Annotated in this window: 44 protein-coding genes; 15 read left to right on the top strand and 29 right to left on the bottom strand. The window is 60.7% G+C overall.

Going from position 1 to position 55,423, the window contains the following annotated elements:
* Positions 1–57: 57 nt before the first annotated feature.
* Complete coding sequence (locus FGQ61_RS05910; RefSeq protein WP_229025921.1) at positions 58–1,701, bottom strand: amidohydrolase; 1,644 nt, start codon at positions 1,699–1,701, stop codon at positions 58–60.
* Between the two features lie 162 nt (positions 1,702–1,863).
* Between FGQ61_RS05910 and FGQ61_RS05905 the strand changes: the two genes are divergently transcribed.
* Complete coding sequence (locus FGQ61_RS05905) at positions 1,864–3,327, top strand: M20 family metallopeptidase (protein ID WP_138374891.1); 1,464 nt, start codon at positions 1,864–1,866, stop codon at positions 3,325–3,327.
* A 140-nt stretch (positions 3,328–3,467) separates the two neighbouring features.
* On the opposite strand, the gene FGQ61_RS05900 is transcribed toward FGQ61_RS05905, so the two are convergent.
* From FGQ61_RS05900 to FGQ61_RS05850, 11 genes are all read right to left on the bottom strand, one after another.
* On the bottom strand, positions 3,468–4,841 hold the full coding sequence (locus tag FGQ61_RS05900; protein ID WP_171021523.1) for a DUF4013 domain-containing protein: 1,374 nt from the start codon (positions 4,839–4,841) through the stop codon (positions 3,468–3,470).
* A 90-nt stretch (positions 4,842–4,931) separates the two neighbouring features.
* Positions 4,932–5,954, bottom strand: a complete 1,023-nt coding sequence (locus FGQ61_RS05895; protein WP_138374889.1) for a YitT family protein — start codon at positions 5,952–5,954, stop codon at positions 4,932–4,934.
* A gap of 208 nt (positions 5,955–6,162) precedes the next feature.
* The gene (locus FGQ61_RS05890; protein WP_138374888.1) at positions 6,163–6,684 is read right to left on the bottom strand and encodes an Asp23/Gls24 family envelope stress response protein; all 522 of its coding nucleotides are present in this window, start codon (positions 6,682–6,684) and stop codon (positions 6,163–6,165) included.
* A gap of 44 nt (positions 6,685–6,728) precedes the next feature.
* Complete coding sequence (locus FGQ61_RS09700) at positions 6,729–7,106, bottom strand: DUF2273 domain-containing protein (RefSeq protein WP_249360954.1); 378 nt, start codon at positions 7,104–7,106, stop codon at positions 6,729–6,731.
* A complete protein-coding gene (locus tag FGQ61_RS05880; protein ID WP_138374887.1) occupies positions 7,099–7,644 on the bottom strand; it encodes an Asp23/Gls24 family envelope stress response protein in 546 nt (181 codons plus the stop codon). The genes FGQ61_RS09700 and FGQ61_RS05880 overlap by 8 nt, the downstream gene beginning before the upstream one ends.
* A gap of 166 nt (positions 7,645–7,810) precedes the next feature.
* A complete protein-coding gene (locus tag FGQ61_RS05875; protein ID WP_006234926.1) occupies positions 7,811–8,617 on the bottom strand; it encodes a YebC/PmpR family DNA-binding transcriptional regulator in 807 nt (268 codons plus the stop codon).
* A gap of 165 nt (positions 8,618–8,782) precedes the next feature.
* The gene (locus FGQ61_RS05870; RefSeq protein ID WP_249360952.1) at positions 8,783–10,966 is read right to left on the bottom strand and encodes a DUF6020 family protein; all 2,184 of its coding nucleotides are present in this window, start codon (positions 10,964–10,966) and stop codon (positions 8,783–8,785) included.
* A gap of 83 nt (positions 10,967–11,049) precedes the next feature.
* A complete protein-coding gene (gene lgt, locus FGQ61_RS05865) occupies positions 11,050–11,871 on the bottom strand; it encodes a prolipoprotein diacylglyceryl transferase (protein ID WP_138374886.1) in 822 nt (273 codons plus the stop codon).
* A 109-nt stretch (positions 11,872–11,980) separates the two neighbouring features.
* Complete coding sequence (locus FGQ61_RS05860) at positions 11,981–12,259, bottom strand: NifU family protein (protein WP_099432127.1); 279 nt, start codon at positions 12,257–12,259, stop codon at positions 11,981–11,983.
* Positions 12,260–12,431: 172 nt separating this feature from the next.
* Entirely contained in the window at positions 12,432–12,956 is a 525-nt protein-coding gene (locus tag FGQ61_RS05855) for a deoxycytidylate deaminase (RefSeq protein WP_050766113.1), read from the bottom strand.
* Between the two features lie 84 nt (positions 12,957–13,040).
* Positions 13,041–13,892: a type III pantothenate kinase gene (locus FGQ61_RS05850; protein ID WP_138374885.1), complete on the bottom strand. Its 852-nt coding sequence runs from the start codon at positions 13,890–13,892 to the stop codon at positions 13,041–13,043.
* A gap of 192 nt (positions 13,893–14,084) precedes the next feature.
* Here FGQ61_RS05850 and FGQ61_RS05845 point away from each other — a divergent pair, with 192 nt between their 5' ends.
* Positions 14,085–15,788, top strand: a complete 1,704-nt coding sequence (locus tag FGQ61_RS05845; protein WP_138374884.1) for an OPT/YSL family transporter — start codon at positions 14,085–14,087, stop codon at positions 15,786–15,788.
* Between the two features lie 201 nt (positions 15,789–15,989).
* Here FGQ61_RS05845 and FGQ61_RS05840 read toward each other — a convergent pair whose 3' ends face one another.
* Both FGQ61_RS05840 and FGQ61_RS05835 read right to left on the bottom strand, forming a co-directional pair.
* A complete protein-coding gene (locus FGQ61_RS05840; protein WP_138374883.1) occupies positions 15,990–19,076 on the bottom strand; it encodes a CAP domain-containing protein in 3,087 nt (1,028 codons plus the stop codon).
* A 187-nt stretch (positions 19,077–19,263) separates the two neighbouring features.
* Positions 19,264–19,449, bottom strand: a complete 186-nt coding sequence (locus FGQ61_RS05835; RefSeq protein WP_138374882.1) for a hypothetical protein — start codon at positions 19,447–19,449, stop codon at positions 19,264–19,266.
* Positions 19,450–19,756: 307 nt separating this feature from the next.
* On the opposite strand from FGQ61_RS05835, the gene FGQ61_RS05830 reads away from it, so the two are divergent.
* A complete protein-coding gene (locus FGQ61_RS05830; RefSeq protein ID WP_138374881.1) occupies positions 19,757–20,896 on the top strand; it encodes a DUF389 domain-containing protein in 1,140 nt (379 codons plus the stop codon).
* A gap of 127 nt (positions 20,897–21,023) precedes the next feature.
* Here FGQ61_RS05830 and FGQ61_RS05825 read toward each other — a convergent pair whose 3' ends face one another.
* From FGQ61_RS05825 to FGQ61_RS05790, 8 genes are all read right to left on the bottom strand, one after another.
* Positions 21,024–21,473 (bottom strand): hypothetical protein, encoded by a 450-nt coding sequence (locus FGQ61_RS05825; protein WP_138374880.1) that lies wholly within the window; start codon positions 21,471–21,473, stop codon positions 21,024–21,026.
* A gap of 496 nt (positions 21,474–21,969) precedes the next feature.
* Complete coding sequence (locus FGQ61_RS05820) at positions 21,970–26,751, bottom strand: 2-hydroxyacyl-CoA dehydratase (RefSeq protein WP_138374879.1); 4,782 nt, start codon at positions 26,749–26,751, stop codon at positions 21,970–21,972.
* Positions 26,752–26,763: 12 nt separating this feature from the next.
* The gene (locus tag FGQ61_RS05815) at positions 26,764–27,474 is read right to left on the bottom strand and encodes a TetR/AcrR family transcriptional regulator (RefSeq protein WP_138374878.1); all 711 of its coding nucleotides are present in this window, start codon (positions 27,472–27,474) and stop codon (positions 26,764–26,766) included.
* Positions 27,475–27,594: 120 nt separating this feature from the next.
* Positions 27,595–28,452, bottom strand: coding sequence for an HAD-IIB family hydrolase (locus tag FGQ61_RS05810; protein WP_138374877.1), 858 nt, complete (start codon positions 28,450–28,452; stop codon positions 27,595–27,597).
* Between the two features lie 87 nt (positions 28,453–28,539).
* On the bottom strand, positions 28,540–28,878 hold the full coding sequence (locus tag FGQ61_RS05805; protein WP_117629936.1) for a P-II family nitrogen regulator: 339 nt from the start codon (positions 28,876–28,878) through the stop codon (positions 28,540–28,542).
* A 190-nt stretch (positions 28,879–29,068) separates the two neighbouring features.
* Positions 29,069–30,346 (bottom strand): ammonium transporter, encoded by a 1,278-nt coding sequence (locus FGQ61_RS05800; protein WP_138374876.1) that lies wholly within the window; start codon positions 30,344–30,346, stop codon positions 29,069–29,071.
* 198 nt (positions 30,347–30,544) lie between these two features.
* Positions 30,545–31,564, bottom strand: coding sequence for a putative ABC transporter permease (locus FGQ61_RS05795; protein WP_249360950.1), 1,020 nt, complete (start codon positions 31,562–31,564; stop codon positions 30,545–30,547).
* A gap of 3 nt (positions 31,565–31,567) precedes the next feature.
* Positions 31,568–32,104: an HD domain-containing protein gene (locus FGQ61_RS05790; RefSeq protein WP_138374875.1), complete on the bottom strand. Its 537-nt coding sequence runs from the start codon at positions 32,102–32,104 to the stop codon at positions 31,568–31,570.
* 228 nt (positions 32,105–32,332) lie between these two features.
* Here FGQ61_RS05790 and FGQ61_RS05785 point away from each other — a divergent pair, with 228 nt between their 5' ends.
* The 6 genes from FGQ61_RS05785 to FGQ61_RS05760 all read left to right on the top strand — a co-directional run bounded on the left by FGQ61_RS05785 (position 32,333) and on the right by FGQ61_RS05760 (position 38,813).
* The gene (locus tag FGQ61_RS05785; protein ID WP_138374874.1) at positions 32,333–34,114 is read left to right on the top strand and encodes a 1-deoxy-D-xylulose-5-phosphate synthase; all 1,782 of its coding nucleotides are present in this window, start codon (positions 32,333–32,335) and stop codon (positions 34,112–34,114) included.
* A gap of 377 nt (positions 34,115–34,491) precedes the next feature.
* Positions 34,492–35,487 carry a glutamate ABC transporter substrate-binding protein gene (locus tag FGQ61_RS05780; protein WP_138374873.1) on the top strand — a complete coding sequence of 332 codons (996 nt, stop codon included), beginning with the start codon at positions 34,492–34,494 and terminating at the stop codon, positions 35,485–35,487.
* Between the two features lie 138 nt (positions 35,488–35,625).
* Positions 35,626–36,285 (top strand): amino acid ABC transporter permease, encoded by a 660-nt coding sequence (locus FGQ61_RS05775; protein WP_138374872.1) that lies wholly within the window; start codon positions 35,626–35,628, stop codon positions 36,283–36,285.
* A complete protein-coding gene (locus FGQ61_RS05770; protein ID WP_138374871.1) occupies positions 36,282–37,115 on the top strand; it encodes an amino acid ABC transporter permease in 834 nt (277 codons plus the stop codon). Before FGQ61_RS05775 ends, FGQ61_RS05770 begins: the two co-directional genes overlap by 4 nt.
* A 36-nt stretch (positions 37,116–37,151) precedes the next feature.
* Positions 37,152–37,916 (top strand): amino acid ABC transporter ATP-binding protein, encoded by a 765-nt coding sequence (locus FGQ61_RS05765; RefSeq protein ID WP_117770081.1) that lies wholly within the window; start codon positions 37,152–37,154, stop codon positions 37,914–37,916.
* Between the two features lie 87 nt (positions 37,917–38,003).
* Entirely contained in the window at positions 38,004–38,813 is an 810-nt protein-coding gene (locus tag FGQ61_RS05760) for a gamma-glutamyl-gamma-aminobutyrate hydrolase family protein (RefSeq protein ID WP_138374870.1), read from the top strand.
* Between the two features lie 105 nt (positions 38,814–38,918).
* Here the strand turns inward: FGQ61_RS05760 and FGQ61_RS05755 are convergent, their stop codons facing one another.
* The 3 genes from FGQ61_RS05755 to FGQ61_RS05745 all read right to left on the bottom strand — a co-directional run bounded on the left by FGQ61_RS05755 (position 38,919) and on the right by FGQ61_RS05745 (position 42,188).
* Positions 38,919–39,275: an Hpt domain-containing protein gene (locus FGQ61_RS05755; protein WP_138374869.1), complete on the bottom strand. Its 357-nt coding sequence runs from the start codon at positions 39,273–39,275 to the stop codon at positions 38,919–38,921.
* A gap of 23 nt (positions 39,276–39,298) precedes the next feature.
* The gene (locus tag FGQ61_RS05750; RefSeq protein WP_138374868.1) at positions 39,299–41,179 is read right to left on the bottom strand and encodes a diguanylate cyclase; all 1,881 of its coding nucleotides are present in this window, start codon (positions 41,177–41,179) and stop codon (positions 39,299–39,301) included.
* A 211-nt stretch (positions 41,180–41,390) separates the two neighbouring features.
* Positions 41,391–42,188 (bottom strand): alpha/beta fold hydrolase, encoded by a 798-nt coding sequence (locus FGQ61_RS05745; RefSeq protein WP_138374867.1) that lies wholly within the window; start codon positions 42,186–42,188, stop codon positions 41,391–41,393.
* 225 nt (positions 42,189–42,413) lie between these two features.
* Between FGQ61_RS05745 and FGQ61_RS05740 the strand changes: the two genes are divergently transcribed.
* The 3 genes from FGQ61_RS05740 to FGQ61_RS05730 all read left to right on the top strand — a co-directional run bounded on the left by FGQ61_RS05740 (position 42,414) and on the right by FGQ61_RS05730 (position 45,198).
* Positions 42,414–43,190: a radical SAM protein gene (locus tag FGQ61_RS05740; RefSeq protein WP_138374866.1), complete on the top strand. Its 777-nt coding sequence runs from the start codon at positions 42,414–42,416 to the stop codon at positions 43,188–43,190.
* Between the two features lie 55 nt (positions 43,191–43,245).
* Entirely contained in the window at positions 43,246–44,133 is an 888-nt protein-coding gene (gene map / locus FGQ61_RS05735; RefSeq protein ID WP_138374865.1) for a type I methionyl aminopeptidase, read from the top strand.
* Between the two features lie 129 nt (positions 44,134–44,262).
* A complete protein-coding gene (locus tag FGQ61_RS05730; protein WP_138374864.1) occupies positions 44,263–45,198 on the top strand; it encodes a D-2-hydroxyacid dehydrogenase in 936 nt (311 codons plus the stop codon).
* 252 nt (positions 45,199–45,450) lie between these two features.
* Here the strand turns inward: FGQ61_RS05730 and FGQ61_RS05725 are convergent, their stop codons facing one another.
* A complete protein-coding gene (locus tag FGQ61_RS05725) occupies positions 45,451–46,836 on the bottom strand; it encodes a M18 family aminopeptidase (protein WP_171021521.1) in 1,386 nt (461 codons plus the stop codon).
* A 161-nt stretch (positions 46,837–46,997) separates the two neighbouring features.
* Here FGQ61_RS05725 and FGQ61_RS05720 point away from each other — a divergent pair, with 161 nt between their 5' ends.
* Together FGQ61_RS05720 and FGQ61_RS05715 are read left to right on the top strand one after the other, a co-directional pair.
* Positions 46,998–48,083, top strand: coding sequence for a carcinine hydrolase/isopenicillin-N N-acyltransferase family protein (locus FGQ61_RS05720; protein WP_138113243.1), 1,086 nt, complete (start codon positions 46,998–47,000; stop codon positions 48,081–48,083).
* Between the two features lie 140 nt (positions 48,084–48,223).
* The gene (locus tag FGQ61_RS05715) at positions 48,224–49,303 is read left to right on the top strand and encodes a 6-phosphofructokinase (RefSeq protein WP_138113245.1); all 1,080 of its coding nucleotides are present in this window, start codon (positions 48,224–48,226) and stop codon (positions 49,301–49,303) included.
* Between the two features lie 540 nt (positions 49,304–49,843).
* On the opposite strand, the gene FGQ61_RS05710 is transcribed toward FGQ61_RS05715, so the two are convergent.
* Entirely contained in the window at positions 49,844–52,609 is a 2,766-nt protein-coding gene (locus tag FGQ61_RS05710) for an FtsX-like permease family protein (protein ID WP_229025920.1), read from the bottom strand.
* A gap of 5 nt (positions 52,610–52,614) precedes the next feature.
* Positions 52,615–53,316 carry an ABC transporter ATP-binding protein gene (locus tag FGQ61_RS05705; protein WP_118206577.1) on the bottom strand — a complete coding sequence of 234 codons (702 nt, stop codon included), beginning with the start codon at positions 53,314–53,316 and terminating at the stop codon, positions 52,615–52,617.
* 271 nt (positions 53,317–53,587) lie between these two features.
* Between FGQ61_RS05705 and FGQ61_RS05700 the strand changes: the two genes are divergently transcribed.
* Positions 53,588–54,226 (top strand): GyrI-like domain-containing protein, encoded by a 639-nt coding sequence (locus FGQ61_RS05700; protein ID WP_055286852.1) that lies wholly within the window; start codon positions 53,588–53,590, stop codon positions 54,224–54,226.
* A 311-nt stretch (positions 54,227–54,537) separates the two neighbouring features.
* On the opposite strand, the gene FGQ61_RS05695 is transcribed toward FGQ61_RS05700, so the two are convergent.
* Entirely contained in the window at positions 54,538–55,116 is a 579-nt protein-coding gene (locus FGQ61_RS05695) for a methylated-DNA--[protein]-cysteine S-methyltransferase (RefSeq protein WP_249360949.1), read from the bottom strand.
* Between the last annotated feature and the right edge of the window lie 307 nt (positions 55,117–55,423).

Raw genomic sequence — 55,423 nt, 5'->3', positions numbered from 1 at the left:
GGCTTGCAGCGACGGACCTCAGGACACTCTTACACCACGTCTGCGCGCGCCACCGGGTTAACGCTCGTAGATTAAGTTACCTGCCAGGTAGGTTGCCTGAACTTTGGTGTCTTGGAGCTCTTGGGGGTCGATGGTGAGCGGGTTTTGGTCCAGGACTACCAGGTCGGCATACTTGCCGGGCTCCAAGCTGCCGAGGTTTTGCTCGTCGCCCGCTGCATAGGCGCTGCCCAGGGTGTAGTTGCGCAGGGCTGTTGCTGCATCGATGCGCTCGCTCGGTAACCAGCCGCCCTCGGGCCAGTGGCTTTTGGGATCCTGGCGCGTGATAGCCGTGTAGAGCACGTTCATGCTTGTAACAGCTGTGATGGGGCTATCAGTGCCGAAGGCTTGGCGGATGCCGCGCTGCTTATAGGTCGCAAACGGCCACATGATGCGGCTGCGTTCCAGGCCCAGATCGCGCTCGGGGCCGCCCGGGTCGAGTGTAATGTGACAGGGCTGGCTCGAGGCAACGACGTTAAGCTTGCGTAGACGATCGATGTCCTCGGGCAAGAGGTTCTCCAGGTGCTCGAGCGTGTTATGGCCGTGCTGGGGCAGGCCGTACAGGTCGGCGGCCTCCTCGAAGATATCCAGCGCGGCATGAATCGCACCGTCGCCGATGACGTGGATGCGCACGGTATGGCCGCGCTCCGCGGCCGCCAGAACCAGCTTGCGCATGCGCTCGGCAGGAACCGTCAGGCGACCTTGATCGCCCGGGAAGCGCGGGTTGGTATAGGGCTCGGTGAGATAGGCCGTGTGTTCGCTCGACACGCCGTCGAAGAACTGCTTAAAGCCTGGCGCCGAAAGCAGCGCGTTGTTCGCGTAACGTACCTGCAGCTCTTCCAAGCGCGATTGGTCATCCAGCAGCGTGGGAAACAAATGGGCTCGGATGCCCAGCTTGCCGGTCGTCTGCAGCTTGTCGTAGACATCGTCGCGGATAAAATCACAGCCCGGCATGGGCATGAGCGACATATCGCAGATCGAGGTGATGCCCTGCTCGGCCATGCGCCTCATTTGATCGGCGTAAGCGCTTGCGATGCGATCTTCGCCCAGCCACTCAAGACAGCGCGGCAACAGCTGCATGGCAGCCGCTTCGTGAGCAATGCCCGTGAGCTCGCCGTTTGCGTCCTTGTCGTAGCTGCCGCCCGCCGGCGGCTCGCTGTCGCGCGTGACGCCGAGCGCCTCGAGTGCGCGGCTGTTGAGCCACAGCGTGTGCCCGTCGCCCGAGTACATAACGCAGGGACGATCGGGGAATGCCGCATCGAGCGACGCCTTGGTAGGATGCTCGGGCGGGTCCCAACGGTAGTCGCGCCAGCCCTGCGTCACAACCCAAGCGTCGTCGGGCAGGTCCTGGGAAAACTCGAGCGCATGTTGCACCAGCGCCGCCTCGGACGTGCCCATATCCATGAGCATGTACGGCGAGGAACCGACCGAGGTATGGAAGAAGTGCAGATGAGCGTCATGGAAACCGGGGCAGACAAACTGCTCGCCGTAGTCGATAACCGACGTAGCGGCAGGAGCGGCGGCGATCACGTCATCGGGCGCACCGACTGCGACGATACGGTCGCCTGCGATGGCAATCGCCAGCTCGCGGGTGGTATCGATGCCGTCTTGCGCGGTAAAGACGTTCTTGGAGCGGATAATCCGATCGATATGTTGCATGGGCATCCCCATCTCTGGCAGGAAATTCAACACCCCCGAGTGTACTCCCCCGCCCTTGTAACAAAACCCCAAGCGGCAAACGGCAACTTTACCAGCCCTAGCGGCAGGTGGCATACTGGAGAGAGCCTGTACGATTTTGCGATCAACCCAGCAAGGAGCAAATCGACCATGACGAAGACCAAGGCACAGCAGATTATGGCGGCGACCGAGGCTCGCGCGGCTGACGACGTCACCGCGGCCATCCAAGATATCGCTACCGAGTTTGAACCATATATCATCAAGCAGCGCCGGCACTTCCATAAGCACCCGGAGCTGAGCCTCGCCGAGGAGCGCACGACCTCCGACATCGCCAACCAGCTCGACGCCATGAATATCCCCTACGAGCGTCCCCTTAAGACGGGCCTGGTGGCAACGCTTCGCGGCACCGCGCCCGACGCCTATCGCGAGGACGGCACGCCACGCCGCCGCATCCTGCTGCGCGCCGATATCGACGCCCTGCCCGTTACCGAGCAGACCGGCGAGGAGTTCGCCAGCGTCAACGAGGGCTGTATGCACGCCTGCGGCCACGACTGCCATATCGCCATGATGCTCGGCACGCTGCAAATCCTGCGCCATATGACCGACGACATCCACGGCGAGGTCCGCATCGTCTTCCAGCCCAGCGAGGAAAACGGCCAGGGCGCCAAGCTCATGATCGGCACGGGTGTGCTCGACGGCGTCGATGGCGCCTACGCCGCGCACATCTGGAGCGAGGTCGACGCCGGCACCGTGAGCTGCGAGCCCGGACCGCGCATGGCCAATACCGACTGGTTCCGTATCGACGTACGCGGCACCTCGTGCCACGGCGCCATGCCCCAGCGCGGTCACGACGCCGTTATGGTGGCCGCAGAGATCGTCAACGCCCTGCAGACCATCGTCTCGCGCGAGATCAGCCCCTACGAGCCGGCTGTCATCACCGTCGGCGAGCTGCACGGCGGCACCGCACGCAACGTTATCGCCGGCACGGCCTACCTCGCCGGCACGGTGCGCACCTACGGCGATTCGACCCACGAGGAAATGCCGGAGCTCATGCGCCGCATCGTGGAGCATACCGCGGCCGCCTTGGGCGCCGAGGCAGAGCTCACCGACTACACCATCGCCAACTACAAGGTCGAAAACGACGCGGCCTCGAGCGAGCGCTGCCGTCAGGCTGTAATTAAGTGTCTGGGCCCCGCCGGCCAAGGCCATTATCGCGGCACGCTTTCGGGCGAGGATTTTTCGGAGTACCTGCGTCGCGTACCGGGCGTGCTCGCCTTTGTAGGTACGCGCAACCCCAAGATTGGCGCCACGTACGCCCAACATTCCTGCTTCTACAAGATCGACGAGACCGTGCTGGCAAAGGGCTCCATGGTGGCCGCCCAGTATGCTATCGACTTTTTGGCCGAGCCCACGCAAGAGGAGCTCGACGGCCCTGCGATTACCGCGGTCGCCGAAACCAACCCCGATCTGGCCGCCAAGTTGCGCTCTGCCAAGGCGACGACCGCCGAGGCTCGCGACGCCATCCATGATGCCCGAACGGCTCGCCATGCCGCGATCAAGGGCATCCACGACGCACGCGCTGCTGCACGCCGTGAGGAGAAGCACGACGGGTAATCGATTCGCTGGCATCTCGCAGTCATAGCCACATCGCGATGTCAAAGCGGGGGCGGACGTTTCGACACGTCCGCCCCCGCTCATTCTTCAAGCGCTATTTCTACCATTTCTACCCCGTCCCCAAATAGCAGGCGGCGTGGCTACTCGTCCTGAGGTTCCTCGTCGGAGCTTGGCTCGAACGCCGACTCAGGTGCAGGTGCCGGCTCAGGCTCAGGCTCAGGCTCAGGCGCAGGCTCGGGCTCGGGCTCAGATGCCGTCTCAGGCTCGGGCGCCGGTTCAGACTCGGGCGCCGGCTCAGGCTCGGTCGCGGGAGCGGGTGCAGGTGCCGGCGAAGCATCCGGAGCACCGTAACCCGAAGGAGCGGACTTCTTCTCGAAGGGCAACACAAAAGTCAGGACGTCGTCCTTATCCTCATCGGCCCACTCGCTTGCATAGCGTGCGGCCCAATAGCCAACGGCACGGTGCTTGAGTATCTTGCCAAAGACCGTAAGAAATACGGTGACAAAAGCGACCAGCACCAAGAACAGCGCGAGCGTGACGCCACCGCCGGTAACAATTGCCTCAATACCCGTAGGACGATAGTAGTAGCTATACATACCGACAGAGGCAATGGCGCCAAAGACGACCGTCAAGATCCATGTGACAACGTTGGCGACCAGGCCCGTCAAAAACTCGGGAAGGAACGAAGCACAGAACAGCTTGGTCTTGTTGTGCTTAAACGCCGCCCAGACCTTATCGAGCGAAAACGCGCTCTCGACGCGACCGGTCACCGCAAAGTGCATCACGGCAATGTCGGCGAACATCTTAAAGAAGACCCCCAGGACCGCCGTGGCAATCATAGCCAGAACGAGCAAGCCAAGCGAGCCAAACAGCGCAGCCTCGAGCGCATAAGAGCCGTAATAAGAATACGAGCCCGCGGCGCCAATTACCACGCCCTCCACCAGCGAAAGCACTACACCGATAACGGGAATGGCAGCGATAACCTCGAGCACGACCGAAATAACGCTCGAAAAGACTCCAAGGCCAAACGATGTGGAACGCATCAACGGACGATCCATGCCGTCATCGACCTTGAGCGAAAGATCACGGCCCCACTCAATACCAAAGCCGGAACCGCACACGCTCGCAATGCAAGCTGCCAAAAAGCCGATGGCAGCCGCAATGCCGCCAATAACGGGAATAAACAACACGAGCACCGACACAACGCAAATCAGCGCCGGCAAAAACGCGATTTGGCATACACGCTGAAGCACGCCCGGAGTCTTGGTCATATCTTGGAACGCCTGAGCCACACAGCCCTTTGGCACATTCGCCACGGGCGGCTGCGGAACAAACTGCTGGGGCTGAGGCTGTCCCTGGGGAGCGGGGCCAGCGGCACCGGCATTAGGAGCACCACACACGCCGCAGAACTTGTCGTTATCGCCCATGGGGGCGCCACACTGCGAGCAGAACATCGAAATCATCCCTTCGTATCTAGAGCGAATCACCTGGATCGCAAACGATGTCTTTGGCATCATTATCACCCAATGTGAGGACAAATACTCTTAGATGACGTATTTGCAACGCGCGAGGCGCTTTTCGATTGTTTGATGAGTGTGTCCGCGCTAGTTCGTGCCGCGGAAACCCTTGCCGACGATCTCGGAGCTGTCGACAATCGTGATAAAGGCACCCGGATCGACTTCGCGCGCATAGCGGCGCAGCTGCACGGCCTCGCGACGGCTTAGCACGCTCATGATCACCGTCACGCACTTGCCCGAGAAGGCACCGTAGCCGCGACTGATGGTCGCTGTGCGGTTGAGATGCTTGACGATAAACTCCTCGACCTTAAGGGGTTCGGAGCAAATGACCGTGCAGACCTTACGAAGATGGATGCTCTCGATGGCTTTGTCGACCACGAGTGTCTTGGCAAACAGGCCAAGCACGCAATACAGACCGACACGCGGGCCATACAAAAAGGCCGCGATGGCCACGATGCCGATATCGACCAACAGCAGGGCACGGCCAATCTCGAGCGTCGTGCGGCGCTTGAGGATCATGGCAAGAATGTCCGTGCCACCCGTCGAGGCGCCGATATCAAAGACAATAGCGCTGCCGAGCGCCGGCAAGATGACGGCAAAGCACAGGTCGAGCCACATATCGCCCGTCAGAGAGACATCGGTCGGAATAAAGAACTCAAACAGCGAAACATAGGCGGACAACGCAAACGAGGCGAAGACGCTCCACAGGATTGCCTTGCGCTCCAAAAAGATAAAGCCCAAGACGACGAGAACCGCGTTGATAATCCACATAAAGACGCCGACGGGCAGGGTCGGGAACAGCGTAGACAGAATGACCGACACGCCCGAGGTGCCGCCAAAAGCAAAGTGATTAGGGGTTTTAAACGCAACGATGGCGAAGGCCGTAAGAATCAGGCCCAGATTGAGCTCGGCAAAAAAGCGCGGGAAGCCCGGCTCCTGGCTGCGCTTTTGGCCGGCACGCTCGCCGCGCTCGATATCGGTGCGATCAACCACGCGCTCCATCGGCACCACGGGAGGACGATGCACCTCCTCGGCAGCACGCGACGCCGCCTCTGCCGCAGCGGCCTCGATTGCCCATGCCTTGCTTTCTGTTTCGTGCTCGTCGGCCATTACGGCAACTCCTCGTTAACAATTTGGAAACAATGCGCCCATTAGGGTAACGCGGAACGCGACGATTGCAACCCCTAGTTAGACGAGCGGTATGCCTACATCGGGGGGCATACAAATAACGGCCGGCCACGCTTTTGCTTGCGCGGTCGGCCGTTTAACGTTTTCGCAGATAAAGCCTGCCAAAACAAACCTGTCCCTTTTTGGAAGGTTATTCGTGCTGGCTGGTACGGTGCTCGTACTCCTCGGGGGTGATGACGTCCTCGATGCGCAGGTTGACACCCGCCACCTCAAGGCCGGTCATCGCGGCAAGGCGCTCAGTGACACGTGCCTTGACATCGTCGAAGATCGCGGGCGCATAGGCTCCGTACTCGATAATGACGGAGATGTTGACGACCACGCGATTGTCATCGGTGACCTCGACCGTCACGCCCTTGGTCAGATTCTCGGCACCAAACTGCTCCTGCACAAAGTGCATGAGGTTACCCTTCATGCCCAAAACGTGCGGAACCTCGCGGGTGGCCATGGCAACGATCTTCTCGATCACACCGTTGGAATAGGTCAGCGAGTCCTCGGACTCGTCTGTTTCCTCATCATCCTCGTCCGCGTCATCGGCGGACTCGGCCTCGACGAGCGCCTCATCCTCGAGCGTCACATCCTCGGCTTCGGCGACGGCCGCCTCGTTCTCCTCGAGCTCGGTATCGGCCACATCGACCTTCGTATTAAAAGCCATGGTTCCTCCTTATGCCTGCCGCGGATGCGACAGTCGAATACATATTAGCGGCCGCTAAACAGACGGCCGAAGAAGTTGACGATCCCGTTTTCGCCGTCGCGAATTTGGCCGATCACGGCGCCGATCAGCACGAAGAATGCAATGACGAGCGTGTCCCACAGGCCGAGCGTGAGCACCAACACGGCAAGAATAAAGCCAGCGACGGCACCGAGCGTGGTGTTGGGATGACGCACGGCATAGCTCCAGATGGCAGCGCCCGTACCCTTGATGAGACCCATAGCCTCGTCAAAATCCGCGGCTGCCGCGTCTTGTAACTCGGTTGCCTCTGCTTTGGAATCAACAGGTTCGCTCGCCGGCGTAGCGTTCTGGTCGATCGTCAGGCGCGGCGTGCGGGCGGTCTTGTCTTGGTTGGTATCACTCACCGGAAACCTCCACGGTCTGGACGGTAGTCTTGGACGGCAAAAAACGGACGCGTGCGGTCGTGCCCGGCGTGCCGAGCATGGTGTCGCAGGCCTCCTCGATACGTTGCTGCATCGCGATAGCTTGAGAGGCCACGTCCCGGTCGTCGAGCGCGATGGCCTCGACCTTAAAACGAACGCGCGACTCGTCGGAGCCTTGAACGCGTGCCTCGATATGCTCAACTATCACGCGATCATCGCACTCCGCCGCGGCACGGGCGCACGAGGAAAGCGCTGCGAGCGTGACCTCGATATTGCGCTCCCCCGCCGGATGCACGCAGGACGGCTCGCGACGTGCAAACATCAGGCGGAAAAAACCGATGAGCACGCCAAGTGCCACGATGGCGGCGCACACCGCAACGACGACGCGCGGCATGGGGTCGCGCATCAGCAGCATAAAGCGATACGTATACGGCCCCCAAAACTGGCAGACAAGCGTACCCAGCGCCACGATGGCGGCGGCAAGATACACGATCGCTAGGGCTCGTTTGAGTACGCGCACGTGGCGCTCCCTTCAAATCTCGGCTCTCGAAATGCAAAACGGTTCGCATCATTATAAAAGAGCCGGGTCCGGTGCTCTACGCACGCGGATCCGGCTCATCTATTCCACGAGGCTTGCATGCTCGCTTCATTATGCCCAGATATGCACGGCTTAACCCGTGCGGGCGCTACTCCTCCTCGAGGGCAGCGATGACCTCGTCGGTCATGTCCATGGTGCTGTAAACATCCTGGACGTCGTCGAGCTCCTCAAGACGGTCGATGAGGCGCTGAACCTTCTTGGCGTCGGCGCCGGAGACCTCGGTCGGGGTGGTCGGGACCATGGTGGTCTCGGAGCCCTTGACCTGGACGCCCTGCTCCTCGAGCGCCTTGGAGACAGCCATGACCTCGTTGGCAGTAGTCCAGACGATCCACTCCTCGCCGGCATCCTCGTAGTCCTCGCCACCGGCCTCGGCGATGGCCATCATGAACTCATCCTCGTCACCGGCAGCACCGTTGGCGATCATGGTCTCCTTCTTGGCGTTCTCGTCCAGGATCTCCTTGGCGACGACGATCTGGCCCTTACGCTCAAACTGGAAGGCGACGGAGCCGGAGGTGCCCAGGTTGCCACCAGCGTGGGAGAAGGCGGAACGGACATCAGCGGCGGTACGGTTGCGGTTGTCGGTCAGGCAGTCGACGTAGACGGCGACACCGGCGGGACCGTAGCCCTCGTACACGATGTTCTCGTAGACGGCGGCATCGGCACCCGAACCAAAAGCCTTGTCGATAGCGGACTTGATCTTGTCCTTAGGCATGGACTGAGCCTTGGCCTTGGCAACGGCAGCGGCGAGGCTGGCGTTGTTCTCGGGCAGCGGGTCACCGCCGAGACGGGCAGCAACGGTGATGTTGCGGCTGAGCTTGGAGAAGAGGGCGGAACGCTTGGCGTCCTGCGCGCCCTTACGATGCTTGGTTGTGGCCCACTTAGAGTGTCCGGACATACGTGTCTCCTATCGGTTTCGACCTAAAGCCCAGCGCAGATGCTCGGGCAATATAAACAAACGTCGTTATGATATACCTACCGGCCTGCAAGATAAACCCCAAAATGAAGGCGTCGTGATGATGCAAGCCTTTGGTGCAAAGTAACCTGACCCCAATGCGCCAAGTTAGGACCAGAGGAAGTCGCTGCGGGTGATCGTGGCACCGATGGCAAAAGGCATGCAGGCGATGACCGGGTACAGGTAGCGCATGTAGGTCGAGCCGTTACATGGACCGATCAGGCACACGGCGAGCACGCCCAGCAGCGGTATCCAGATGGCCAGCGCGCGCCACGAATGGCGGCGCAACAGGTAAACCACCACGACGACCATGATCCACACATAGGTGGCCGAGCTCATGGTGAGCGAGATAAACGGGATGCGCTGCACCGCCACGCGGTACAGGTTAATCAGGTGGTCGCACCAGCGCACAACCTTGCTATCGACCGGATGGAAGTCAAAGTACTTGAGGTTATCGGGCTTCGCCATGATCTCGGCACTGCGCGCCGTGCTGTAGACCCACGCATCGCGAGCGCTCGGATAGAAGTACCCATAGTAGTTATTGACGAGCGCCGAGATATAGCACTCGGGGTCCTTTTTGAACATCTGGGCCCACACCTCAAAATAGGCCTTGATGTCCTCCTGCGAGGCGTACTCATTGAAGCAGTTTTTGACGGCATCCGACTTGTCGGGGTTGTAGCGACGGCCCAGGTTCTCGTACTTAAGCACGCGATCGATCACAGCGCGCTCCTCATCGGTCACCAAGCCGTCGCAGGGAGCTTCCACGATGGTGCCGTCCTCCTTAACCGTGGGGTTGACGCCCGAGTTGAGGCCATCGTGCTTTTGGACGAAGCGTGCCGTCTGTTGAAACGGAATCGAGAGGATCTCGCGCTTGGAGCCCGGCGTGATATCGTGCGCCGGCATAAATACCTTGGTGAAATACATGTTGGAGACAAGGCAGAGCGCAAGCACTGCGAGCACGCCGACCCAGCGGAAGCGCGACGTGGCGCATGAGACCGTGGTGCCCATCTGCTTAGCCGCACGACGAGCGACATGTACATCCCAGGCGCAAAACGCCGCCGCAATCACGCAGGCCGCCAACGGAAAGACCAGGCCGCCGTTGCGCAAAAACGTGGAACCCATGGCACCCAGCACGAGCAACAGCCAGTCATGGCGCGCAAAGAGCACGGGCTTCTGTTCGCCCGCACGCTCGGCATTGGCATCGCGACGGGGTAGGCCACATGCCACGAGCTTGACGGTCTGAACGAGCAGTACCAAAAACGCATCGGCAAAAAGTACATCTTTGGTCAGCAGCACCGCGTAGTTGGAGAACATCGGCATAAACGCAAAGAACAGCAAGATGACGCCGCGGACCGGCAGGCTCACGCCCAGCTTGCGCAGCGACGATATGGAATAGGACATGCAGGCGGCGGTGATGACGAATTGGGCACAAGTGTAGATGGCAAGGCCCGCATTGGCGCTGTTAAATAGCGAAAGCCCCAGCTGCACACACGAGCCGATGATGGCCGTGTGCACCACCGGATGATGTCCGTTGAGTAGCACGTTGGGGTTAAGCAGGCGTAGGTAATCGCTCGTGCCGTTGGGGTAGTTGAACCATTGGCGGACCTGCGCGCCCGTGTCTCCCATAAAGAGGCCGGGCAGCGAGGCGATAAGCGTGGGCGCCCAGACAATCATGAGCACAAGAAACGGCCCGACAAAGGGATGAACCGAGAGCACGACGTGGACAACACGCCACACGCGGCCAAAATGCGCCTCCGAAAACGGAATGCGGCGGGAGCCCAACCAATCCAAAAACTCAAAAGCCAGATAGAAGGCCACAATCGCCAGAAGCATCCAGCCCGCGCCACCAATCCAGGCGCAGATAACGCGTGCCTTGTCGCCCAGCACAATCTCAGCCGAATCGGTGAGGTCGTAGCTGCGGCCGAACACCATGCAGATGGCGAAGAACAGCGACGGCAGAATGATCGATGGACGCCAGGTGTCGCCACGGCCAAAGAACACGTAGCGAAACGGCAAGGTGAGCAGGCAGGCAAGTGCAAGCAGCATGACCGCGTCGGTATGGCCGGCAAACGAAAGGAGCACCTCGTAGCACACGTACAGCATGCCCGAGGCTTTGGGGTCAATCGCCAAGACTGCGTTGCTCGACACCGGGGAGGGATCGATGGAAAACGCCGTGGTCGCCAACAGCGCGAGCAAAAATGCGATGAGCGTCTGCTTGGCGGGGTAGCGCTTAAACCAGACGATGCGGGCAGCGTCGCGCGCAGCCGTTGTGGAGAGGTCGGAATCCTTCACAGTCCGAAAGCCTTTCTAGAAACCTATCAAACTCGGCAAAACCACCACAAAGGTGCCTGTCCCCTTTGTGGTGGTTTTGGTGGTTAGGCGTCGAGGTAGATGCGCTGGGGGCGATTGCGGTGTCGGGCGAAGATGATGAGCGCCAGACCGGCGATCACGAGCGGCAAACTCAGCAGCTGACCCATGGTGATGACGCCGCCCAGCAGATAACCCAGCTGGGCATCGGGCACGCGCACGAACTCAACGAGAAAGCGGACGATGCCGTACCCCATCACGAACACGCCCATAAACGTACCCTGGGGCAGCAGCGGCTTTTTGCGGCTGAGCACCTGCAGAATGCAAAAGAGCACGATGCCCTCAAGAAATGCCTCGTAGAGCTGGGAGGGGTGACGCGGCATATCGCCCGCAGTCCCGCCAAAAACCACGCCCCAGGGCAGATCGGTCGGCTTGCCCCACAGCTCTCCGTTGACAAAGTTGGCACAACGGCCCAGGCACAAGGCCAGCGGCGCGCCTATGACGGCAAGGTCTGCCAAAGTCCATGCGTCGAGCTTATACATGCGGCACACGAGCACGCCGCCGATGATGCCGCCCACCAGGCCGCCATGGAAGCTCATGCCGCCTTCATTGGTGGCAAAGATCTCGAGCGGATGCGCCCAGTAGTAGCCGTCGCCGTAAAAGATGACGTAGAACAGGCGCGCACCGATAATGAGGCCAAAGACCACGCCGACCACGACACTCGTCAGGTCATCAATCGTGATGTTAAAGCCCCAGCGACGCTGTGTGCGGTACATGACAACCGCCGTGAGCAGGGCGCCGACCACATAGGCCAGACCATACCAGTAAATCGTGATAGGCCCCGCCGAAATCGCGACGGGATCAAGCATATGGTAGAAGTCGTTGAGCATGTCGACCCTCCTACTCCCTACATACAAATGCGGCCGCGGGCCTTACGCTCGCAGCCGCATATTTGGGCGTAACGTCTATGCGGAGCGTACCGTCCGCAGCTTTCGCATCTTAGAACGGCGCGTACTCGTCGTACAGGTCGTCGGTCTCGCCGGAGGCATTGACCTGCTCGACACGGGTAACGCCGGGCACGTGCTCCTTCAGGATACGCTCGATGCCCATAGACAAGGTCAGCGAGCTCATGGGGCAGCCGGCGCAGGCGCCCTGCAGCTCCAGCTTGACGACGCCCTCGTCGTCGACGCCCACATACTCCATATCGCCGCCATCGGCCTGCAGGTTGGGACGAATCTCTTCAAGAACCTTCTTAAGCAGCTCTTCGTTAACAGCCACAGGGGCTCCTTTCTCACAATAACGCGGGCACGCCCGCGGACAGAAGCTATGTTACTACAGCCATGTACCCGCTCACGAGCCGTCCATGCGCGCAGACGCGACTTTCACGAGTAGTCAATTTGGGACGGGGCTCTTTGAGCTGCGTTCGTCGTCAGATAGCGACAACGCATGATTACTGTCGAGCCTGTCCCCCGGTACCAATCTGAACATCGACGATGACCTGGCGGTAGCTGATGCCACAGGAGTCGAGGATGCGGCGGCTGATGCGTCCGTCATCGGTGTCGGCGTACTTGTTGTCCAGGTAGACAACCTCGCCCACGCCCACCTGAGCCAAAATCTTGGCGCAGTCGTGGCACGGGAACAGCGTGACGTAGACCGTGGAACCCTCGAGGTCCTTGAGCGAGCCACGGTAGTTGAGCACGGCGTTGGCCTCGGCATGGACCACGTAGTTGTGCTTGTCCTGCAGCGGGTCGTCGCTCGTACCCCACGGAAAAAAGTCGTCGTTGAGCGCCGAGGGTGTACCGTTGTAGCCCACCGAAAGGATGCGGTGGTTGGTGTTGGCGATGCACGCACCCACCTGCGTGTTGGGGTCCTTGCTGCGGCGCTGCGCGGCGATGGCCACGCTCATAAAGAACTCGTCCCAGCTAATGACGTCCAGGCGCTTGCCTGACGAAGTTTGATGAAGATCGTCCGACATGGCAGACACCTCCGTAATCGCAATAGTTTGACCCATTGTAGCAGGTGAAAGGTGAGGGCGTTTGTCCCGCCGGCGCCCTCACTTTTACACGCGGCGGGGCTTTTGGTTGATGTGGTAGAGCTCGGCGAGTCCTCGCAACGTCAGCGCGTCGTCGACCGTCAGGCTATGGCCGACAAGGGCCGCGAGCGCCTCGGCGTCGTCGCCGGTAATGACGATGGGCACATCGCCCTCCCCCGCAGCCTTGGTCGCGCGCATCTCGGCGAGCACCATGTCGAGCATGCCGTCGATGCGTGCCACCTCGCCCAAGACCACGCCCGAGCGCATGGCCTCGCGCGTGTTGCGGCCGATCACATGCGTGGGCGCCGAAGGCTCGACCTGCGGCAGACGCGCCGCAGCGGCCGAGAGCGAGCGGGCGCCGAGCGCCAGACCCGGCGCGATGACGCCGCCCACAAAGGTACCGCACGCGTCGATGACCTCGATATTGGTCGTAGTGCCCAGGTCGATCACGATGCACGGAGAGCCGTAAACGGCCCGGGCCGCCACGGCGTCGGCGATGCGGTCGGGGCCGATCTCGGCCGGGTCGTCGTAGTGGACGGGCATGCCGGTCTTAAGTCCCGGCCCCACCGTGAGCACGCGCCCCGTGCAGATGCGGGAAAGCGCCGTCTTCCACGGGCGCTCGAGCGCCGGCACCACGCAGCTCAGCACTGCGGCCGCGGGAACGAGTGCACCCGGCATGCCCGCATCGGCCGCTAGCGCGGCCATGACTTGAGCGAGACGCATGCGCGCCTCGTCTGCTGTGATGCTCGACGGCGTGGTGATCTCGCACGTCGCAAGCGGGCATTCCTGCGCCGCGGCCGAATCCTCGGCAAACAGGCCAAAGCGAATGAACGTGTTGCCCACGTCGACCGTCAATATATATGCGCACCCATTAAGCATCGTCGGCGCTCCTTTCGTCTGCCCAGCAGTATATCGCCTACCTAAACCAGTCATCCCGAAATGACTAGCTTGCGGTTATACTGGTGCGCGGTCGCGCGCGAGCTCACGCGGCGGCCCTTGGTAACCCGACTTCCCGCGCCGTATCCGTAGCGGCGCTCCCGGGGGAAGCGGATATACGCAAAGGAGTTCTATATGAGCAATCCCTCGAACCGCGCTTCGATGCGCGGGCAACTCACGCTGCGCGGCGTCGTCATCGGCGTCCTTGGCTGCGTGATTATCACGGCAAGCTCGGCCTACACCGCCCTCAAGATGGGCGCTCTCCCCTGGCCGATCGTCTTCGCTGCCGTCATTTCGCTGTTCTTCCTTAAGCTCATGGGCAATGCCAGCCTCAACGAGGCCAACGTCACCCACACCATCATGTCCGCGGGCGCCATGGTCGCCGGCGGCCTGGCGTTTACCATCCCGGGCGCCTGGATGCTGGGATATGCCGACCAGATCAGCTGGCTCGACATGTTTATCGTGGCACTCGCCGGCACCATCCTGGGCCTGCTGGCCACCGCGCTCATCCACCGTCACTTTATCGTGGACGCCGCGCTTGAGTTCCCCACCGGCAACGCCGCAGCTCAGACCCTGCGCGCAACCGAGGCCGGCGGCAAAACCGGCAAGCAGCTCTTTGGCTCCATGGCCATCGCCGGCATCTACAGCGTGCTGCGCGACGCTCTGGGCGTGGTGCCCAGCATGCTGTGCACGCTCAATATCCCCGGCGTGACCTTTGCCATCTACAACTCGCCCATGTTGCTGTCCATCGGCTTTTTGGTGGGCTTCGCCCCCGTCGCGTTCTGGTTTGCCGGCGCGCTGCTGGGCAACTTTGGCATCATCGTGGGCGGCACCGCTGCCGGTCTGTTCGATGTTGTGACCGCACAGGGCATTGTTAAGTCCCTGGGTATGGGCCTCATGATGGGCTTTGGCGTCGCCGTCGTCCTCAAGGACATCCTGCCGCAGGTCGCCGGTATCGTCCGCGGCCTCGCCGCCGACAGCTCCACCGACACCGACGAGCAGTCGCTCATCTCGGGCTCCCTTAAACTCGACGCCGGTATCATCGGCCTGGGCGCTGCCGCCATCGCCGTGATCATCGCCATCGTGCTCGACCTTGGCCCCGTCCCGGCCGTCATCGTCACGCTGTTCACCTTTGTCACCACCATCATGAGCGCGCAGAGCTGCGGCCAGACGGGCATCGACCCCATGGAGATCTTCGGCCTCATCGTCATGCTCATCGTTGCCGCCTTCGCGCAGCTCGCTCAGGTCAAGCTGTTCTTTATCGCCGGCATCGTGGCCGTAGCGTGCGGCCTTGCGGGCGACGTCATGAACGACTTCAAGGCCGGCGCCGTGCTGGGCACCAACCCGCGTGCACAGTGGGTCGGCCAGGCCATCGGCGGCATCGTGGGCGCCCTGGTCGCTGCCGCCGTCATGGTCGCGCTCGTCACCGCCTATGGTCCGGACGCCTTCGGCCCCGACAAGAGCTTTGTGGCCGCGCAGGCAAGCGTGGTCGCCACCATGGTCTCGGGCATCCCGAGCGTGCCGTGGTTTGCGGGCGGTTTTATCGCCGGCATCGTCATGTACTGGCTCGGCATTCCGGCCATGATGATCGGTCTGGGCGTGTACCTGCCGTTCTACATGTCGCTCACGGCCTTCTTGGGCTCCTGCGTCAAGCTCGCCTACGACAAGTGGGCTGCACACCGCGACGCCGCCGCCGGTCTTTCGGACGAGGAGAAGGCCGCCAAGGATGCCGCCTTCCAGGAGCAGGGTCTGGTTGTCGCCAGCGGCCTGCTCGGTGGCGAGTCTATCGTCGGCGTTATCCTGGCGTTTGTCTCCGTGGGTCTGAGCCTGCTGGGCTAAGCTGAGCAGCTGCTCGACAGCAACCATATTGTCTACGATTTGCTCGGTCGGCAGCTTTCGCGGCTACCGACCGAGCTTTTTGATACCACCGCAAAGAAAGGCCGGCGCGCCGCGTATGACAGCGCGCCGGCCTTATCGGTTGAGTTATCGAGTCGGCCTCGCGACGAATTGCGGTATGTCGCGAGGCCAGCGCTCAATACGCTACATCTGCTTGCGACGACGATCGCTCAGCGTCACGCCCGCGGCAACGAGCGTAATGCCGCCGATGACGAACACCTCGCCCGCAAGCGCGGAGTTGTCGCCGGTCTGGGCAAGCGCGCCCGACGCAGCCTTCTTCTTAGCGGCAGGGGCCTTTGCAGCAGCCTGCGTAACCTGAGGCTTAGCCTGCGGCTCGGCCTTGGGATGATACTTGTCGTACTCGGCCTGTGCAGCAGCCAGGGCGTCCTTGGCATCGCCGAGTTCTGCCAATGCGGCGGCATAAGCGTCGTTGGCATCGGACAGCTTGGCATCGGCATCGCTCAGGGCAGTCTTGAGGCCCGCAGCGGCATCGACGGCGGACTTGTATCGAGCGTAGGCGGCATTCAGCTTGGTCAGCTTATCGTTGCCCGTCGTGCCCGTGGCAAGGGAGGCCTTGTGGTCGACGGCCTCAAGATCGGCCTTGAGCGCCTCGTCGCCGGCAAGCTCGGCCTTGGCCTTGATGATATCGAAGTTCGCATCGACAACGGCCTTGTTGGCGGCCTCGAGCTGCTTTTGGGCATCGGCGACACCGGCAACGGCGGCATCATAGGCGGCCGTGGCGTCATCGACCGCCTTCTGGGCGCCGGCGAAGCGCTCGAAGGCCTTGTTTGCGCGGGCCAGCTCGCCCTCGGCGGCCTTGACCTTCGCCTGTGCGTCGGACACGGCCTGCGTCTTGGCGGCAACTGCCTGCTTGGCATCCGAAAGAGCGGTCGCGGCGTGTGCGCCTGCGGCTTGAGCCTTATCTACGCCAGCCTGAGCGGCGTCGTCGGCCTTCTTGGCCCCGTCAAGCGCGCCCTGCTTGCTCGCAAGGTTCGCATTAGCGGCATCGCGCTTGGCAGTAAGGTCCTTGACCGAAGCCGTGGCATTGTCATACGCCTCGTTGGCCTTATCGGACTTTGTCTTGGCGGTATCGTAATCGCCCTGTGCCTTCGCCTTGCGGGCGGAAGCCTTGGAGGCGTTCGTCTGGCATTCGGTGAGCTTGGAGTTAGCGTCGTCAAGTGCGGCCTGCGCGACGGTCGCCTCGTCCTTGGCGGCGTTGAGATTTGCCCTAGGAGTTTCGATGTCAACATTCTTCAAATTGACATCGGCAGCGCCATATGCCGCCTTCGCGATAGCGGTGGCCTCTTGCGCAGCTTCATAGTCGCTCTTGGCAGCAGCAACGTTACCGTTCGCTTCATTCGCGGCACTCTTGGCAGCATCGAGGGATGACTCCGCAGAGCCAAGCGCATCGTTTTTCACATCGAGCGCCTTCCGTGCTGCCGCAAGTTGATCTTGCAGCTGCGCCAGCTGCGCCTTCTGCGCGGCGGTACCACCGGCATGATAAACGGAGTCTACGTACGTGTTTACCAGGTTCTTGAACTCGTCAACCGTAAAATCGCCTTCGGCCCAGTTTCCCTGATAAATTGAAACAGGACTGGGTGCACCGTCATCCTCGGGCGTTGAGCGGTTGCCATCCTTACCGTAGCCGACGGCGAACCCAAAGGAATTAGCACCTGAATCAATAAAGTTCTCATAGTGGCCGGTGTTGCTATAGTCACCCCTGTCATAGTCACGCTTTTCCGCAGTATACCAACCGATAAACGGCCAATCATCGCCGTACTTGTCGCCGTTATCGAAGGATATTTCCCAATCTTTAGGATTATCTGACCCCTTGTAGGCGCCAGCACGTCCGGCAAGGTTTTCGTTATAGGACATATAAAAGCCCTCGCCGCTGTTCCCCGCGTGGTCCCAAACATTCGACGAATAGCAAACATCGAGCGCCGACTGCGCCATAGAGACAATGCTGACCTTCATGTCACTCAAGCCATTTGCGCGACGAATTCCATTGACGGCATTCATGTAGGTCAAGGTATTCTGCAGATTCACGAGCGAAAAAGCATTGTCAGCGTCAGATGCATCCAAGTTGACATAGTCGTCATACCATGCCGCCTTGCTAGCAGACCCATCAAGTAACTTCGCCGCATCGCTCGCGTTGGCACGCTGAGCAGCAGTAAACGACGTACTACTTGCGATGTGATTCATAAAGCCAAGCAGGCCAGCCTTGACAGCATCCGTATCCACCGTCATGTTTGCTTTTAGCTCAGAAATCTGCTGCTCAAGAGCTTTGACGTTTGCGCTGGCCGTGTTGTATTCATCATTCGCTTTGTTGTAGTCGCTGGTAGCATTCTCAAGAGCGCTTTTCTTCTGCTTTGCGACCTCTGCTAGACGGTCGTACTCTGTCTTCTTGTCGGCCTCGGTCTGCTGAGCTTGCTCGTAAGCAGCCTTGGCGGTGTTGTATTTGCTGGTCAAATCACCGAGTTTGCCGTTGGCTTCGTCGTATGCAGTCTGCGCTGACGAAACGGCAGCGTTGGCGGCGTTGACCTTTTCCTGCGCGGCGCTGGCATCAGTCTGTGCGGCCTGGAGGTTCGTTTGTGCGGTGGCGTCGGCAGCCTTCGCGGCATCAAGCTCGGTCTGCGCGTCCTTGAGCTCACCGGCAGCAGCTTCCTTGGCGGCCTCAAGCGCTTTTAGATCGATGCCCGTGCCCGAGATGGCGGCATCGAGCGCTTTCTGGGCGTCGTTCAGCTTATCCTGGGCGTTGCCGCACGCGGTGGTCGCAGCGGCAAGGGCATTGGCGGTCTCCTGCTTCTTGGCCTGGGCAGTCGTCAGAGCAGACTCGGCATCACTCTTTGCCTGCTCAGCATTGTCGGCGGCGGTCTTAGCGGCATCGAGCTCACCCTCGGCCGTCTTCACATCGGCATTCGCCGCATTGAGCTTGGCCTGCGCGTCCTCGACGGCCTTCTTGGCGGCCTCGTACTCGTCCATACCCATGGCCTCGAGCTTGGCCTGCGCATCGTCGAGGGCCTTCTTGGCCTCATCCTGCTTTGCCTTGGCGTCCTTGAGCGCCTGGGTCTTATCCTCGACACTCTTGTTGGCCTGATCGAGCTGATCGTTCAGGTCGCCCAGCTTCTTCTGCTGCTGCTCGGCCTTGTCAACAGCCGCCTTAAGCTCGTCGATCTTCTCCTGAAGCGCGGCTGCCTCGGCCTCGTTCTGCTCGGCGGCGTTATCGGTCACGGCCTGCGAGGCCTGATTCTTTTGCTGCTGTGCCTGCTTTTGAGACTGGCCCGCCGCGTCGGCCTTCTTCTGGGCGGCATCGTAGGCGGCCTGAGCGTCCTTGAGCTGCTTTGCCGACTCCTCGGCCAGCTGGGCAGCCGTCTTTACGACCGCTTGGTTACCGGCGGCAACGGTGTTCTCTACAGAACTACCCCCCCCCCTGAACAGAATCGCCGTTATCGGTTGACGGTGCAGCGATTGCCGCCAGCGGCGACATGAGCGGCTGAGCGATGAGGCCCGCCGTCAAAACGGTTGCGACGGCGCGGTTGGCAACGCCCTTGACGTTGACGGCCTTGGCCCGAGGCTCAAAGTGTTGTGGACTGTAGTTTGCCATGGCTTTCTCCCTTTGACACGGATGTATCCATACGTATCAAACGGTAGCTGTCGATTTTTGAATTCTGTTGCGCAACATTGGCGACCAGCGTATTTTTTGAAATTCACGCTCTCGTGCTTCACAGTTTCGTCACATTTGAAGGAGCTGGTGCATCATATTCTCGCGGGATGGAATTGAGCCTGTGATTTGCATTTGCTCCCGCGTCATCCGCCCTATCGGATTCCGCATCCAACAGACACCCCGCCCGCCACGGTGTAGAGTTATGACAACGGGCGCGTTGCGCGGACCGCGCTGGAACGAGGTGGACATGGAACTCGACAAACAACAGATCAAGCGACTACGCGAACGCCACCACCGGCGCCACGGCATCCGCCCTGCCCATAGCGAAGCCATGGAAAACATCACCCGCTTCCTCAAGCGCGCATTCAACATTCGCGAGGGTCGCGCGCCCTACCACGTGATCCGCAAGCGTTTTGTAAACGGGGCGCGTCTGACTGGCTCCCACCTATGCATCCTCATCATCGCCATGCTGATCGCAAGCATCGGCCTCGATATCGATTCGGACATCGCCATCGTGGGCGCCATGCTCATCTGCCCGCTCATGGGCTCGGTCCTTGCCATGGCATACGGTATTGCCACGCTCGACCGCGAGATTACCGTCGAAGCCGTCGCCAGCCTTGCGCTGCAGATGGCCTTTTGCCTGGTCACGTCCACGCTGTACTTTAAGCTCTCGCCCCTTGGCACCACCACGGCCGCCATCATCGACAACTCGACACCCACCGTCTGGGACCTTACCGTCGCACTCGCAGGCGGCTTTGCAGGCGGGCTGGGCAACTCGCGCGACCAGGAACCCGCCACGCTCATCGCCGGCGTGGCCGTGGCGACCGCGCTCATGCCGCCCCTGTGCGCGGCGGGCTACGGCATCGCCATCGCAAGCGGGTCACTGTTTCTCTCGGCGCTTTATGAGTTTGGCATCAACGTGGTCTTTATCGCGCTGGCGGCCGAAGCCGTATTGCTTCTTTTACGTGTACCGCTCAAGCGCGACCTCAACGGCGACGGCATTGTGACAGCCGAGGAAAATGCCGAGGTCGATGAGCTGTCACGCAAGGTGCGCCGCCGCATTATTGTGGGCACGGTGGTCTTTGCCATCCCCTGCATCGTCATGACGGCGGGTTCCATTGGCTCGGCGCAGGCCGGCGTGCAGGACGGCTACGGTGTCACCGAAACCACGCGCGAGCTTGCCGCGGTGCTGCCGGGCTTTAAGGATTACACCGTCGCCGTCGAGACCTCGGCCACCGAAGGCGACGAGGAGGGCATCGTCGAGCGCGAGATTGTCGCCCATGTGACGACAAGCGAGGCACTTGGGGCACACGACCGTCACGTCGCCCGCAAGCTCATTGACCTCAACGTGCCCGAACTCGATCGCGTGGAGTTTGATGTGGAGTAATGCGGAGCATGGGATGGCTCCCGCGCACAGGCGCAAGTCGCGGCGAGGCTCAGACGCGACGCAGGCACAAGCAAAAAGCGGGACGTAGTTCACGTCCGCGCCCCGCTCGCTGTTTTATTGCCGTGAATCAGACGTCCGCATCGACATCGCCAGACCCCACCGTAAACGCTGGATCGGTGCTCACAAGATAAAATCGGGTCACCTTAGTATTTCTAATTAGGTAAATCTGCCCCTGATTGCGTCGGCGCGATATATACGCAACGTGAACCGTGCCGAATTCTTCGCCGTTTTCCTTCTTTAATATCAGGATGTTGGGGTCATCCGTACGCTTAAACTGCCCGTCAACGCAGCTGCCGTCTTTGTCGACCAGTTGCCATCGACAGCCATCCTCCTCAAGAAAGGCCAGGATTTCCCGACTCGTTTTGTCATCCCGGTAGTAACCATCAATGGCAAACCCTTCGGAAGCGCATTCCTGCATATAGGACGTTTCTCGGCTTATAGCAAACAGCCCTGTAGCGCCCAGGAGCACAGTCAGACAGACCACTGCAAGGGTTACCGAAATAGCACGGCGGTCCATGTTAGCCCAATCGATAGTTGTTTAACGGAGCGCGAAACATACCTGGAGCCTCTGATATCAGGGGGAACGTCGCCAGCAGGCTGGCGACAACTATATGTTTCTGATATCAAAACATATGGCTGCCACTCGCGGAGGGGGCATCGGCGAACGGCGTGTTTTCATACTCCATTGGTCAAACCTAAGCGCGGCCCTACAGCTCGTACTTGTACACGCGGTAGATGTACTTTTCGGCTTCCATCTCGTAGGTGGTGATGGCCAGACCGTAGCGGTCGTCTCGTCGTTTGGCAGATAGGTCACACTGTGCTGGCCTGCGTTGAGCGAAAAATCGCCTTGGGCCTGCAGCAACTTGTCCTCTAAGCCCGAGCCGGCCCAAAAATCGGGCAAGTCCACGGAAGGCTGTAGCAAGGTCATTTACGCAACATATGTCCAGCAAAAACGGGTGGTAGCCGGTACGGCTACCACCCGTTTGTCTCATATCTAGCCCATAGCAGACCAGCTACTTCTTAATGCCGCGCCCCAGGCGCTTGGCGACCGATGCAACGGCCTCCTCACTGGCAGATCCGCAGCTCGCACAGCCGTCGTGGGCACGCATCTGACCGGTGACCTCGTCCATCGCGAGCGGCGCCACCTTCTCGAGCTTAAAGCCTTTACCGGCGCGCATGTTTTCCTTGGCCACGCTAATCATGAGCTTAATGCGGTTGAGCTGGTTGACCTCGGACGCACCGGGATCATAGTCCACCGCGACGATGTTGCTCTCGGGGTGCTGGCGGCGTAGCTCCTTAATCACGGCCTTGCCCACCACGTGGTTGGGCAGGCACGCGAAGGGCTGCGTGCAGATGATGTTGGGCGCACCGTGATCGATCAGGTCGAGCATCTCGGCCGTGAGCAGCCAGCCCTCGCCCATGTTGTTGCACACCGAAAGCACCGTGCGGGCCTTGTCGGCCATGGTGCCGATGCGCTCGGGCGCCTCAAAGCGGCGAGACTTTTCGAGCATCTCCTCCACCGGCGTGCGCATCCAGTCCACGAGCTTAATAAGCGCTTGCATGCCCGCGCGTGTAGTGGCAGAGCTTCCCAGCTCGTCCTTCTGCAGCTCGGCGTTGCTCATGGAGTACAGGAAGAAGTCGAGCAGGCCCGGCACTACGGCCTCGCAGCCCTCGCGCTCGATGACATCGACCACGTGGTTGTTGGCCGTAGGGTGGAACTTGACCAGGATCTCGCCAACCACGCCCACGCGCGGCTTGGTACCCTCGCCCACGAGCGGCATGGTGTCGAACGCGCGGATGGCCTCGCGGCACAGCTTGGTGTAGTTGTGACGGTTGAACTTGGGCGCCAGCTTGCGGGCGCGCGCCATGTACTCCTCGTAGAGCGCATTGGCGGCACCGGACGTTGCCTCGTACGGGCGACAGCGGTAGAGCATCTGCATCATCACGTCGCCAAAGAGCACCGCGTAGACCGCCTGCTTGAGCAGAGCCGGCGTAATCTTAAAGCCAGGGTTGTCCTCGCCGAGCGCCACGACCGAAAGCGAGATCACCGGAATCTCGGGGTGGCCGCTCTCACGCAGAGCCTTGCGGATGAGTGCGATGTAGTTGGTGGCACGGCAGCCGCCGCCGGTCTGGCTGATAACCACGGCCGTCTTGGACAGGTCGTACCGACCGCTCTCGATGGCCTCCATAATCTGGCCCGTCACCAGGATCGACGGGTAGCAAATGTCATTGTTCACGTAGCGCAGGCCGGCCTCGACGGCATCGTGGTCAGTCGAGGGCAGCAGCTCCAAGTTGTAGCCGGCACCACGGAACACCTCTTTGACCAGATCAAAGTGGATCGGCGCCATCTGCGGGCACAGGATGGTGTAGCCCTCCTCGCGCATCTGCTCGGTAAAGGGCACCTTGGGCCACGCGGTCGAAGCACTCTCGCGCTGCGCCTCGAACGTGTACTTGCGGCTCGCGAACGCGGGGGCATCCGTGGAGGGCGCCACCGGCGCGGCATCGCCCTGCTCGTAGGCCTCGCCCGCGGCCGTTGCCTCAGCCAAGCGCTCAGCCTCCTGGTCCTTAAGCGCAGCCATGAGCGAGCGGATGCGGATGCGCGCGGCACCCAGGTTGGACACCTCGTCAATCTTGAGCACGGTATAGATCTTGCCGCTGGCTTCCAGAATCTCCTGCACCTGGTCGGTGGTCAGGGCGTCCAAGCCGCAGCCGAAGGAGTTGAGCTGAATCAGGTCCAGGTCGTTGCGCATCGTCACAAAACGGGCGACGGCGTACAGGCGGCTGTGGTACATCCACTGGTCGACGACGCGGATGGGACGCTCGGGCTTCACCAGGTGCGCAAGCGAATCCTCGGTAAAGACCGCAAAGCCAAAGCTCGAGATAAGCTCGGGCAGGGCGTGGTTGATCTCGGGGTCGTTATGGTAGGGGCGGCCGGCGAGTACGATGCCGTGGCCGCCGTGGTCCTCGACCCACTTAAGAGCCTCCTCGCCCATGGTCTGGATATCCTCGTGGAAGCGCGCATCGGCCTCAAAGGCAGCGTTGACGGCGGCATCGACCTCGGAGCGCGTGATCTTGGGTCCACGCACGCGACCGCGACCGGCCTCAGCATCGGCCACACGGTCGACGGCGAGCACCTGGTACAGACGGCGCTTAAGCTCGGTCTTATCGTGATACGGCACAAACGGGTACAGGAACTCGATGTTCTGCTCGCGAATCTCGTCGATATTGAGCGCCAGCGCCGTGGGGTAGCTCATGACGATGGGGCAGTTATAGCAGTTGCCAGCCGTCGGATCCTCCTTGCGCTCCCAGCGCACGCACGGCATCCAAATGAAGTCGACGTCACGGTCGATGAGGTTCATCACGTGGCCGTGGCTCATCTTGGCCGGATAGCACACGCTCTCGGACGGCATGGACTCGATGCCCGCCTGGTAGGTCTTCTTGCTCGACTGGTCGGACAGCTGCACGCTAAAGCCCAGGCGTGTAAAGAACGCGTGCCAGAAGGGGTAGTTCTCGTACATGTTGAGTGCGCGCGGGATACCCACGGTGCCGCGCGGGGCCTCGTCGGGACTCAGGACCTCGCGGTTAAAGAGCAGCTCGTTTTTCTTTTTGAAGAGGTTGGGGGCCTCGGTCTTCTGCTTTTTGTGGCCGGCGCCCTTCTCGCAGCGGTTGCCGGTAATGAAGCGTCTGCCGCCGCCAAAGTCGTTGACGGTGAGCTGGCAGTTGTTGGAGCAACGGCCGCAGCGGACATGCTTTTGCGTCACGGTGAGGTGCGCGATGTCCTCGGCTGAAAGGATGGTCGAGGTGCCATCGGCGCCGGCGCGATCGCGAGCGAGCAGGGCCGCACCATAGGCTCCCATGCAGCCGGCGATGTCGGGACGCACGGCATGAACGCCGGTGAGCTGCTCAAATGCGCGAAGCGTGGCGTCGGACATAAAGGTGCCGCCCTGGACGATCACCTGGCTGCCGATCTCCTTGGGGTCGCGCAGCTTAATGACCTTGAACAGGGCATTCTTGATGACGGAATAGGACAGGCCGGCCGCGATGTCGCCCACCGTGGCGCCTTCCTTTTGCGCCTGCTTGACGCGCGAGTTCATAAAGACCGTGCAGCGGCTACCCAGGTCGACGGGGGCCTTGGCATGGATAGCGGCATCGGCGAACGCGCGCACGTCCATGTTCATAGAGACGGCAAAACTCTCGATAAAGCTGCCGCAGCCCGACGAGCAGGCCTCGTTGAGCATGATGTGCTCGATAACACCGTCCTTGACGCGCAGGCACTTCATGTCCTGACCGCCGATGTCCAGGATGAACTCGACGCCGGGCAGGAATGCCTTGGCGCCGCGCAGGTGCGCGACGGTCTCAATCTCGCCGGAGTCGGCCTTGAGGGCCTCGATGAGCAGCGCCTCGCCGTAGCCCGTGGTGGTCACGTGGCCGATGGTGCAGCCGGCGGGGATGTGGTTGTAGAAATCGGCCATGATGACCTTGGCCGTGCCAAGGATGTCGCCGTTGTTGTTACCGTACCAGGTGTGCAGCAGCTGGCCGTCCTCGCCCACGAGCGCGGCCTTCATGGTGGTGGAACCGGCGTCGATGCCAATGAACACGCGGCCGGTGTAGCCGTCGAGCTTGCCCTTGGGAACGACTTCCTGGTCGTGGCGGGTCTTGAACTCGGCAAAGTCCTCGTCGGTGGCAAAGAGCGGGTCCAGACGCTCGACCTCGGCACCCTGTGTGTCACCCAGGGCATCGATAGCCTCGATGAGCTGCGGGAACGTGCTGAGCTTGTTGGACTCATGCGCCATGGCGGCGCCGCTCGCCACAAACAGGTGGGCGTTTTGGGGCACAATGCGGTGCTCCTCGTCCAGGTTGAGCGTGAGGTAGAAGCGATGGCGCAGCTCGGAGAGATACTGCAGCGGGCCGCCCAAGAAGGCGACGTTACCGCGGATGGGACGGCCGCACGCCAGACCCGAGATGGTCTGGGTCACGACGGCCTGGAAGATGGAAGCGGCGACGTCCTCGGGACGGGCGCCTTCGTTGAGCAGCGGCTGGACGTCGGTCTTGGCAAAGACGCCGCAGCGGCTAGCGATGGGATAGATGGTGGTGGCGTTGGCCGCGAGTTCGTTAAGGCCGCTGGCATCGGTGTGCAGCAGGGTTGCCATCTGGTCGATGAACGCGCCTGTACCGCCGGCGCAGGTACCGTTCATGCGCTGCTCGATGCCGTTGTCAAAGTAGATGATCTTGGCGTCCTCGCCGCCCAGCTCGATGGCGACATCGGTGGCCGGGATGAGGGTCTCGACGGCACGCTTGCTGGCGATGACCTCCTGGACAAACTCCAGGTCGAGCCACTGGGACAGCAGCAGGCCGCCCGAGCCGGTAATGGCGCAGGTCATCTGGGCCGTCGGCAGCACGGTCGCGGCACCCTCGAACAGGTCGCGGGCGCAGGCGCGGACGTCGGTGTGGTGGCGCTGGTACTTGGCGTAGACGATCTGGTTGTCGTCGTTGAGCACAGCGAGCTTGACGGTAGTGGAGCCCACGTCGATGCCCAGGTGCAGGTTGCCACGAGCGTTCTCGGGGTTGAAGATCGCGCCTTCGGGGGCGTGGGCGGCGGCCACGGACTCAGCGGCGGTGGCGAGCTCGCTAGCGACGGACGTCTCCCCTGCTGCGTTCTTGGCATCGGCAACTGCCTCGGCAACTTTCTCGGCAGCCGCGGTCGCGGCCTTCTGCGCGGCGTCCACCACGGCGGGCGCGGCCTCGCGTGCGGCAGCAACCATACGGTCCTTAATGCCCTCGACGAGTTTGCTCATCTGTCTCTCCTCTTAGTTGTTGGACTCGACGGTTGCGACGGTGTCGGCCGCGTCCTCGAGCTGCAAGTTCAATAGCTTCATGCCATATTCCGGCACGTTGATATCGATGGGTTGGCCATACAGGTCACCAGGGCGCACAAAAGCGAGCACCGTCATAATGCGCGCCATGGCCTCGGGCGATTCGGTGAGCCCACGCTCAAACCAGCGCTGAATCATGCCGACCTCGGCACTCACGACGTAGGTGACGTAGTAGTCAAAGAACGTACCCAGCGCCAGGCCCAAAATGCCCGTCTGCGCACGCGGCACCACAGCCTCACGAGCGGTGTCGATGATCCTTTTAATGAAGGCCTGGTCGCCGCCCGGACCCAGCAGCGCACCGATTAAGTCGCGGTTGGCCGCAAGATAACGCAGCAGCTCAACCGAACCGGGCGCCGGCTCGAGCTCATCGATATTGTGATAGAGATCAGGCAGCTGAGCTGCAGTGATGAGCTCAATGCGCTCACGGATCTCGGCCAGCAAGCCGTCCTCGATTTGATTGATAAAGTCGGGAATATCGCGGTAGTGCGAATAGAACGTGCGGCGTGTAAGACCGGCGCGCTCGGTGAGCGACGCGACGTTAATGCGCGAAAAGTCGCCGCTTTCGGCAAGCTCGCTGGCAAGCGCCTGGCGAAGGGCACGCTGCGAGCGAAGGGACCGGCGATCGCATTTCTCGAGCTGGGACAAGCGTCCTCCTTGTTACTCAGCCTGTGCGCTATTGCACAGTGCGAGTATTATTGCACACCGTGTGCATCAACACGTAAAGGCAATATTTAGGATGTGACGAAGGGCAGTCCCTTTGTCACATTATTCGATGACGGTGCGGGAGTTTTGCTTGCGCATGGTGGCGAGCATATGCTTGGGAACGGCGTGGACCATGCAACTGCCGATGGTCACGCTCGCGGCGGCCTTGGCCGCGTCACTGCCGTTTTTGGTCGCGTAGCTGTGACGGAAACGCTTGAGCATGGCGATATCGTTGCCGCCGTCGCCGTAGACCGCGACCTCGTCCTCGGCAATACCGTAGTAGCCCGCCAGCCACGCCACGCTCTCGCCCTTGTTGCACGCCACGTCCGTGATCTCGAACATCACCGGATCGAACGGCGCGTTGACCACGCGGTCCGATCGCTCAGCCAAATATGCCTTAAGGTCGCGCTCCAGCTCGGGCGAGGTCACGCGGCAGTTGATTTTGCACACGTCATGACGCAGGATGTCACCGATCGACTGGTCGAAATACTGTTCCTCGTGATACCCGCCACGTGCACGCATGCCGCGCATCACGATGCGCTTGATAGGACTGTCCTTTTTAAAGCCCGCCTGGTGCATCTCGAACGAACCGCTCGAGAACATGCCGTCGGGCGTGGAGCAGTCGAAGCAAATGTCCGGGAACGCTTTGAGCAGCTCCTCGGTAACCTGCGGGTCGATGGTCCAGGTCTTGAGCACCTCACCATGGCTGTCGCGCACGATGGATCCGTTGGAGCAGCAGGCGTCGAGTGCCAGACCTGTGAAGCCATGCTCGCCGATCGGCAGCGTCGAGCGTCCGGTCGCGGGAACCACATGCAGCCCGGCTTCGGTCAGCTCGCGAATGGCGCGGCGGATGGTTCCGTCGGCCTCGTGTAGGGCATTCAGCAGCGTTCCGTCTAAGTCACTCGCAAACATCTTGATCATGGGCATGCCTCTCCTTCGTCTGCACGATATTGTAGACGAGAACGGGCGCGCCCCAAGAGAGGCACGCCCGTCAGGCGAAAGATTGTCCTACACCGCGGCGGGGCCGTGTTCGCCGGTACGAATGCGGATAACTTCTTCGACCGGCTCGACCCAGATCTTGCCGTCGCCGACGGCTCCGGTGCGAGCAGCGTTGCAGATGATGTCGACAATTCCGTCGACATGTTCATCGGCGCAGATGAGGGTGAACTGTACCTTAGGGATCGTGTTGACAAGCAACTCGTTGCCGCGCACGTATTCCTTCCAGCCATGTTGCGCACCGCAGCCCTGCACCTGGTTGATAGTCATACCGCGAACATCAGCAGCAAACAGCGCGTCCTTAAGAACCTCAAGCTTCTCGGCACGAACGATCGCCGTAATCTTCTTCATAGTGAATTCCTCTCTTTAATAAAGAAATGAATTGTCATTCAATGACGCGGGTTTTCCAGGTGCCCGAGATTGCCCCGAAAGAGGAGCGCCGCGTACTTCGGTACGCAAGCGACGGTTTGAGGGGCAAGGTCGGGTGCCTGGGGAAGCCGCGCGACGATTGAACGGCAAGGTGCGGAGCTTGGGGAAGCTGCTAATCGAGTCCGGAGAACGAAGGGTAGGCGCTCTCGCCGTGCTGACTCGCATCCAGGCCCAGCGCCTCGTCGGCCTCGTCCACGCGCAGGCTGCCGTGGAACAGCGCCTTGACCACCGCGGCGATCACCAAGTCGAGCACCAGTACAATAGCGACCGTCACCACAATGCCCAAAATCTGCGAGATGAGCAGCGAGACATCGCCCGTGTAGAACAGGCCGCCCTTACCGGTCCACGAGAGCTCCGGCACGCAGAACAGCCCCGTGAGCACGCCGCCCAGGATGCCGCCGATGCCGTGGCAGCCAAACGCGTCGAGCGCATCGTCGTAGCCAAATTTGGTCTTAAGATGGCTGATGGCCAGGTAGCAGACGGGAGATACGATCAGGCCCATGACCAGCGCCGCCCACGGCTCGACAAAGCCCGCGCCCGGCGTGACCACCACAAGGCCCGCAACCAGACCGGTGCTGGCGCCCACCAGCGTGGGGCGACCTGTGTGCACGCGCTCGACGGCAAGCCACGAGACCATGCCCGTCGCGCTGGCCGTCACGGTATTGAGGATGGCAAGTGCCGCCACGGCGTCGGCCTTGAACTCGCTGCCGCCGTTAAAGCCAAACCAGCCAAACCAAAGCAGGCCGGCTCCCAGCGCCACAAACGGCACGTTATGCGGACGGTAGCTCACCATGCCAAAGCCGCGACGACGGCCGAGCATTAAGCAGAGAATCAGGCCCGTAAGACCAGACGAGATGTGCACCACGTCGCCGCCGGCAAAGTCGAGCGCGCCGATGATATCGCCAATAAAGGAGCCCTCGCCGCCCCAAGCCATGTGAGCGAGCGGCGCATAGACCACGAGCAGCCAAATACCCAGGAAGGCCGTCGTGGCACCGAACTTAACGCGGCCGGCCAGGCTGCCCGTGACGATAGCAGCCGTGATCATGGCAAATGCCATCTGGAAGGCGATGTTGATGATCTGAGGGTAGACGACACCGTCCGCAGCATTGCCCTCAGCCGCCTGCAGCACCTGGTTGAGCACCGGCAGGCACAGCAGCTGGTCAAGGCCTCCAATAAACGGACTCGAACCGTCGCCGCCATAGGCCAGAGACCAGCCGGCAACAATCCACAGCACACCAACCAGACCAATGGCGCCAAAGCACATGAGCATGGTGTTGATGACATTTTTGCGCCTGGACAGGCCGCCATAGAAAAACGCCAGACCCGGTGTCATTAAAAACACGAGCATGGTGCAGATGAGCATAAACGTTGTCGATCCCGTATCGTACATTCGCTCTCCCTTGGTCGCATGAACGTTGTCGGCGCCCATAATGCGGCCGAGGGGCAACTGGTGTAGACCAGATACGGCATTGTTAAACGCGGCGTTGTCGAATGGAAACGGCGCCGCAATCTTGGAAACGGCGCGGCAACGGACGCGAAACGAACGGGAAATACGCGAGCAAGGAAGCCGTGAGCGCGCCCGTCTCGGCTAGTGGCGGAACAGCTCGCGGGCTCGGTCGCGGAGATTAGTTGCTCGAATGACGCCTTCGTAGCGATTGATGCGCAGACGCGGGAAGGCGTTAAAGAAGCGTAGGTCGCGGCGGCTGAGCGACACGCTTGGCACCGGACGGCTCATGCGCTTGCCGGCAAGGCGACGACTGAGCGACGGACGCGGCATGCTCGGCGCGGCATCGGCCACACGGCGGGCAGCAAGTGCCAGGCCGCGAGCACCATCCGCGATAAACGTCGGCATTGAAGCCTTCTCGCGCAGGGCATCGAGCGCGGCGTCACCCAGCTCGGCCAGCCACGCGTTAACGGCACGGCTACGGATGTGCGTTTGTGCCACCGAGTCAATCGTCGATTCGGGAATGCGCTCGAGCATTGAGTCCGAGGCATCGGCAAGCGACTCGTTGATGCGGTCGGCAAGATCGGCGCGCACGCGCTCCAGCTGATCGGACAGACGCCGCCAGCTCGCCAGCGAGCACAACGCGTCGACCATCATCGCGACCGCGACGATAAAGGCGGACAACCGCACAATCAGCACCGGCAGACGGCCAAGCAGCCCCAGCAATGCCGGCTCCACTAAACGGCAAATACACAACGCACCCAAGCCAAACGCGCAAGCCCAGTACAGACAGATGCGTCCGTGCAAGTTAAACGGCAGGTGCGAGTAATCCCAAAAGCGAGCGCCCGTTGTTTTTTCCAACAGCACGCCTACGCTGTACTCAATCACGCTGCATACGAGCGCTGCAGCGACAAACTGGCTCGAGGCATCCGGAATCCCGCGCAACAGCAGCCAGCAGGCAATGCCGCCCACACCATAGATAGGACAACACGGCCCCAGCAAAAAGCCACTGTTGGCAAATCGTCCGTGATTGAGCATGGCGCATACTGTCGACTCCCATGCCCAACCGCAAAACCCGTAAAAGGCAAACGAGAGCACCAGTGCCGAGAGTGGGCAGGCGGCAAGCGTCGCGCCGCAAAACGCAGTATCAATCGCGGTCCCCACCGTCTACCCTCTCCTCTTTTCGCTCGATGCTTTACTCGCGCTATCGTCCGTCTCGTCCTTGCGCGGCAGGCGGCCGGCGACCGTCTCACGCAGAGCACACCATTTATCCGCTAGGCACACAATCCATGCCTCACGACACGTCGGCGGCACCAGCACCAGCGGAAACATATGCCGCACGATAATATTCCGCTCGCGCGGCGTCAGCTCAAAATCTTCTTCCGCACGCGCCAGGGCAAAAAACGGGTGGCGAAAGCCATGCAGCCGATGGCTTGGGTCGGAATCGTGCCAATCGTAGAGAAAGTAATCGTGCAACAGGGCCCCGCGCAGCAGCGAGGCACGGTCGACCGAAATGCCAGCACGGCCCAAGTGCTCGGCAAAGGACAGACTCGCGCGCGCTACCGAAGTCACATGTGCATACACCGTCACATCGCCATGCTGGATAAACTCGCGCGTCAGGTCCAGACGGCCCGCCTGCGCCAGTTGACGGGCAGCATGGTCTACTTCGCACGCGATTTTCTCGGCACGAACGGCATCGGACATGCTGCCTCCTTCCAGCGGCTCACGGCGGCAAGCCACGGCCTGTGCACAATCGATAAAAACATCATGGAACACATCAGTATGGCATCGGACAAAACGTTTTGCCCCACCAGTTGGCGAATTACCGCGCCGCCGTCACATATCAAACGCCAAAATGTGCGAGACTGTCTTGTGCAATTGTGTCGGCCGAGGGAGCGCCGACGCTCGATTCGCATGGAGTAACCCACAACGATGCTGCTTACGCAAACGACAACGCCCGAAGACGTCAAGGCTCTCGACCGCGCCGAGCTTCCGCTGCTCTGCGGCGAGATCCGCCAGGCAATCCTCGAAAGCTCCGCCGCCGTCGGCGGGCACGTTGCCCCCAACCTGGGCGTCGTTGAGCTTACGGTTGCGCTCCATCGCGTGTTTAACTCCCCTATCGACAAGATTGTCTTTGACGTTTCGCACCAGACCTACGCCCACAAGGCGCTGACTGGGCGCGCGTACACTTATATCGATCCGGAGCGTTATGGTGAGGCTTCTGGCTTTGCCAATCCCGACGAGTCCGAGCACGACCTGTTCGCCATGGGCCATACCTCCACGTCAGTGAGCCTGGGCTGCGGCCTGGCGCACGCTCGTGACCTGACGGGCGATGCGTACAACGTCATCACCATCATTGGCGACGGCTCGCTTTCGGGCGGCCTGGCGTTTGAGGGCTTTAACAATGCCGCCGAGCTCGACAGCAACTTGATCATCATCGTCAACGATAACGACCAGTCCATCGCCGAAAACCACGGTGGCCTCTATCGCAATCTGGCCGAGCTGCGCGCCAGCAACGGCACCTGTGAGCGCAACGTTTTCCGCGCGCTGGGCCTCGACTATCGCTATCTGGACGCCGGCAACGACGTGTTGGCCCTGGTCGACGCGCTGCAGGAACTGCGCAATATCGATCATCCCATCGTGCTGCACGTCTCCACCGCCAAGGGCAAGGGCTTTGAGCCGGCCCAGAGCGACCCCGAACGCTGGCACCACGTGGGTCCGTTTGACATGGCGACCGGGCGCAAGCTTTGCCCGGGCCATCCGAGCGAGCCCGCGCCGCGCACCTATGCTGACATTACGGGCGAGGCGCTCAGCGCCGCCATCGAGCGCGATCCACAGGTCGTTGGCATCACGGCCGCCACGCCCTACATTATGGGCTTTACACCCGAGCTTCGCGCTGCCGCCGGCAAACAGTTCGTCGATGTGGGCATTGCCGAGGAGCACGCCGTGACCTTTGCCACCGCGCTTGCGCGCTCGGGCGCCAAGCCAGTCTTTGGTGTGTACGGCACGTTTTTGCAGCGCGCCTACGACGAGCTGTGGCACGACCTGTGCCTCAACGACGCCCCCGCAACCATTTTGGTGTTTGGTGCGTCAATCTTTGGCACCACGTCCGAGACGCACCTTTCGTTCTTTGATATTTCCATGCTGGGCGGACTTCCCAACATGCGCTACCTTGCACCTGCCTGCATGGAGGAATATCTGTCCATGCTGAGCTGGTCGCTCGACCACCGCGAGCATCCCGTGGCGATTCGTGTACCTGGTATTGGCCTGGTGAGCCGTCCCGACCTTGCGCCCGCCGAAGGCACCGACTACAGCGCCGTTCGCTACAACGTGGTGCGCCAGGGTCGCGACGTTGCCGTGCTCGCGCTTGGCGATTTCTTTGAGCCGGGCGAGCGCGTGGCAAACCGTTTGGCCGCCGAGTACGGTATCGAGGCCACGCTCGTCAACCCACGCTTTGCAACCGAGCTCGACCGTGAGTTCCTCGACAGCCTTGCCGCCGAGCATCGTGTTGTCGTCACCCTCGAGGACGGCATCTTGGACGGCGGCTGGGGCGAGCGCGTGGCATGTTATCTGGCATGCACGCCGTTGCGCACGCGCACCTTCGGCATCGCCAAGGGCTTCCCCGACCGCTACGACCCCAACGAACTGCTCGCACAGAACGGCATGACGGTCGAGGATATGGCCGCCGAAGCCGCAAGGCTACTGAACGAGTAAGAAAACCTCCGCAAGGGAAGCACCCCCGCGGAGGTTTTTATTTTCGCGGCGCGATTATCTCGATTCGTAACATCTAGGGCTCGACTTCCCGTCTAACTGTTACAGATCTAGACAAGACGTCTTAGTTCCTGACCTTTGTCTCAATCTGTAACAGATAGAGACCTTTTGTCCGTCCAGATGTTACAGATTGAGATAAAGCAGCGAGACATGCCGCTGCATCGGTCAGAACCACCACAAAGGTGCCTGTCCCTTTTTGGTAGGTAAAATTACCCATAAGGTAAGTATGTTTCTGAGTTATTTCGTGTTGACCCGTCTGAGCGCTATAGGGTATAACTCTACTCAACCGCTAGGGATTTTATTGAGAAAGGTGTTCTACCATGAGCAAGAACCTCTCCCAGCAGGTCGTTCTCGACCGCCGCGGCTTCGTTGCCGCCACCTTCGCAACCGTCGCCGGCCTTGGTCTTGCCGGCTGCTCCGACACCAGCGCCGAGGCCGACAAGGGTTCCGCCGCCGGCTCCTCCAAGAGCTCCGAGGATACCGAAGTTTCCGCCACGCTCGACGCTAAGGCATTCGACAAGCTCGTCGACAACGGCCCCAAGGCCGATGACGACGTCATCGCCGCCAGCACCTGGGCCACGGCCGTCAAGGACGCCGGCGTCTTTAAGATCGGTGGCGTTCAGACCTCTACGCTTTTCTCCCTCCTCAACGAGAAAGACGGTCAGACCCGCGGCTTCGATGCCGGTATCGCGCAGCTCCTGTCCAACTACATTCTGGGCGAGAACAATGTCGAGATCACCCAGGTGACCTCGGACACGCGCGAGTCCGTCCTGCAGAACGGCCAGGTCGACGCCGTCTTTGCCACCTACACCATCACTGACGAGCGCAAGAAACTCGTCTCCTTTGCCGGCCCCTACTACTACACCCAGCAGGCCATCCTGGTACTCGCCGATAACGACGACATCAAGGGCGTCGACGACCTGGCCGATAAGAACGTCGCCGTCCAGTCCGGCTCCAACGGCCCCGCCATCCTGGAGGAGTTCGCTCCCAAGGCCAGCCAGCAGGAGTTCAAGACCGACGAGGAGGCCCGCCAGGCACTCCAGCAGGGCCGCGTTGACGCCTACGTCATCGACAACAACATGCAGCAGAGCGCCCTGGTCCGCGAGCCCGGTAAGTGCAAGATCGCCGGCAAGCCCTTCGGCAACAAGGAGCCCTATGGCATCGGCCTGCCGCTCGATTCCGACGGCGTCGCCTTTGTCAACGACTTCCTTAAGAAGATTGAGGACGATGGCACCTGGACCGAGCTGTGGCAGATCTGCATTGGCGACCGTACGGGCGACACCAATGTTCCCGAGCTGCCCGAGGTCGGCGCCTAGACAGCGAGCCTAGTAACGGCCGTTGCGAAACCATACGGAAACGCACGATGCGCTTTATTGCGCTAAACTGTTTCCTCACTGAGTTGTCGGGGCTTCCGTACACACGGGAGCCCCTTTCCTTATCGGCAGGAGGTCCGCATGAGTCTCTCCGAACTCTGGTCGCTCTATGGCCAGAACTATATCGACGCGCTGTTAGCAACCTGGGGCATGACGCTTGAGTCGTTTGTCATCGCCATGGTGCTGGCCGTCGCCGTCACCGTGATGCGCGTGTCGCCGCTCAAGCCGCTGCGCGTCTTTGGCGACCTGTATGTTCAGGTCTTCCGTAACATCCCCGGCATCGCACTGCTCATCATCGTCGTCTATGCGCTGCCGCCGCTCAAGGTCGTCCTACCCTACCGCACCTGCGTTATCGTCGCCACGGTCCTTTTGGGCTCGGCCTTTGGTTCCGAGAACTTTATGAGCGGCATCAACACCGTCGGCGTCGGCCAGGTGGAAGCCGCCCGCTCGCTCGGCATGAGCTTTAACCGTATCCTCGCTAAAATCGTGATTCCGCAGGCACTGCGCTCAAGCGTATTGCCCATGACGAACCTCTTTATCGCCGTCATGCTCACTACCGCCTTGGGCAGCCAGGTGCCGCTTAAGCCGCAAGAGCTCACCGGCGTGGTGAGCTATATCAACACGCGCTCACTTGGCGGCGTCGCCGCGTTCTTTATCTCGGCGCTCGGCTATCTGGGCACGGCCTTTGTGGTGAGCCACATTGGCAACTACATCGATAAGAAGGTGAGGATTCTCCGATGAGCAAGCATTCCTCCCCTACGCTCACCATGCGCGATGCGCTCTACGAGGCTCCCGGCCCCAAGATGCGCGCTAAGATTCGCATCGGCACCGCCATCTCGCTTGTTGCCGTCGCCGCACTCGCCGTCCTGGTGCTGCAGCGCTTTTATGTGACCGGTCAGCTTTCGGTCCACTATTGGTATTTCTTTACGCACCTCACCACCTGGAAGTTCTTACTTGCCGGCTTTGAGGGCACCGTTAAAGTCGCACTCACCGCCGGCGCCATCGCACTCGTGCTGGGTCTAGGCCTTATGCTCGGCCGCACCAGCGACATTAAGCCGCTGCAGCTGGTCTGCCGTGTGCTCACCGATTTCTTCCGCGGCGTGCCGAGCCTGCTGTTCATTTACTTCTTCTTTTTGGTGCTGCCTCAGTACAAGATTGCGCTGCCGTCGTTTTGGATGCTCACGCTTCCCGTCGCGCTCGCTGCAGCTGGCGTACTCGCCGAGATCTTCCGCGCCGGCGTCAACGCCGTGCCGCGCGGCCAGGTTGAGGCCGCCCAGGCACTCGGTCTCTCCAAGGCCAAAATCACCTTTAAAATCGTGTTGCCGCAGGCTATTCGGTTTATCATTCCGTCGTTGATTTCGCAGCTTGTGGTCGTAGTCAAAGACACCACCGTCGCCTATGTGGTGAGCTACCCCGACCTCATGCAAAATGCCCGCGTGCTCATTACCAACTACGACGCCCTCGTGTCGGTCTACCTGGTTATCGCGGTCATCTATATCCTCATCAACGTCGCGATCAACAAGGCCGCTGTCTACGTTTCGCACAAGACCGGCGCGACCATCATCCGCTAACGCTTTACCATTTCGAGTCATAAGGAGCCGAGCACCATGGCACAGAGCACCTCTTCCACCGGCAATCAGCCGCTGATCGAGCTCAGACACGTCGATAAGCACTACGGCGATCTACACGTCCTCAACGACATCAATCTGTCGGTCGACCGCGGCGAAGTCGTCGTGGTGATTGGCCCCTCGGGCTCGGGCAAGTCGACCATGTGCCGAACCATCAACCGCTTGGAGACCATCGACTCGGGCGAGATCCTCATCGAGGGCGAGCCCCTGCCGCAAGAAGGCAAGGATCTTGCCCGCATGCGCGCCGAGCTGGGCATGGTGTTTCAGCAGTTCAACCTGTTCGCACATATGACGGTGCTGCAGAACGTCATGCTGGGGCCGGTCGACGTACTGGGCGTCTCCAAGGAGGAGGCTCGTGGGCGTGCCATGGACCTGCTGAGCCGCGTGGGCGTGGCCGAGCAGGCCGACAAGGTACCCGCACAGCTTTCGGGCGGCCAGCAGCAGCGCGTGGCCATCGCCCGTTCACTCGCCATGCAGCCCAAGGCCATGCTTTTTGACGAGCCCACAAGCGCCCTCGATCCCGAAATGATCAACGAGGTGCTCGAGGTCATGGTCCGTCTGGCCCAGCAGGGCATGACGATGATCGTCATCACGCACGAGATGAACTTTGCCCGCCGCGTTGCCGATCGCGTCGTGTTTATGGCCGACGGCCAGATCGTGGAAACCGGCACGCCCGACGAGTTCTTCGACCACCCCCAGACCAAGCGCGCCCAGGACTTCCTCAACTCCATCAAGGGCCACTAACCAGCCACCCCGTGGGACAAATCCATTGAAAGTGTTGTCCCACGTCTCTCATGCGCCCTGTCACCTTCAGATTCGAAAGCCGCACCCATGATCGGAACCCGTACTTCCTCGTCCTACACCCAGCACGTCGACGTTGCCCCCGCTGACCGTCCACTCATCCTGGTAGCGCCGCGTTGGGAAGAAGCGAAGCCGTTTTTGAGCGAGACGCTCTCCCCCAACGAGGAGATTGCGAGCGTCTTTGTCGATGCCATCCTTGCCGCCGGCGGCCTGCCGCTGCAGATGTCCATCACCGAGGACATTGAGGTCATCCGTCATTACGTCGATATCGCCGACGGCATCGCCATTCCCGGCGGCCCCGATGTCAATCCCAAACGTTGGGGCGATGATCGACCCTACGACCCCACCCTCTGCTGCGAGATCCGCGATAGCTTTGAGTTTAAGCTGGTCGGCGAGGTGCTCCGCGCCAAAAAGCCGCTCTTTACCACCTGCCGCGGCACGCAGTTGCTCAATGTCGCCACCGGCGGCACCCTGTGCATGGACGTGCCAAGCCTGGGTGCGCGCGAGGGCCGCACGCAGTGGCGCCACACCCACGTGCTCAACGACCCCGTGCATCCCGTCGAGGTCGTGCCGGGCTCGTTGCTGGAGCGCGCGCTTGGCGGGCACAGGCTTATCCAGACCAACTCCGCACACCACTGCTGCGTCGATCGTCTGGGTAAAAGCACGCGCTTGGTCGCCAAGGCAACCGATGGCGTGCCCGAGTGCATCGAAGTCGAAGGCCAACCCTTCTGCCTGGGCGTGCAATGGCATCCCGAGTACACCTGGCAGACGCTCGAGACCGACTTTAACCTCTGGAAGTCGTTTGTCGAGGCGGCAGCCAAGGTCAAGCAGGCCCGCTAGCACGCGAACCACAAAACAGATAAGGGCGCCCCGCCGGCCACATGGTCCGGCGGGGCGCCCTTTCACCTATATGTGGCCGGCAAGCAGCCCAAGGCTCGCAAGCTCTTATTCAGCCGCCTCGCGCAGAGCCGACATCGTTGCCGCATATTGTTGCTGCAGCGCATGCATTCCCTCGCGAGCGCCGTCAACGGCATCGGCGCCGCGCAGTGCCTCGGTCACCACAACCGCCGGCTCGTACAGATTATCGAATCCCAGATTCTGGCTCACGCCCTTGAGCGTGTGCGCTGCCATAAACGCACCTTTGGCGTCTCCCGCCGCCATGGCGGCCTCCAGCTTGTCCATGCTCTCGTCATCCAAAAACTTGAGGGCAAAGCGGGCAAGCATTTCCCCGCCCATCAGCCGAGCGCACGCGTCATCATAATTGGCGCCGATCTTCTCATACGCCTCACGCATGGAAATCATGGATTAAAACTCCTTTGGTCAAACTAGATCGTGGGAAACGCGACGACGTCGGCGGGGCGTGCCAACGTCTCGGCAATACGGTCTTGCACCTCGAGCAGGCAGTCGAGCAACAGCGGGTTAAAGGTGCCGCACTTACCGTTCAGGATCATCTGGATCGCCTCCTTGTGCGGGATAGCGTCCTTGTACACGCGCACGCTCGTCAGAGCATCGTACACGTCGGCCACCGAAACCACCTGTGCGGCAATGGGAATATCGTCGCCCTTAAGGCCATCGGGATAACCCTTGCCGTCCCAGCGCTCGTGGTGCCAACGCGCAATCTGGTACGCATATTCCATAAGCGCATTGCCGACGTGATGTCGGCCCAGCTCAAGCAACATGTCGGCGCCAATCGTAGTATGCGTCTTCATAATCTCGAACTCCTCGGACGTAAGACGTCCGGGTTTGTTGAGAATCGCATCGTCAATCGCCATCTTGCCGATATCGTGCAGCGCCGAAGCCAGGGCAATCGTGGAGCGTTCCTCGTTGTCGAGGGAAATGGTGTCGCTACGCTGGACCAGACAGCCAAGCAGCAGCTCGGTCAGCTTTTCGATATTCGTAACGTGCCTGCCGCTCTCGCCATTGCGAAGTTCCATGACACCGGCCATGATGTCGATGAGCATGCGACTGTTCTTGACGCGCTCGTTGTACTGCTGGGACAGCAGGCTCGTCAGGCGGCGCTGTTTGGCGTACAGACGGATAGTGTTGCTTACACGACGGCGCACGACACGGGCGTCAAACGGGCGGCTGATATAGTCCGAGGCGCCCAGCTCGTACGCACGCAGAACCACATCGTCGGATTCTTCGCTCGAAATCATGATGACAGGCAGATTGTCAACAACCGATCGGCGCGACAGATCGGCCAGCACCTCAAAGCCGCTCACGCCCGGCATGACAATGTCCAGCAGCACGAGCGACAACTCATCGCCATAGCGGTCGACCATATCGAGCGCCGTACGACCGTTTTCGGCCTCGAGGATGCAATACTCGTCCTTGAGCATCTCGTTGAGAATGGCTCGGTTCATCTCGGAGTCATCGACGATAAGCACCAAAGGCTTTTCGCTTTGGAAGGCCTCGATGAAATCGCCATCGGTCACGACCGTACCGGCTTTTGCCTTAGCACGGCTCAGTAACTGGACAGCGCGGCCAACGCCCTCATCAACCGTCTCGCCATGAATGCGAACGCCACCAACACATGCCGTCAAGCTCACGTGCTCATGGCCCGGAACAATCGTGGCATGAACGGCATCGGACACCTGATGCAGGCGACGGGTGAAGTCATCGGAGGGAATATTGGGCATGACGACCACAAACTTGTCGCAGCCATAGCGTACAAGCTCGTCAGTCGAACGAATTCCGCTGCGTATGGCTGTCGCCACAGCACCGAGCGCAAGGTCGCCGGCATGACGGCCACACGTATCGTTGAAGACCCTAAAATCATCAAGGTCGATCACCGCAACGCCGGCATTCATGCGGGCGCTACGGAGCTTTTCCTCGTAATATCGGCGATTGCGCACACTCGTCAGCACGTCGGTGTAGACGAGGTCCTCTTCTGCAGCCTCTTGCTCATCGATCGGACGCACCATCAGCAGGACGTGAGGCTCGCCCTCGACCTTCAGAGGGCGCAGGCGAGCGCGGTACTCGGTACCATCATTGAGCAGCTGCTCCGATACATCATCGGAACCTGCCAAGGCCTCAAGACTCGACTGACGCAGACAAGGGCAGCGATCGCCGGCGAGCAAGCAGTTAGGCTCGCTCTTAATCTGATCGGCCGACAACAAACGCACCACGGGGTAGGTCTTCGCGACGCGGGCGACCTCGGCGGCAGCCTCCTCGTCGGTTAGATTGACCTCGTGATTATTGAGCATATGGGGCCCTTCCTATCGTTACGCACGGCAACGGTGCATATCAATTGGTACAAGGGTAGCATCTAACAGCTGAAGGCAAACGCGCGATTATCGTTACATTTTTATGACCTGGCAAACGGCGGTAATGGAGCCGCGGGCGCGCGGTTATGGGCGCATTCGTTAACAATGACGAAACGCTAACAGCCCCTCTCCCCGCAGGTCATCGAGCGTGCTAACGCTCCAAGACATCGCGAACGGCGTTTGCCGCCGTAACGGGGCGATCGCGCAGACCGTTATGCGCGCCCGGGATCGTCACAAGGGGGCAATCGAGATATTCGGCAGCCGCTCGCGTGCCAGCCTCGCGGGGTGTACCGACCGAAAGCTCGCCCAAAAACACAGCCGACACCGCCTTTGATTCTCGGGCGCGCTCCCAGTCGGGAGCATATGTCATATTTGTTCCGTATTCATTGGCCATAAAGCAACGACCATTGCGCAGGGCATGCTTGGCTTCCGCTTCGGTCGTCCCAGGAGCCTCGGGGTCCAAGTCGCCGAGAGCTCCCAAGAAAAGCCGAAGCGCCCTTGAAACCTTTCCAGCCGCAATCATATCGAGCAAAATCGGAGCCGCGCCCATGCCGACGCCTTCGGCCGACACAGCCGGCTCATGCAGAATCGCACGGGCGACGAGATGGGGTTCGATGCGAAGAAGCTCCAGCGCCACCAACGTACCGGCGCTGTGCGCAAGCACATTTGTCGGAGCGCCAACGTGTTCGATCACGGCCTGCAGGTCGGCGGCCTGAGCGGCAAGATCATAGCTGCCGTCTGCCGCTTCGCTGCTGCCGCCACAGCCGCGGCGGTCGTAGGCAATTACGCGGTAGTTGTGACTGAGCTCACATGCAATGCCGTCGAAAAATGTGCCGTCGACACAAGCGCCGTGCACGCACACCAAGGCAGGAGTATCAGGCGACACATCCGGGCCGGCATATTCGCGACAGGCAATCGTGGTGCCCGCATTCTCGACCGTAAAATCCATGTTGTGCCCCCATCATCAACGCCCATCCAGTTGCGCGTCAGTACGGCTGGATAGACCCGCATTTCTTTACGCCTTGTTAACAGATTAACTTTACCCGACCCGAGGCTTTTCATGACACGGCATAATGAGCGACGTGAAAAAACGAAACTTGTAAAGCAAGAGCCCGCACCCTGCTTTGGAGCCGATGCTATGCTTAGGCACAATTGTCTTGAGGAGCATATGCCTATGTCTACGTTTTTGAATGCCAGCCCCATCTTTGGGCCCGTTCGCAGCCGTCGCCTTGGTCTCTCGCTCGGCGTCAACATGATGCCGGCCAGCGGCAAAATCTGCACGTTCGACTGCATTTACTGCGAAAACGGCCTCAACGCCGAGCGCCCCTGTCACGAGCCGTACAACACAGCTGCCGTGGTACTCGACGCGCTCGAGGCAAAGCTGCGCGATATGGCAGCCGAGGGCGAGCTCCCCGATGTGATCACCTTCGCAGGCAACGGCGAGCCCACCGTCGCACCGGAGTTTCCGCAGGCCATCGCCGGTGCCGTCGCGCTTCGCGACCAGCTGGCCCCAAACTCCAAGATTGCCGTGCTCTCCAACGGCACGCGCGCCGACCGCCCCGAGGTACACAATGCGCTCATGATGGTCGACGACAACATCCTCAAGCTCGATACGGTCGACCCGGCGTTTATCCAGCTGCTCGACCAGCCTGTTGGCCCCTACGACGTCGAGCACCAGATCGAGACGTTCGCAAGCTTTGACGGTCACGTTATTATCCAGACGATGTTTTTGAGCGGTGAGTACCGGGGCAAGTCTCTCGATAACACCGGCGAGGAGTACGTTGCCCCCTGGCTCGCGGCACTTGAGCGCATTCGCCCACAAGAAGCGACCATCTACACGGTGGCTCGCGAGACGCCGGTCGCCGGCCTTGCCAAAGCAGCGCCCGAGGCCCTCGACGCCATCGCCGCGCGCGTGCGCGCCCTCGGCATTCCCTGCCAGGTGAGCTACTAGCGCGCAGCTGCCCTGTGAGTGGGCTATACTAGCTGCGAATGAAAGGAAGTTAGCCATGTTTGACAATGGACCCGTGCCCGGCCGCAACGACGCTTGCTGGTGCGGCAGCGGCAAAAAATATAAGAAATGCCATAGCGCCTTTGATGAGCGCCTTGAGCGCCTGTGGGAAGAGGGCTGGGAGGTTTTGCCCCGCACGCTCTACAAGGCGCCCGCCGATATCGAGGGCATCAAGCGCTCGGCCGCCATCAACGTGGGCGTGCTCGATTACGCAGGCGAACACATCGCCGCGGGCATGACCACCAACCAGATCGACCAGATGATCTACGACTACACCGTCGAGCACGGCGGCACGCCGGCCGACCTCAACTATGAGGGCTACCCCAAGAGCGTTTGCACCTCGATCAACGACGTGGTCTGTCACGGCATCCCCTGCGATACGGACGTGCTGCACGAGGGCGACATCATCAACGTCGACTGCTCCACGATTCTTGACGGCTACTTTAGTGATTCGAGCCGCATGTTCTGCATCGGCGAGGTCTCTGCCGAGCGCCAGCGCCTGGTCGACGTCACCCGCGCCAGCGTGGAGGCGGGTCTGGCTGCCGTCAAGCCGTGGCTGCCGCTGTCCGTGATGGCCGAGGCCGTGCAAAAGACGGTCGAGGACGCCGGCTTTAGTGTGGTACGCGAGTACGGCGGACACGGCATCGGTAAGGAGTTCCACGAGGACCCGTTTGTGGGCTTTACCACCGAGGCACCCGATGTGGACACCATCATGGCTCCGGGCATGGTCTTTACCATCGAGCCCATGGTCAACGCCGGAGCGCCCGACATCAAGATCAGCAAGGGTGACGGCTGGTGCGTGCGCACCAAGGACGGCAGCGATTCGGCCCAGTGCGAGGTACAGCTCGTGGTGACCGAGGACGGCTACGAGCTGCTGAGCTGGTAGCCGTGGATGCGCCGGATGCTGACGGGCACGCTCGTCTTGCATCCGGCGTTTTATTTAAACGTTTTGCCTGATAAAACCTGCCAAAATAAACCTGTCCCTTTTTGGCAGGTCGAGCGGAGAGGACTGCTTGTGAACATCCTGGTTTTGCTGCCCGTCAATGACCGCCATCGCGCAATTCTTGAGTCGAGCGCTCCGGGCGAGGACTTTATCTACACGAGCTCCGACGCCGCCACGCGCGAGCAGATCGCCGATGCCGACGTGATCTTGGGCAACATCGACCCTGGCATGCTCACGGCATGCGAGCATCTCCAGCTGTTACAATTGCAGACCGCCGGCTATGACGACTACTTGGCCGCCGGCACCGTGCCAGCCGACGCTAAGCTTTCCTGCTCGGTGGGCGCCTACGGCCAGGCCGTAAGCGAGCATATGTTTGCCATGGTCCTTTCTATGATGAAGCGCCTGCCCGGCTATCACGACTTGCAGCGCGAGCATCGCTGGGAGGATTTGGGGCCGGTCACCTCGCTCAAGAACGCCAATGTGCTGGTGCTAGGCGCGGGCGATATCGGCGGCCACTTCGCCACACTCTGCCGCAACATGGGCGCGCACGTCCGCGGCATCAAGCGCCATCCACTCGTCTACCCCATTGTGTTTGAGGACATGGACGGCATGGACGCCCTCCCCGAGCGCCTGGCCGAGGCTGACATCGTCACGTCCTTTATGCCCAGCACGCCCGAGACGCGCGGTCTGGCGAACGCCGAGTTCTTCGCCGCGATGAAACCGGGCGCCTTCTTTGCCAACGGCGGCCGCGGCGATCTTGTGGTTGCCGACGATTTGGTTGCCGCTCTGGAGTCGGGACATCTCGCCGGCGCCGCGGTCGACGTCACCGACCCCGAACCGCTGCCTGAGACAAGCCCACTGTGGAATGCGCCCAACATGCTCATCACGCCACACGTCTCCGGCTGGTTCCACCTGGCAGCCACGCTCAACAATGTGGTCGACATCGCCGCGGAGAACCTGCGTCACCTGCAAGCCGGCGAAACTTTACGTTGTTGGATCGAACATTAGGGTTCCGCCGTTCTAACGAACGGCGGACCGGTCGACGCTGCGCGCCGCCCAGAGCGACAATTTGTCATTCAAAAGGCAAGGCATGACCAGAAGGTCTATGCCTTGCCTTTTTCATGCCAACTTGTTCGCTCTGGACATCGCTCGCTGACGCTTGCTCAACCTGCGGTGTCATAACAATTCTGTCCAGCTGTTGGCTTTGCGGCATTTGCCCAGATAAAACCTGCATAATAAACCTGTCCCTTTTAGCAGGTTTTAGAGCTCCACGCTTTCGGCACCGTTGATGGTTAGGTTTCGCTCGTAGAAGGCTGTGAGGGCGCGGATGGCGTACATGACGTCGCGCACGCCGCCGGTCTCGTAGCTCGAGTGCATGGCCAGCTGCGGCAGGCCCACGTCCACGGCATGCATGCTCGCCTGCATATTGGACAGATTGCCGAGCGTGGATCCGCCGGCCATATCGCTCTTGTTGGCGAAGGCCTGCGTGGGCACGTCGGCGTCATCGCAAATAGCTTGGAACACCGCGCGGCTAAAGGCATCGGTACAATAGTGCTGGTTGGCTGCCTCCTTGATGACGATACCGCCGTTGAGCACCACCTGGCTGCGGGCGTCGCACTTCTCGGCGTGGTTGGGGTGCACGGCATGCGCGTTGTCGCAGCTCACGAGCATCGATGCGGCAAGGGCGCGATGATACGACTCGTCGTCAAAGCCCAGCGATCCGTTAATGCGGCGCAGCGCGTCGGCCAAGAACGTCGACATGGCGCCCTGCTTGGTCTCGGAGCCAACCTCCTCATTATCAAAGCAGCAAAAGACCGAAACGTCGTGCGCGTTCTCGGCACCCAAAAATGCCTGCAGCGAGGTATAGGCGCAGGCCAGGTCGTCGAGCTTGGGCGTCGAGATAAACTCGTCGGCCCAGCCCCAAATGCGCGCATCCTGGCGGTTGACCAGGAACAAATCGCGGCCCAGAATTTGCTCGGGCTCAACGTCCAGCTCTTCGGCAATCAGGGCATCAAAATCTCCCTGCTTGAGTTCGCCGGCGCTGATAAGCGGGCACAGGTCGACGGCTCGGTTGGGAGCAAAGCCCTCGTTAACGCCGCGGTTCATGTGGATGGCAAGGCTCGGGATAATAGCGACCTCGCGCTCGGTGGCAAGCAGGCGGCTCTCAATACGGTCGCCCTCGCGTACCAGCACGCGGCCCGCGAGTGCCAGCGGACGGTCGAACCAGGTGTAGTCGATCATGCCGCCGTAGGCCTCGGTGTTCAGGCGCAGCGTCTCGCCCGCGCCGTCGAGCTCGGGCACGGCCTTAACCTTAAACGTCGGCGAGTCGCTGTGCGACGCCGTCAGCTGAAAATGGTAGTCGCCGGCAACGCCGTCCTCGCCCCACGTAGCAGCCAGGTCCTCGCCCACCTTAAAGGCGATAACGCTCGAGGTGTTGCGCTGCGTGTAATAACGCCCGCCCGGCTCGATGTCCCACGCCGCGTTCTCGGACAGGTAGGTAAAGCCCGCCTCGTCGAGCTCGGCCATAATGGTCGCCGCCGTATGGAACATGCTGGGGCATGCCTCGATAAAGTCGATAAGGTCGTTGGCGGCCTCGATATCATCGGCCGTCACATGCGCGCGCTCGGGCGTTTCCTGATCCGTCATGCTCTCCCCTTTCGCTGGGTTGATGGTCCCTTCCAGCATACCCCGCCGCGCCAGCGCTGCACTCTTCATTCCGTGTTTAATCCCGCACCGTTCACCAAGTTGAGCCATCATGCCCGTGCACCTTTTGCGACAATTACGCTAACAGGACGAGAGGAGCCGCCATGAAGCCACGTAACATTGCCATCGCCTGCGGTGTCGCGGGAGTCGCCGTCGGCCTTGCCGCTGCCACCGGTATCGTTTATCACAAGCAAATCAAGTCCGCCGCGTCGCTCAAACGCTTGACCGGCTACGCGGATGGCTATGACCTGTACGCAATCGACATCGCCTACGACTACGATCTTGATCGCATCATCGCCGCTGGCGTGCGCGACGACCAGGCCTACATCGATGCCGTGGTGGCGCAGGTGCTGCCCGGTGTGCCGGTACATGTCCAGGCGCCCCAGTTTGCCTGCAGCGCTTTTGTCGCCGTAGATGCCGAAGGCCGCGTGCGCACCGGTCGCAATTACGACTTTAAGGACGACACCTCAGCGCTGCTGGTGCGCAATCACCCACGCGGCGGCTATGCCTCCATCGGGTTTGCCGCCCTTAACAACCTGGGCGATAACACTCCGCTTGACTCCGTCGCCGGACGGGCCGCCGCACTCATGGGCCCATTTGCCCAGCTCGACGGTGTTAACGAATGCGGCGTGTCCATTGCCGTACTCACCCTGGATTCCCAGCCCTGTGACCAGGACACGCAACGCCCCGTCATCAATACCTCGCTCGCCATCCGCCTGGTGCTCGACCGTGCCGCCACCACGCAAGAAGCTGTCGATCTGCTTTCCGCCTACGACATGCACGCCATGGCAGGACGCGATTACCACTTCTTTATCAACGACGCCGCCGGTGACGCGCGCGTAGTAGAGTGGGATCCGCGCGATCCGGACCGCGCTTTCAAAGCGACTCCTGTACGCCAGGTTACGAACTTCTACGCCTGCTATGGCGACGAAGTGCTGCCCAACCAAAAGAATGGCGAGCTGGGCCATGGTAAAGAGCGCGCCGTCGCAATCGCCGATGTCCTTGACGCCCATGTCGGTGCCCAGGACGAGACAGTCGTTTGGAAGGCCCTGCGCGCTGCGGCGCAAGAGCCCAATCCGGAAGACATCACCAGCAACACGCAGTGGTCGGTCGTCTTTGACAATACCGAGCCCGCTGCCGCCATCACGCTGCGCCGTCACTGGGGCAACGTCGATGCCTTCGCACTGTAAGGAGCCAGGCCCGTCGACCTTACGCTCGCCTGACGTTGCTTACATTTCCATACGCTTGAGCTAACACGTTTTACCCCCGCATCAACAGTGTGCGGGGGTAAACTTATGCGCATGTTATAACTTGCCCGGAAGGATTCACCATGCTTAGGATCGGTCTTCTTACTAGTGGCGGCGACTGCCAGGCGCTCAACGCCACCATGCGCGGCATTGTCAAAACGCTTATGACCAATAGCAAAGAGCCTATCGAGATTTATGGCTTTGAGGACGGATATCAGGGCCTTATCTACAGCAGGTTCCGTGTCATGACACCCGCCGATTTTAGCGGCATCCTCACCCGCGGCGGCACTATTCTGGGCACGAGCCGCACGCCGTTTAAGCGCCTGAACATTCCCGAGGCCGACGGCGTCGAGAAGGTGCCCGCGATGGTCCACACCTATCACAAGTTGCAGCTCGACTGCCTGTTTATGCTGGGCGGCAACGGCTCCACCAAGACCGCCAACCGCCTGCGCGAAGAGGGCCTCAACGTTATCGCCCTGCCCAAGACCATCGATAACGACACCTGGGGCACCGAGATGACGTTTGGCTTTACGAGCGCCATCGACGTCGCCACCAAGTGCATCGACGACATCCACACTACCGCCTCGAGCCACGGCCGCGTGTTCGTCATCGAGATCATGGGCCATAAGGTCGGCTGGATCCCGCTGTATGCCGGCGTCGCGGGCGGTGCGGATGTCATCTTGATTCCCGAGATCCCCTACGACATGGACCAGGTCATCAAGACCATCGAGCATCGCATGGAGACCGGCAGCCGCTTTACCATCGTGGCCGTCGCCGAGGGCGCTATCTCCAAGGAGGACGCGGCGCTGTCCAAGAAGGAGTACAAGAAGAAACTCGCCGAGCGCACGAGCCCGTCAATCGTGTACGACATCGCCAAGGAGATCGAGGCCAAGACCGGTCGCGAGACCCGCGTCGCCATCCCCGGTCACACGCAGCGCGGCGGTCAGCCCGACGCCCAGGACCGCATCTTTGCGACCCAGTGCGGCGTCGAGGCGGCTCTCGGCTGCCTACGCGGCGAGTTTGGCTACATGATTGCCCTGCGCGACGGCAAGATGTGCCACATGCCGCTCGAGGATGTCGCCGGCAAGCTCAAGTTTGTCGACCCCCAGAGCGACCTGGTACGCGAGGCCAAGGCGCTGGGCATCAGCTTCGGCGACGAATAGTCTCGGCTGGAACCGCCCCATCGGAGGCCCCAGGGCTTACCTCCCAAATCGTCCTCGGACATGTCAGGACCCCGCCGTGCGCTTCGCGCGGCGGGGTCCTTCCGTCCTGCGGAAAGATTTGGGAGGTAAGCCCTGGGGCCTCCTGCGGTAACTAGGGAGGCCGAGGCTATTCGTCTTCTTGCTACGGGTGCCTGGGGTAGGATGCGGCGTGCATTTTTGGGAGTATTCAGCAGCCGAGGGTGCCTGCATACTGGATTTTGGGCGAAAGGCAGGCACCATGGGCCGCATCCTGTAAAAAACGAGCGGCTCTAGAGGCGTTGGGACTCAGAATCGGGGCTTTCAGCGCAGTTTTGCACCCCCCGCCCCCGCGCCCGCGGACCCCGGGACGCTGAATACTCCGAAATTTGCACGGCGCCCCCGGGGGTACCTGTGGGCAAAAAGCAACCGCCCTGTCAAAGTATGCATTTGGCGGGGCAGTTTATGCAAAAATGCTGCTGCGGGCGCGTCGGCAGCTCGCTAGAACTTGAATCCCAGGACAGGTTACTCGGCGCTCTTGAGGGCGCCGACCATGTCGATCTTGTTGAGCGTTCGGTTGGTGGCGAGGTTGACGATAATCGTAAAGCCGAAGGACAGCACCACGGCAAGCACATAGCTCAGCGGCTCGACCTCAACGTCAAAGTACAGCGACGGCATCTGCAGGATGTACGTAAAGCTCTCGGCAAGCAGGCCACCCAGCGGCACGCCCAGTGCGGTGCCAATCGCCGTGAGGATCAACGTCTCCTTGTTGACGTAGTGGTGCACCTCGCCACGGCGGAAGCCCAGCACCTTGATGGTCGCCAGCTCGCGCTCGCGCTCGGAGATATTCGTGTTGGACAGCGTAAACACCACCACAAACGACAGGCACGCCGCCATAAAGGTCACGAGCACCACGACGGAATTGATGATAGTAAAGTTCGCCTCATAGTTTTCCCAATGTTCGGCCGTGCTCGAGATGGTGAGCCAACCGTCGCTTTTAAGCTTCTTGCTAAACGCAATCTGGTCAGAAGATGAACCCTTAAGCAGCACAAAGATGCCGTTAAGACGCGCGCTTCGGCCGAACGCGCGCTCATAGGTGCCCTGCGTCATGTAAAGCGTGTTGCCCAGATAGTTGAGCGAAATGTCGCTGACTTTGACCTTGGCTACGTTGAGCGACGAATCCTGGACGTGCGCCGTATCGCCCGGTTGAATCCCCAGCACCAGCTGTGAACTCTTGCTCAGGTACACATCTCCGTCACGCAAGGATAGCGGCTCTTTGGACTCGTCCTCGAGGCACACGTAGTCGTCCAGATCGTTCATGCGGTCATCGGGCACCACGATCAGCTGCACGGTCTCGCTCTTGCCGCCAAACGTAAAGGTAACGTTGTCAGTCATGATCGGCAGCGTCGAAGTTACGGTCACGTTGGAATCATTGGCCGCGCTGCGCTCATCCAACGCCGCGCACGTCTGCGTAAAGTCATCGGGGTTGGCGACCGCCAGCAAGTCATAGCGCGTGATATGCCCATACTGCTTGGGCGAAAGCGCGACCGACGTGTCGCGAATACCCATACCGCAGATCACAAGCGCGGTGCAACCCGCGATGCCAAAGATGGTCATAAAGGCGCGCTTTTTATAGCGGAAAAGGTTGCGTGCAGCGACCTTGTTCAAAAAGCCCATGCGGCGCCAGATAAAGCCGATGCGCTCGAGCAAGATGCGCGAGCCAGCGCGCGGGGCCTTGGGACGCATAAGCGAGGCCGGGGTCTCGGCCATCTCGTGGCGGCAGGCGATAATCGTGGCGCCCACCACGCCCACGGCAAACAGCGCCACCGACACGAGCGACGACACGATGTCGTACGAAAGCAGCATCTGGGGCAGTGAGTACATGTCGTCGAACACCGTAAACAGGAACAGCGGCAGGCCCACAAATCCGATGATGTTGCCGAGCACGCCGCCGATCAGACAAGCCCACAGCGCATAGTCCACGTATTTGGACAGAATACGCCCGCGCGAATAGCCGAGCGCTTTGTACAGGCCAATAAGCGTGCGCTCCTCCTCGACCATACGCGTGGCGGTGGTGAGGCTGATGAGCACGGCGACGATAAAGAAGATGAACGGAAACACCGTGGCGATGGCCTCAATTGACGAGCTATCGCTCTCCACGCTCGAGTAGCTTGCGATATTGCCGCGGTCCTGGATGTACCAGGTGCATTCGCCCAGGTCAGAGAGCTCGGCGCGGGCATCGGCAAACTGCTGGTCGGCGGCGGCACGGCGCTGGTCCAGGTCGGCTTGCGCCTGCGCACGCTCGTCGCTGCCCTCTGCCATGCGGTTGATGTTGCCCTGTTCAATCCCAAAGAGCATATTCGTCTGGCGCTCAGCCGCATCTAAGCTTGCCGGCGTGTCGACTGTCAGCTCCTGAGCGCGCGCCTTCTCACGCTCCTCGCGGATCTTCTCGATATTGCCCTTGGCCTTGTTGATCTTTGCCGCGTAGGCATCCGAATAGGAGTTGAGGCTCTTGGCTCCCTCGACGATCACGTGGACCGCAGAGTAGGAAGAAGATGTCGCGGCGTCCTCGCTCACATAGAACTTGTAGTCCGCGGCCGAAGCAGCGCGAAAGGCGTTGACTGTCGAGTCGGAGCTCACATCAGTGGGATCGAGAACCTCGGCCGTGATGGTGTACTCGCCTGCGGCAAACTGATCCTTGGCGCTTTGGTTCGACGAGCTCGCATCGTTGGCAGCAAAGCTCACCGTATCGCCGAGCTTTTTACCCGAAGCCTTCAGGAACTTCGAAGTCACCGCGACCTCATCGGCGCTCTCGGGCAAATCGCCGTTCACGAGCACTGGCTGATCGATGTTCTCCTTGGAGAGGCTCTGTACGACGACACGCTCGCGCGTTGTACCCACGGCGGTGTAGGCGGTCTCGGTGTAGATGCCCTCGGCCGTCTCGACACCATCGACCTCTTGGATGGCGGCGAGATCATCGTCGGTCAGGCCATAGGTCGACTGCACGTTAATGTCATAGACATTTTGCTGGTCGAAGTAGGCGTCAACCGAATCGCACAGGTCCTCGCAACCCGCCTTAAGGCCGCACATCACGCTCACGCCAAGCGCGGTGATGACCACGATTGACAAGAAGCGCTTAAGACTGCCTCGGATTGTGCGGTAGATGCCACGGCGAAAAACCGTCGGCACCATATCGTTTGAGCTTTGGGCAGTGCGGTAGGTCGTAAAATCCTGCTCGCGCTCCGTGTTCTGTGCGTCGCGGCGTAGGCTGTTTTGGCGGTCCTGGTCCATGGGCGCTACCACTCGATCGTCTCGATAGGCACGGGATTTTGCTGGACCGTCTCGCTCTCCACGCGACCACTCTTAAAGCGAATCAGGCGATCGGCCATGGGCGCGAGCGCGGAATTGTGCGTGATGATGATGACCGTAATGCCCTGCTTGCGGCAGGTATCCTGCAGCAGCTGCAAGATCTGCTTACCGGTTTTATAGTCGAGCGCGCCCGTGGGCTCGTCGCACAGAAGCAGCTTGGGGTTCTTTGCCAGTGCGCGGGCGATGGACACGCGCTGCTGCTCGCCGCCCGAAAGTTGCGCGGGAAAGTTGCCCAGGCGCTCGCCCAGGCCAACCTGACGAAGCGTTTGCTCGGCATCGAGCGAATCGGGGCAGATTTGCGCCGCAAGCTCAACATTTTCGAGCGCCGTCAGGTTGGGGACCAGATTGTAGAACTGGAAGACAAAGCCAACGTCGGCGCGGCGGTATTCCACGAGCTGCGCCTCGTTAGCGGAGCTCACATCGCGCCCGTCCACCGTCACGGTACCGGAAGTCGCCGTATCCATGCCGCCCAGAATGTTGAGCGCCGTGGTCTTGCCGGCACCCGAAGCACCCAAAATGATGGCGAGCTCGCCGCGCTCGACCGTAAAACTCGCGCCGTCGAGTGCGTGAATGCGGGCGTCGCCCTCGCCGTATGCCTTGATGACGTCTTTGAATTCGATATAAGCCATCGATCGGTTCCCATCTGGTCGGATAACTCTTTAGTATTACCCATTTCGCACCGACCAAAAAGGGACAGGTTCATTTTGGCAGGTTTTATATGGAGAAACGGCAGCTATAGATGAGGCGCCGGGGAGGCAGAGAAATCATCGATTGGGTCAGGCCGACCGCCAAACACAACGCACGCATCTCTATCTGTCAGCAAAATCATTCGAACAGCTGTTCGTTTCTATGATATGATTCCGTTATCTAAGCAGGCCAATACGCAGAAAGGCGGCCAACATGGCGTTCGACTTTAAGAAGGAATGCAAGGAGCTCTACAAACCTGCAAGCAAGCCGAGCATCGTAACTGTCCCGCCTATGAGCTACGTTGCCGTTCGCGGAAAGGGCGACCCAAATACCGAAGGTGGCGAGTATCAAAACGCCCTGCCGCTGCTTTACGGCATCGCCTATACCGTCAAGATGTCGAAGAAAGGCTCAAGGAGTATCGAGGGCTATTTCGACTTTGTGGTACCGCCGCTCGAGGGCTTCTGGTGGCAAGACTCCCCGAGCGGCGACATCGATTATGTACGCAAGGACGATTTCAACTTTATCTCGTGCATCCGCCTGCCCGATTTCGTCACTCAGGATGACTTTGACTGGGCGGTCGCGGAAGCCACGGCCAAAAAGAAACTGGACTTTTCTGCCGTCGAGCTGCTTAAAGTTGACGAGGGTCTCTGCGTTCAATGCATGCATACCGGACCCTACGACAGCGAGCCGGCAACCGTAGACGCCATGCATGAATATGCGACCGAGCAGGGCTATGTCCCCGACTTCTCAGACACCCGTTTACATCACGAAATCTATCTTTCCGATCCACGCAAGTGTGCGCCGGAGAAACTTAAGACTGTGGTTCGTCATCCTATCAAGCGCGCTGAATAGCGTGGAGCGTCATTTCACGCGCTGGGTTTTAAGCCAGCCAACCAGCCGCCTCCTAGGCTGTCAAGCAATTATCTTGACGCGGCCCGTCGCATCTTATAAGTTTGTTTTGCTAAAGCTGGAAAGCCTCTCAACGATGCGCAACTCCAGCTCTTTTTCTATCAAGAGGCTTAATGAAATACCAGAAGTCGCGGATATCCATCAACGAACAAATAGCACTATTGACAGAAAACAAGGGTCTTAAGTGCTCTGATCAAAGCGAACTCGAGCGAGCTTTGGTCGAAGTCGGCTACTACAGGCAAAGCACTCGAACGCTACTCCTCGTACGCGCCCTCAAGCCGGAGCAGCCACTCCTTACGGTCGAGGCCGCCGGCATATCCGTTGAGCGACCCGTCGGCGGCAACCACGCGATGGCACGGCACAATAATCGAAACAGGGTTACGCGCGACCGCAGCCCCCACGGCACGGGGGGACACAACGGGCGCCTCGTTTCCCGGTACACGATGTCGAGCCGCAACACGCTGGGCGATCTCGCCATACGTGGCAACCTCGCCGCGCGGAATGGAAAGCAGCTCGTACCAAACTTCACGCTGAAACGCCGTACCGATCATATGCAACGGCGGCGTAAACCGAGGTTCCTGCCCTGCAAAATAAGCATTCAGCCAAGCCCAGGAACGCTCAAGCACCGAAGACGCCGCACCATTTGCAGGACTCACCGACGACATGCCGCCAGCACCAGAAACTGCATCGGCGCCTTCAACATGTTCAGGATCTTCTTTGAGAAGCGTGGAGCCAAAATGCTCCTGTCCCTCAAACCAAAGCCCCGTCAGACCGCGGCCATCAGCGGCAAGCAAGATTTCGCCCAAAGGCGAAGCAAACGTCGTCGTGACCACCAGCGGCTCCTTTCAAAACTCCGCAACATAATACCGCGAATTGTGCAGACAACCCCAATCGACCCCAAAGTCCCCGCAGGCAGCAGGCGCAAAGCGCCGAGGCCACCGCCGGGACCAGGGCCCGCAGCGGCCACGTGCCCTCACATCAGCCCAGCGGCCCCAACCAACAACGGCCCCATCGCAGATCGCTTGCAGCAGCGTCACCGCAGGCGGGGGCCGGGCTTAGTTTTCAGAACACTCCGCACTGATATTTTCTGTATTGAAGACGTCGATGATGCACCCGTATACCATTGACGTCGACACCATC

The sequence above is a fragment of the Collinsella aerofaciens genome (genome assembly GCF_005844325.1).
GTDB lineage: Bacteria > Actinomycetota > Coriobacteriia > Coriobacteriales > Coriobacteriaceae > Collinsella > Collinsella aerofaciens_G.
The sequence above is the reverse complement of the archived record's forward strand: the minus strand, read 5'-3'. Positions and strand labels throughout refer to the sequence as shown.

Coding starts and splice junctions, on each gene's coding strand:
- FGQ61_RS05910 (WP_229025921.1), bottom strand. CDS start 1,701: ATGCCCATGCAACATATCGATCGGATTATCCGCTCCAAGAACGTCTTT.
- FGQ61_RS05905 (WP_138374891.1), top strand. CDS start 1,864: ATGACGAAGACCAAGGCACAGCAGATTATGGCGGCGACCGAGGCTCGC.
- FGQ61_RS05900 (WP_171021523.1), bottom strand. CDS start 4,841: ATGCCAAAGACATCGTTTGCGATCCAGGTGATTCGCTCTAGATACGAA.
- FGQ61_RS05895 (WP_138374889.1), bottom strand. CDS start 5,954: ATGGCCGACGAGCACGAAACAGAAAGCAAGGCATGGGCAATCGAGGCC.
- FGQ61_RS05890 (WP_138374888.1), bottom strand. CDS start 6,684: ATGGCTTTTAATACGAAGGTCGATGTGGCCGATACCGAGCTCGAGGAG.
- FGQ61_RS05875 (WP_006234926.1), bottom strand. CDS start 8,617: ATGTCCGGACACTCTAAGTGGGCCACAACCAAGCATCGTAAGGGCGCG.
- lgt (WP_138374886.1), bottom strand. CDS start 11,871: ATGCTCAACGACTTCTACCATATGCTTGATCCCGTCGCGATTTCGGCG.
- FGQ61_RS05855 (WP_050766113.1), bottom strand. CDS start 12,956: ATGTCGGACGATCTTCATCAAACTTCGTCAGGCAAGCGCCTGGACGTC.
- FGQ61_RS05850 (WP_138374885.1), bottom strand. CDS start 13,892: ATGCTTAATGGGTGCGCATATATATTGACGGTCGACGTGGGCAACACG.
- FGQ61_RS05845 (WP_138374884.1), top strand. CDS start 14,085: ATGAGCAATCCCTCGAACCGCGCTTCGATGCGCGGGCAACTCACGCTG.
- FGQ61_RS05835 (WP_138374882.1), bottom strand. CDS start 19,449: ATGGCAAACTACAGTCCACAACACTTTGAGCCTCGGGCCAAGGCCGTC.
- FGQ61_RS05830 (WP_138374881.1), top strand. CDS start 19,757: ATGGAACTCGACAAACAACAGATCAAGCGACTACGCGAACGCCACCAC.
- FGQ61_RS05825 (WP_138374880.1), bottom strand. CDS start 21,473: ATGGACCGCCGTGCTATTTCGGTAACCCTTGCAGTGGTCTGTCTGACT.
- FGQ61_RS05820 (WP_138374879.1), bottom strand. CDS start 26,751: ATGAGCAAACTCGTCGAGGGCATTAAGGACCGTATGGTTGCTGCCGCA.
- FGQ61_RS05810 (WP_138374877.1), bottom strand. CDS start 28,452: ATGATCAAGATGTTTGCGAGTGACTTAGACGGAACGCTGCTGAATGCC.
- FGQ61_RS05805 (WP_117629936.1), bottom strand. CDS start 28,878: ATGAAGAAGATTACGGCGATCGTTCGTGCCGAGAAGCTTGAGGTTCTT.
- FGQ61_RS05800 (WP_138374876.1), bottom strand. CDS start 30,346: ATGTACGATACGGGATCGACAACGTTTATGCTCATCTGCACCATGCTC.
- FGQ61_RS05790 (WP_138374875.1), bottom strand. CDS start 32,104: ATGTCCGATGCCGTTCGTGCCGAGAAAATCGCGTGCGAAGTAGACCAT.
- FGQ61_RS05785 (WP_138374874.1), top strand. CDS start 32,333: ATGCTGCTTACGCAAACGACAACGCCCGAAGACGTCAAGGCTCTCGAC.
- FGQ61_RS05780 (WP_138374873.1), top strand. CDS start 34,492: ATGAGCAAGAACCTCTCCCAGCAGGTCGTTCTCGACCGCCGCGGCTTC.
- FGQ61_RS05775 (WP_138374872.1), top strand. CDS start 35,626: ATGAGTCTCTCCGAACTCTGGTCGCTCTATGGCCAGAACTATATCGAC.
- FGQ61_RS05770 (WP_138374871.1), top strand. CDS start 36,282: ATGAGCAAGCATTCCTCCCCTACGCTCACCATGCGCGATGCGCTCTAC.
- FGQ61_RS05765 (WP_117770081.1), top strand. CDS start 37,152: ATGGCACAGAGCACCTCTTCCACCGGCAATCAGCCGCTGATCGAGCTC.
- FGQ61_RS05760 (WP_138374870.1), top strand. CDS start 38,004: ATGATCGGAACCCGTACTTCCTCGTCCTACACCCAGCACGTCGACGTT.
- FGQ61_RS05755 (WP_138374869.1), bottom strand. CDS start 39,275: ATGATTTCCATGCGTGAGGCGTATGAGAAGATCGGCGCCAATTATGAT.
- FGQ61_RS05750 (WP_138374868.1), bottom strand. CDS start 41,179: ATGCTCAATAATCACGAGGTCAATCTAACCGACGAGGAGGCTGCCGCC.
- FGQ61_RS05745 (WP_138374867.1), bottom strand. CDS start 42,188: ATGGATTTTACGGTCGAGAATGCGGGCACCACGATTGCCTGTCGCGAA.
- FGQ61_RS05740 (WP_138374866.1), top strand. CDS start 42,414: ATGTCTACGTTTTTGAATGCCAGCCCCATCTTTGGGCCCGTTCGCAGC.
- map (WP_138374865.1), top strand. CDS start 43,246: ATGTTTGACAATGGACCCGTGCCCGGCCGCAACGACGCTTGCTGGTGC.
- FGQ61_RS05725 (WP_171021521.1), bottom strand. CDS start 46,836: ATGACGGATCAGGAAACGCCCGAGCGCGCGCATGTGACGGCCGATGAT.
- FGQ61_RS05720 (WP_138113243.1), top strand. CDS start 46,998: ATGAAGCCACGTAACATTGCCATCGCCTGCGGTGTCGCGGGAGTCGCC.
- FGQ61_RS05715 (WP_138113245.1), top strand. CDS start 48,224: ATGCTTAGGATCGGTCTTCTTACTAGTGGCGGCGACTGCCAGGCGCTC.
- FGQ61_RS05710 (WP_229025920.1), bottom strand. CDS start 52,609: ATGGACCAGGACCGCCAAAACAGCCTACGCCGCGACGCACAGAACACG.
- FGQ61_RS05705 (WP_118206577.1), bottom strand. CDS start 53,316: ATGGCTTATATCGAATTCAAAGACGTCATCAAGGCATACGGCGAGGGC.
- FGQ61_RS05700 (WP_055286852.1), top strand. CDS start 53,588: ATGGCGTTCGACTTTAAGAAGGAATGCAAGGAGCTCTACAAACCTGCA.